This is a genomic window from Nocardioides sp. NPDC054178 (assembly GCF_055585005.1).
Genome location: NZ_JBVJKY010000011.1, coordinates 113584 through 169490 on the forward strand (window position 1 = coordinate 113584; position 55907 = coordinate 169490).

Annotated in this window: 56 protein-coding genes and 1 tRNA gene (2 of these 57 only partly in view); 35 read left to right on the forward strand and 22 right to left on the reverse strand. The window is 69.6% G+C overall.

Annotated features, from left to right (window positions below; genetic code table 11):
• The 3 genes in view from lspA to ACZ6WN_RS28845 are tightly spaced (at most 4 nt apart) and all read left to right on the forward strand, a layout consistent with a single transcriptional unit that may run on beyond the window.
• Window positions 1–296 carry the 3' portion of a signal peptidase II gene (gene lspA, locus ACZ6WN_RS28835; RefSeq protein WP_465869673.1) on the forward strand. Its footprint begins 322 nt before the window's first position, so 296 of the gene's 618 nt are visible here — the last part of the coding sequence; its start codon lies beyond the left edge, outside the window; its stop codon occupies window positions 294–296.
• On the forward strand, window positions 293–1234 hold the full coding sequence (locus ACZ6WN_RS28840) for an RluA family pseudouridine synthase (RefSeq protein WP_465869675.1): 942 nt from the start codon (window positions 293–295) through the stop codon (window positions 1232–1234). The genes lspA and ACZ6WN_RS28840 overlap by 4 nt, the downstream gene beginning before the upstream one ends.
• 4 nt (window positions 1235–1238) lie before the next feature.
• Entirely contained in the window at window positions 1239–1679 is a 441-nt protein-coding gene (locus ACZ6WN_RS28845; RefSeq protein ID WP_465869676.1) for a GNAT family N-acetyltransferase, read from the forward strand.
• Window positions 1680–1734: 55 nt separating this feature from the next.
• Here ACZ6WN_RS28845 and ACZ6WN_RS28850 read toward each other — a convergent pair whose 3' ends face one another.
• Together ACZ6WN_RS28850 and mmuM are read right to left on the reverse strand one after the other, a co-directional pair.
• Entirely contained in the window at window positions 1735–2085 is a 351-nt protein-coding gene (locus tag ACZ6WN_RS28850) for a hypothetical protein (protein ID WP_465869678.1), read from the reverse strand.
• A gap of 148 nt (window positions 2086–2233) precedes the next feature.
• On the reverse strand, window positions 2234–3118 hold the full coding sequence (gene mmuM, locus ACZ6WN_RS28855; protein ID WP_465869679.1) for a homocysteine S-methyltransferase: 885 nt from the start codon (window positions 3116–3118) through the stop codon (window positions 2234–2236).
• A 149-nt stretch (window positions 3119–3267) separates the two neighbouring features.
• Between mmuM and dnaE the strand changes: the two genes are divergently transcribed.
• Complete coding sequence (gene dnaE, locus ACZ6WN_RS28860) at window positions 3268–6852, forward strand: DNA polymerase III subunit alpha (protein WP_465869758.1); 3585 nt, start codon at window positions 3268–3270, stop codon at window positions 6850–6852.
• Window positions 6837–7466, forward strand: a complete 630-nt coding sequence (locus ACZ6WN_RS28865) for a hypothetical protein (RefSeq protein ID WP_465869681.1) — start codon at window positions 6837–6839, stop codon at window positions 7464–7466. The genes dnaE and ACZ6WN_RS28865 overlap by 16 nt, the downstream gene beginning before the upstream one ends.
• Before the next feature lie 11 nt (window positions 7467–7477).
• On the opposite strand, the gene ybaK is transcribed toward ACZ6WN_RS28865, so the two are convergent.
• From ybaK to ACZ6WN_RS28880, 3 genes are all read right to left on the reverse strand, one after another.
• A complete protein-coding gene (gene ybaK / locus ACZ6WN_RS28870; RefSeq protein ID WP_465869682.1) occupies window positions 7478–7978 on the reverse strand; it encodes a Cys-tRNA(Pro) deacylase in 501 nt (166 codons plus the stop codon).
• The gene (locus ACZ6WN_RS28875) at window positions 7978–8646 is read right to left on the reverse strand and encodes an LON peptidase substrate-binding domain-containing protein (RefSeq protein ID WP_465869683.1); all 669 of its coding nucleotides are present in this window, start codon (window positions 8644–8646) and stop codon (window positions 7978–7980) included. The genes ybaK and ACZ6WN_RS28875 overlap by 1 nt, the downstream gene beginning before the upstream one ends.
• 78 nt (window positions 8647–8724) lie before the next feature.
• A complete protein-coding gene (locus tag ACZ6WN_RS28880; protein WP_465869684.1) occupies window positions 8725–9492 on the reverse strand; it encodes a hypothetical protein in 768 nt (255 codons plus the stop codon).
• 126 nt (window positions 9493–9618) lie between these two features.
• Here ACZ6WN_RS28880 and hisD point away from each other — a divergent pair, with 126 nt between their 5' ends.
• The 5 genes from hisD to ACZ6WN_RS28905 are packed head-to-tail and all read left to right on the forward strand — an operon-like array spanning window position 9619 to window position 13611.
• Complete coding sequence (hisD, locus tag ACZ6WN_RS28885) at window positions 9619–10929, forward strand: histidinol dehydrogenase (protein ID WP_465869685.1); 1311 nt, start codon at window positions 9619–9621, stop codon at window positions 10927–10929.
• Window positions 10926–12023, forward strand: a complete 1098-nt coding sequence (locus tag ACZ6WN_RS28890; RefSeq protein WP_465869686.1) for a histidinol-phosphate transaminase — start codon at window positions 10926–10928, stop codon at window positions 12021–12023. Before hisD ends, ACZ6WN_RS28890 begins: the two co-directional genes overlap by 4 nt.
• Window positions 12020–12634 (forward strand): imidazoleglycerol-phosphate dehydratase HisB, encoded by a 615-nt coding sequence (gene hisB / locus ACZ6WN_RS28895; protein WP_465869687.1) that lies wholly within the window; start codon window positions 12020–12022, stop codon window positions 12632–12634. The genes ACZ6WN_RS28890 and hisB overlap by 4 nt, the downstream gene beginning before the upstream one ends.
• Window positions 12631–13275: an imidazole glycerol phosphate synthase subunit HisH gene (gene hisH, locus ACZ6WN_RS28900; RefSeq protein ID WP_465869688.1), complete on the forward strand. Its 645-nt coding sequence runs from the start codon at window positions 12631–12633 to the stop codon at window positions 13273–13275. The genes hisB and hisH overlap by 4 nt, the downstream gene beginning before the upstream one ends.
• 3 nt (window positions 13276–13278) lie before the next feature.
• The gene (locus tag ACZ6WN_RS28905; RefSeq protein ID WP_465869689.1) at window positions 13279–13611 is read left to right on the forward strand and encodes a hypothetical protein; all 333 of its coding nucleotides are present in this window, start codon (window positions 13279–13281) and stop codon (window positions 13609–13611) included.
• A gap of 21 nt (window positions 13612–13632) precedes the next feature.
• On the opposite strand, the gene ACZ6WN_RS28910 is transcribed toward ACZ6WN_RS28905, so the two are convergent.
• The 8 genes from ACZ6WN_RS28910 to ACZ6WN_RS28945 form a co-directional block, all read right to left on the reverse strand.
• Window positions 13633–14418 (reverse strand): prepilin peptidase, encoded by a 786-nt coding sequence (locus tag ACZ6WN_RS28910; RefSeq protein ID WP_465869691.1) that lies wholly within the window; start codon window positions 14416–14418, stop codon window positions 13633–13635.
• Window positions 14415–16640, reverse strand: coding sequence for a hypothetical protein (locus ACZ6WN_RS28915; protein WP_465869693.1), 2226 nt, complete (start codon window positions 16638–16640; stop codon window positions 14415–14417). The genes ACZ6WN_RS28910 and ACZ6WN_RS28915 overlap by 4 nt, the downstream gene beginning before the upstream one ends.
• Window positions 16637–17290, reverse strand: coding sequence for a prepilin-type N-terminal cleavage/methylation domain-containing protein (locus ACZ6WN_RS28920; protein ID WP_465869694.1), 654 nt, complete (start codon window positions 17288–17290; stop codon window positions 16637–16639). Before ACZ6WN_RS28920 ends, ACZ6WN_RS28915 begins: the two co-directional genes overlap by 4 nt.
• Window positions 17287–17754 (reverse strand): PulJ/GspJ family protein, encoded by a 468-nt coding sequence (locus ACZ6WN_RS28925; protein ID WP_465869696.1) that lies wholly within the window; start codon window positions 17752–17754, stop codon window positions 17287–17289. Before ACZ6WN_RS28925 ends, ACZ6WN_RS28920 begins: the two co-directional genes overlap by 4 nt.
• 10 nt (window positions 17755–17764) lie before the next feature.
• Window positions 17765–18970, reverse strand: a complete 1206-nt coding sequence (locus tag ACZ6WN_RS28930; RefSeq protein ID WP_465869698.1) for a type II secretion system F family protein — start codon at window positions 18968–18970, stop codon at window positions 17765–17767.
• Window positions 18971–18972: 2 nt separating this feature from the next.
• Complete coding sequence (locus ACZ6WN_RS28935; protein ID WP_465869700.1) at window positions 18973–20724, reverse strand: GspE/PulE family protein; 1752 nt, start codon at window positions 20722–20724, stop codon at window positions 18973–18975.
• Window positions 20721–21827 (reverse strand): type IV pilus twitching motility protein PilT, encoded by a 1107-nt coding sequence (locus tag ACZ6WN_RS28940; RefSeq protein WP_465869702.1) that lies wholly within the window; start codon window positions 21825–21827, stop codon window positions 20721–20723. The genes ACZ6WN_RS28935 and ACZ6WN_RS28940 overlap by 4 nt, the downstream gene beginning before the upstream one ends.
• A gap of 83 nt (window positions 21828–21910) precedes the next feature.
• The gene (locus ACZ6WN_RS28945; RefSeq protein ID WP_465869704.1) at window positions 21911–22261 is read right to left on the reverse strand and encodes a type II secretion system protein; all 351 of its coding nucleotides are present in this window, start codon (window positions 22259–22261) and stop codon (window positions 21911–21913) included.
• A gap of 290 nt (window positions 22262–22551) precedes the next feature.
• On the opposite strand from ACZ6WN_RS28945, the gene ACZ6WN_RS28950 reads away from it, so the two are divergent.
• From ACZ6WN_RS28950 to ACZ6WN_RS28965, 4 genes are read left to right on the forward strand one after another with little or no spacing between them, the layout of a single operon-like run.
• A complete protein-coding gene (locus tag ACZ6WN_RS28950) occupies window positions 22552–22995 on the forward strand; it encodes a DUF1801 domain-containing protein (RefSeq protein ID WP_465869706.1) in 444 nt (147 codons plus the stop codon).
• Window positions 22995–23384: a mycothiol transferase gene (locus tag ACZ6WN_RS28955; RefSeq protein WP_465869707.1), complete on the forward strand. Its 390-nt coding sequence runs from the start codon at window positions 22995–22997 to the stop codon at window positions 23382–23384. Before ACZ6WN_RS28950 ends, ACZ6WN_RS28955 begins: the two co-directional genes overlap by 1 nt.
• A complete protein-coding gene (locus tag ACZ6WN_RS28960) occupies window positions 23385–24062 on the forward strand; it encodes an isochorismatase family protein (protein ID WP_465869708.1) in 678 nt (225 codons plus the stop codon).
• 1 nt (window position 24063) lies between these two features.
• A complete protein-coding gene (locus ACZ6WN_RS28965; protein ID WP_465869710.1) occupies window positions 24064–24534 on the forward strand; it encodes an SRPBCC family protein in 471 nt (156 codons plus the stop codon).
• A 19-nt stretch (window positions 24535–24553) separates the two neighbouring features.
• On the opposite strand, the gene ACZ6WN_RS28970 is transcribed toward ACZ6WN_RS28965, so the two are convergent.
• The gene (locus ACZ6WN_RS28970; RefSeq protein WP_465869711.1) at window positions 24554–25000 is read right to left on the reverse strand and encodes a hypothetical protein; all 447 of its coding nucleotides are present in this window, start codon (window positions 24998–25000) and stop codon (window positions 24554–24556) included.
• A gap of 96 nt (window positions 25001–25096) precedes the next feature.
• Between ACZ6WN_RS28970 and ACZ6WN_RS28975 the strand changes: the two genes are divergently transcribed.
• The 3 genes from ACZ6WN_RS28975 (at window position 25097) to hisF (ending at window position 27481) form a co-directional block, all read left to right on the forward strand.
• Complete coding sequence (locus tag ACZ6WN_RS28975) at window positions 25097–25816, forward strand: VOC family protein (RefSeq protein WP_465869712.1); 720 nt, start codon at window positions 25097–25099, stop codon at window positions 25814–25816.
• A gap of 157 nt (window positions 25817–25973) precedes the next feature.
• A complete protein-coding gene (gene priA, locus ACZ6WN_RS28980; RefSeq protein WP_465869713.1) occupies window positions 25974–26723 on the forward strand; it encodes a bifunctional 1-(5-phosphoribosyl)-5-((5-phosphoribosylamino)methylideneamino)imidazole-4-carboxamide isomerase/phosphoribosylanthranilate isomerase PriA in 750 nt (249 codons plus the stop codon).
• On the forward strand, window positions 26720–27481 hold the full coding sequence (gene hisF / locus ACZ6WN_RS28985; protein WP_465869715.1) for an imidazole glycerol phosphate synthase subunit HisF: 762 nt from the start codon (window positions 26720–26722) through the stop codon (window positions 27479–27481). The genes priA and hisF overlap by 4 nt, the downstream gene beginning before the upstream one ends.
• Window positions 27482–27579: 98 nt before the next feature.
• Here hisF and ACZ6WN_RS28990 read toward each other — a convergent pair whose 3' ends face one another.
• Window positions 27580–29007: a YncE family protein gene (locus tag ACZ6WN_RS28990; protein ID WP_465869717.1), complete on the reverse strand. Its 1428-nt coding sequence runs from the start codon at window positions 29005–29007 to the stop codon at window positions 27580–27582.
• A gap of 612 nt (window positions 29008–29619) precedes the next feature.
• On the opposite strand from ACZ6WN_RS28990, the gene ACZ6WN_RS28995 reads away from it, so the two are divergent.
• Entirely contained in the window at window positions 29620–30882 is a 1263-nt protein-coding gene (locus ACZ6WN_RS28995; protein ID WP_465869719.1) for an HNH endonuclease signature motif containing protein, read from the forward strand.
• Window positions 30883–31689: 807 nt separating this feature from the next.
• Here the strand turns inward: ACZ6WN_RS28995 and ACZ6WN_RS29000 are convergent.
• The gene (locus tag ACZ6WN_RS29000; RefSeq protein ID WP_465869720.1) at window positions 31690–32313 is read right to left on the reverse strand and encodes a TIGR03085 family metal-binding protein; all 624 of its coding nucleotides are present in this window, start codon (window positions 32311–32313) and stop codon (window positions 31690–31692) included.
• A gap of 88 nt (window positions 32314–32401) precedes the next feature.
• Here ACZ6WN_RS29000 and ACZ6WN_RS29005 point away from each other — a divergent pair, with 88 nt between their 5' ends.
• Both ACZ6WN_RS29005 and ACZ6WN_RS29010 read left to right on the forward strand, forming a co-directional pair.
• Window positions 32402–34186, forward strand: coding sequence for an ABC transporter ATP-binding protein (locus ACZ6WN_RS29005; RefSeq protein ID WP_465869722.1), 1785 nt, complete (start codon window positions 32402–32404; stop codon window positions 34184–34186).
• Window positions 34183–36000, forward strand: a complete 1818-nt coding sequence (locus tag ACZ6WN_RS29010) for an ABC transporter ATP-binding protein (RefSeq protein WP_465869724.1) — start codon at window positions 34183–34185, stop codon at window positions 35998–36000. The genes ACZ6WN_RS29005 and ACZ6WN_RS29010 overlap by 4 nt, the downstream gene beginning before the upstream one ends.
• 7 nt (window positions 36001–36007) lie before the next feature.
• On the opposite strand, the gene ACZ6WN_RS29015 is transcribed toward ACZ6WN_RS29010, so the two are convergent.
• On the reverse strand, window positions 36008–36400 hold the full coding sequence (locus ACZ6WN_RS29015; RefSeq protein ID WP_465869726.1) for a nuclear transport factor 2 family protein: 393 nt from the start codon (window positions 36398–36400) through the stop codon (window positions 36008–36010).
• A gap of 86 nt (window positions 36401–36486) precedes the next feature.
• Between ACZ6WN_RS29015 and ACZ6WN_RS29020 the strand changes: the two genes are divergently transcribed.
• The gene (locus ACZ6WN_RS29020) at window positions 36487–37254 is read left to right on the forward strand and encodes a helix-turn-helix domain-containing protein (protein ID WP_465869728.1); all 768 of its coding nucleotides are present in this window, start codon (window positions 36487–36489) and stop codon (window positions 37252–37254) included.
• A gap of 18 nt (window positions 37255–37272) precedes the next feature.
• On the opposite strand, the gene ACZ6WN_RS29025 is transcribed toward ACZ6WN_RS29020, so the two are convergent.
• Both ACZ6WN_RS29025 and ACZ6WN_RS29030 read right to left on the reverse strand, forming a co-directional pair.
• Window positions 37273–37689 (reverse strand): DUF2752 domain-containing protein, encoded by a 417-nt coding sequence (locus tag ACZ6WN_RS29025; protein WP_465869729.1) that lies wholly within the window; start codon window positions 37687–37689, stop codon window positions 37273–37275.
• Window positions 37686–37943: a CD225/dispanin family protein gene (locus ACZ6WN_RS29030; protein WP_378873084.1), complete on the reverse strand. Its 258-nt coding sequence runs from the start codon at window positions 37941–37943 to the stop codon at window positions 37686–37688. Before ACZ6WN_RS29030 ends, ACZ6WN_RS29025 begins: the two co-directional genes overlap by 4 nt.
• A gap of 173 nt (window positions 37944–38116) precedes the next feature.
• On the opposite strand from ACZ6WN_RS29030, the gene hisI reads away from it, so the two are divergent.
• The 3 genes from hisI to ACZ6WN_RS29045 are packed head-to-tail and all read left to right on the forward strand — an operon-like array spanning window position 38117 to window position 39278.
• Window positions 38117–38488, forward strand: a complete 372-nt coding sequence (gene hisI / locus ACZ6WN_RS29035; RefSeq protein ID WP_465869731.1) for a phosphoribosyl-AMP cyclohydrolase — start codon at window positions 38117–38119, stop codon at window positions 38486–38488.
• Window positions 38485–39033, forward strand: a complete 549-nt coding sequence (locus ACZ6WN_RS29040) for a Trp biosynthesis-associated membrane protein (RefSeq protein WP_465869732.1) — start codon at window positions 38485–38487, stop codon at window positions 39031–39033. Before hisI ends, ACZ6WN_RS29040 begins: the two co-directional genes overlap by 4 nt.
• 44 nt (window positions 39034–39077) lie before the next feature.
• Window positions 39078–39278, forward strand: coding sequence for an HGxxPAAW family protein (locus ACZ6WN_RS29045; protein WP_465869733.1), 201 nt, complete (start codon window positions 39078–39080; stop codon window positions 39276–39278).
• 64 nt (window positions 39279–39342) lie between these two features.
• On the opposite strand, the gene ACZ6WN_RS29050 is transcribed toward ACZ6WN_RS29045, so the two are convergent.
• Window positions 39343–39681, reverse strand: a complete 339-nt coding sequence (locus tag ACZ6WN_RS29050) for a DUF4190 domain-containing protein (protein WP_465869735.1) — start codon at window positions 39679–39681, stop codon at window positions 39343–39345.
• Window positions 39682–39828: 147 nt separating this feature from the next.
• On the opposite strand from ACZ6WN_RS29050, the gene trpC reads away from it, so the two are divergent.
• The 8 genes from trpC to pyk all read left to right on the forward strand — a co-directional run bounded on the left by trpC (window position 39829) and on the right by pyk (window position 52367).
• Window positions 39829–40611 (forward strand): indole-3-glycerol phosphate synthase TrpC, encoded by a 783-nt coding sequence (trpC, locus tag ACZ6WN_RS29055; RefSeq protein WP_465869736.1) that lies wholly within the window; start codon window positions 39829–39831, stop codon window positions 40609–40611.
• A gap of 19 nt (window positions 40612–40630) precedes the next feature.
• Entirely contained in the window at window positions 40631–41875 is a 1245-nt protein-coding gene (gene trpB / locus ACZ6WN_RS29060) for a tryptophan synthase subunit beta (protein WP_465869738.1), read from the forward strand.
• Window positions 41872–42669 (forward strand): tryptophan synthase subunit alpha, encoded by a 798-nt coding sequence (gene trpA, locus ACZ6WN_RS29065; protein ID WP_465869739.1) that lies wholly within the window; start codon window positions 41872–41874, stop codon window positions 42667–42669. Before trpB ends, trpA begins: the two co-directional genes overlap by 4 nt.
• Window positions 42666–43274 (forward strand): SCO family protein, encoded by a 609-nt coding sequence (locus tag ACZ6WN_RS29070; RefSeq protein ID WP_465869740.1) that lies wholly within the window; start codon window positions 42666–42668, stop codon window positions 43272–43274. Before trpA ends, ACZ6WN_RS29070 begins: the two co-directional genes overlap by 4 nt.
• Window positions 43275–43316: 42 nt before the next feature.
• Window positions 43317–44288: a prolipoprotein diacylglyceryl transferase gene (gene lgt / locus ACZ6WN_RS29075; RefSeq protein ID WP_465869741.1), complete on the forward strand. Its 972-nt coding sequence runs from the start codon at window positions 43317–43319 to the stop codon at window positions 44286–44288.
• A 355-nt stretch (window positions 44289–44643) separates the two neighbouring features.
• Window positions 44644–49122: a glutamate synthase large subunit gene (gene gltB, locus ACZ6WN_RS29080; RefSeq protein ID WP_465869760.1), complete on the forward strand. Its 4479-nt coding sequence runs from the start codon at window positions 44644–44646 to the stop codon at window positions 49120–49122.
• Window positions 49115–50581: a glutamate synthase subunit beta gene (locus tag ACZ6WN_RS29085; RefSeq protein ID WP_357337208.1), complete on the forward strand. Its 1467-nt coding sequence runs from the start codon at window positions 49115–49117 to the stop codon at window positions 50579–50581. The genes gltB and ACZ6WN_RS29085 overlap by 8 nt, the downstream gene beginning before the upstream one ends.
• A gap of 316 nt (window positions 50582–50897) precedes the next feature.
• The gene (pyk, locus tag ACZ6WN_RS29090; protein ID WP_465869742.1) at window positions 50898–52367 is read left to right on the forward strand and encodes a pyruvate kinase; all 1470 of its coding nucleotides are present in this window, start codon (window positions 50898–50900) and stop codon (window positions 52365–52367) included.
• On the opposite strand, the gene ACZ6WN_RS29095 is transcribed toward pyk, so the two are convergent.
• Window positions 52364–53143, reverse strand: coding sequence for a transcriptional regulator (locus ACZ6WN_RS29095; protein ID WP_465869743.1), 780 nt, complete (start codon window positions 53141–53143; stop codon window positions 52364–52366). The genes pyk and ACZ6WN_RS29095 overlap by 4 nt on opposite strands.
• Window positions 53144–53177: 34 nt before the next feature.
• A tRNA-Leu gene (locus tag ACZ6WN_RS29100) sits at window positions 53178–53263 on the reverse strand.
• Between the two features lie 72 nt (window positions 53264–53335).
• Here ACZ6WN_RS29100 and ACZ6WN_RS29105 point away from each other — a divergent pair.
• The 3 genes from ACZ6WN_RS29105 to ACZ6WN_RS29115 form a co-directional block, all read left to right on the forward strand.
• The gene (locus ACZ6WN_RS29105; RefSeq protein ID WP_357337205.1) at window positions 53336–53965 is read left to right on the forward strand and encodes an ANTAR domain-containing response regulator; all 630 of its coding nucleotides are present in this window, start codon (window positions 53336–53338) and stop codon (window positions 53963–53965) included.
• A 167-nt stretch (window positions 53966–54132) separates the two neighbouring features.
• Window positions 54133–55473 (forward strand): ABC transporter permease subunit, encoded by a 1341-nt coding sequence (locus tag ACZ6WN_RS29110; protein ID WP_465869744.1) that lies wholly within the window; start codon window positions 54133–54135, stop codon window positions 55471–55473.
• An 8-nt stretch (window positions 55474–55481) separates the two neighbouring features.
• Window positions 55482–55907 carry the start of a branched-chain amino acid ABC transporter permease gene (locus ACZ6WN_RS29115; RefSeq protein ID WP_465869745.1) on the forward strand. The gene runs 567 nt beyond the window's last position, so 426 of the gene's 993 nt are visible here — the first part of the coding sequence; it begins with the start codon at window positions 55482–55484; the stop codon falls past the right edge of the window.

Consider the following 55907-nt stretch of genomic DNA (forward strand, 5'->3'; position numbering starts at 1 on the left):
GGGCCCTCGCGCTCGGGATCCTGGTCGCCGGCATCAGCGGCAACCTGATCGACCGGCTGCTGCGTGAGCCGGGCTTCTACGTCGGGCACGTGGTCGACTTCCTGCAGCTGCCCAACTGGCCGATCTTCAACGTCGCCGACATGTGCATCAACGTGGCCGCGGTGCTGATCGTCATCCTCTCGTTCAAGGGGATCGGGCTCGACGGGTCGGTCGACGGCGGTGCCGCGGACGAGTCGGACGAGTCGGACACGTCGGACGAGGCGTCGAAGGACGAGTCCGAGGGCGAGAAGAAGTGAACTTCGGTCACGCCGACCAGCGCACGCTGCACGTTCCCGACGGTCTGGAGGGGGAGCGGGTCGACGCCGCCATGGCGCGGCTGTTCGGCCTCTCCCGCACCCGCGCGGCGGAGCTGATCTCCGAGGGCCTGGTGACCGTGGACGGCTCGGTCGTGGCCAAGAGCGACCGGGTCAGTGCCGGGTCGATGCTCGACGCGACGATCCCCTCGCAGGCCGACCCTCTGGAGATCAAGCCCGAGATCGTCGAGGGCATCAAGATCATCTACGACGACGACGCCTTCGTGGTGATCGACAAGCCCGTCGGCGTGGCCGTCCACCCCTCGCCGGGCTGGCAGGGGCAGACCGTCGTCGGTCACCTCGCCGCGGCCGGTTTCCGGATCTCCACCTCGGGGGCCAAGGAGCGCGAGGGCATCGTCCAGCGCCTCGACGTCGGCACCTCGGGCGTGATGGTGATCGCCAAGTCCGAGCACGCCTACTCCGTCCTCAAGAACGCGTTCCGGCAGCGTACGGTCGACAAGACCTACCACGCGCTGGTCCAGGGCCACCCCGACCCGCTCGAGGGGACGATCGACGCCCCGATCGGACGCAACCCGAAGTACGACTACAAGTTCGCGGTCCGCGCGGACGGACGTCCGTCGGTGACCCACTACGAGACGCTCGAGGCGCACCGGTTCGCCTCGCTGCTCGAGATCCATCTCGAGACCGGGCGCACCCATCAGATCCGCGTCCACATGTCGGCGCTGAAGCACCCCTGCGTCGGCGACCTCACCTACGGCGCCGATCCCGCCCTGGCGCGACGCGTCGGGGTCGAGCGGCAGTGGCTGCACGCGGTGAAGCTCGGCTTCGAGCATCCGGAGACCGGTGAGTACGTCACCTTCGAGTCGACCTACCCCGACGATCTCCAGCACGCCCTCGATGTCATCCGCGACTCCGACTGAGGCGGTGCTCCGTCCCGCGGAGCCCGAGGACATCGCCGAGATCGTGCGCACCTACGTCGATGCCCGTGCCGCCGCGCCGATGCCGGTGCCGATCTACCCCGAGTCGGACATCCGGGAGTGGCTCGCGGTCAAGGTCCTGGCGCCCCAGACGGGGTCGCAGGTGTGGGTCGCGGAGGTCGCCGGTGTCGTCTCGGCCTTCGTCGCCTTCACCCCGACCTGGCTCGACGACCTCTTCGTCCATCCGCGCGCCCAGGGCACCGGCCTCGGCACCATGCTGCTCGATCTGGTCAAGTCGCTGGTCCCCGACGGCTTCGGCCTGTGGGTCTTCGAGATGAACACCCCCGCGCGAGCCTTCTACGCACGCCACGGCCTGCGTGAGGTCGAGCGCACCGACGGCTCCGCCAACCAGGAGAAGACCCCCGACGTACGGATGTCCTGGCCCTAGCCGAGACGTCGCCCCCGCCGGCCGAGAAGTCGCTTCTGGCGGCCGAGACGTCAGTTCATTTGTCCGAATCGTCCGTTGTGGCGACCGAGTCGGCCCCGATCCGAGGCGTACGCCGCAGCCACGGGTCGGCGAGGATCATGCCGACCGGTGGCCCGACGAGTATGAAGATGCTGCGGAATGCGTCGGGAGGATCGGCCATTTCGACGCCGGGCATCAGTCCCAGAAGAACCGCCGCGAGCATGAGAAGGCTGAAGCCAAGGAGCCGATCGGAGGGGTCGTTGGCGCGTACGACCTGCCACAGGGCTCCGATGGCGATCAAGGCCAGCGCCGCAAGTGATGTGGATTGCGACTCCGAGAGCCACTGCGGGTCGGCGAGATGGAGCCCGAAGGTGACCAGGATGACCACGATCAAGACCCAGCGGACGCGGGTCGTGTCCGGCTTCGATGCGGAGTCAGAGGGCTGCGGCACGGCGAGAGTGTGGCATGCCGATGACCGGCGCGTTGGCAGAACAGTCGAGGCGTCATCAGCGTCGGCCGAGATGGCACGTCGCTGCCTACTCGGCCGACGTAGGTGACGCCTCGGCCTGCAGAACTGACGTCTCGGCGGCGATGAGGGCGATCTCGGCGGGGCCGACGCGGCAGCAGCCGCCGACGTACGCGGCTCCGGAACGGACCCAGGAGAGGGCCTCGCCGGGGCGGAAGTGCGGGGTGCCGGTCCAGGCGCCGTCGGCGTAGGTCTCGCCGGTGTTGGGGTAGACGACGGCGGGCTCGCCGGTGGCGGTGGCGAGCTGGACGGCGGCGGGTACGTCGGCCGGGTCGCAGCAGTTGACGCCGACCGCGACCACCGAGCGGATGTCTGCGGCCAGCGCGAGCGCGTCTGCCAGGGGCTGGCCGGCGCGGGTGCGGGGGCCGGCACAGGAGTAGGAGAACCACACCGGGAGGCCGATGTCGTCGAGGAGGTCGACGAGCACCTCGGCCTCCTCGATGTCGGGGATGGTCTCGACCGCGATGAGGTCGGGGTCCTCGGTCTCGAGCAGCGCCAGCCGGGGTGCGTGGAAGTCACGCAGCACGCTGGCCGAGACGCCGTAGCGGCCGCGGTACTCGGACCCGTCGGCCAGGTAGGCGCCATAGGGTCCGATGGAGGCCGCGACCAGGCGTCCGGGGGCCTCCTGGGCGACCTCGCGCGCGACCCGGACGCTGCGGCGCAGCAGCTCGGTGGCGTACGTCTGGCTCATCCCGGCCCCCACGAAGCCCGGGACGCTGGCCTGGTAGCTGGCGGTCGTGGCGACGTCGGCGCCGGCGGCGAAGTAGGCGCGGTGGACCGCGGCGATCTCGGCCGGCGACTCGTCCAGTAGCCGGGCCGTCCACAGGGCGCCGGAGACGTCATGACCGCGTGCTTCGAGGGCGTTCGACAGGCCGCCGTCCAGGATTGTCACCACAAGTCGAAGATATCCCCTCGGGACCCTCGGCCCGCCTACCGATCTTGTCGGTGGTGCCAGATAGTCTGTAGTCCTTCCCCCAGGTCGTCCGTTTGCGCGGGCTCCTGCGCCCGCTCCATCCGTTCGACCTCGAGGAGGGCTCCACGCCAATGGCGGCCGGCTCCAAGGACTCTTTCGTCCACCTGCACGTCCACACCGAATACTCGATGCTGGATGGTGCCTCGCTCCTCGATGGTCTCTTCAAGCGGACCAGCGAGCTCGAGATGCCGGCGATCGCGATGACCGACCACGGCAACATGCACGGGGCCTACGACTTCTGGAAGAAGGCGAAGGCCCACGACGTCAAGCCGATCATCGGCATCGAGGCCTACATCACCCCGAACACCCCGCGCTCCGAGCGCAAGCGGGTGCGGTGGGGCAAGGGCGATGCCGCCCAGGAGGGCGGCGACGACGTCTCCGGCGGTGGCGCCTACACCCACATGACGATGTGGGCGGAGAGCACCGAGGGGATGCACAACCTCTTCCGGCTCTCCAGCCGCTCCAGCCTGGAGGGCTACTACTTCAAGCCGCGGATGGACAAGGAGATCCTCGCCGAGCACTCCAAGGGGATCATCGTCTCCACCGGCTGCCCCTCGGGCGCGATCCAGACCCGGCTGCGGCTGGGTCAGTGGGACGAGGCGCTCAAGGAGGCCGGCGAGCTGCAGGACATCTTCGGGAAGGACAACGTCTTCCTCGAGCTGATGGACCACGGCATCTCCATCGAGAAGCGGGTCCGCGACGACCTGCTCAAGCTCGGCAAGACGATGAACATCCGCCCGGTCGCGACCAACGACTCCCACTACAACAACCCCGAGGACGCCGCCGCCCACGAGGCGCTGCTGTGCGTCCAGTCGGGCAGCCGGATGACCGAGCCGCCCTACTCCAAGGGCGGCAAGCGGTTCGCGTTCGAGGGCAGCGGCTACTACATCAAGACCGCTGCCGAGATGCGCGAGCTGTGGGGCCAGCAGGACCTCATCGAGGCCTGCGACAACACCCTGCTGATCGCCGAGCGCTGCGATGTGCAGTTCACCGAGTCGACCGGTGGCTACATGGCGCTCGCCGACATCCCCGAGGGCGAGACCGAGGAGTCGTGGCTGCGCAAGGAGACCTGGCGCGGCATCGAGCTCCGCTACCCGGGCGAGAAGACGACCCAGGAGGTCCGCGACCGCGTCGAGTTCGAGATCGACGTCATCCTGCAGAAGGGCTACCCGGGCTACTTCCTGGTGGTCGCCGACTTCATCCAGTGGTCCAAGGACAACGGCATCCGGATCGGACCGGGCCGTGGTTCCGGTGCCGGCTCGATCGTGGCGTACGCGTTGCGGATCACCGATCTCGACCCGCTCGAGCACGGACTCTTCTTCGAGCGGTTCCTCAACCCCGAGCGTCCCTCGATGCCCGACTTCGACATCGACTTCGACGACCACCGACGCGGCGAGACGATCAAGTACGTCACGGAGAAGTACGGCGCGGAGAAGGTCGCCCAGATCGCCACCTTCGGGCGGATCAAGGCCAAGCAGGCGATCAAGGACGCCGCTCGGATCCTCGACCACGGCTTCGCGATCGGTGACCGGATCACCAAGGCGCTGCCGCCCGACGTGATGGGCAAGGGCGTCCCGCTCAAGGAGCTGTTCAACCCCGACCACAAGCGCTACGGCGAGGGCGGCGACTTCCGGGCCCTGCACGACACCGACCCCGACGTCCGCAAGATCTATGAGACGGCGCTCGGCCTCGAGGGCCAGATCCGCCAGACCGGCATCCACGCGGCGGGCGTGATCATGGCCTCCGAGCCGATCATCGACATCGTCCCGCTGATGGAGCCCAAGCAGGACGGTCAGGTCGTCACGCAGTTCGAGTATCCGACCTGTGAGTCGCTCGGCCTGGTCAAGATGGACTTCCTGGGCCTCTCCAACCTCCACACCCTCGAGGACGCGCTGGACAACATCCGCGCCAACCGCGACATCGACCTGGTGCTCGAGGACGTCCCCTTCGACGACAAGCCGACCTACGAGCTGATGCAGCGTGGCGACACGCTCGGCGTCTTCCAGCTCGATGGTGGTGGCATGCGGGCGCTGCTGCGCTCGATGCTGCCCGACCGGTTCGCCGACATCACCGCGGTCTCCGCGCTCTACCGGCCGGGCCCGATGGGTGCCGACTCCCACAACAAGTACGCCCACCGCAAGAACGGCCGCGAGCCGATCGTGCCGATCCACCCCGAGCTCGAGGAGCCGCTCGCGGAGGTGCTGGGGGAGACCTACGGCCTGATCGTCTACCAGGAGCAGGTGATGTCGATCGCCCAGGTCCTGGCGGGGTTCTCGCTCGGACAGGCCGACAACCTGCGCCGGGCGATGGGCAAGAAGAAGAAGGCCGAGCTCGACAAGCAGTACGCCGGATTCCAGGCCGGCATGCTGGAGCGTGGCTACTCCCAGAAGGCGATCGACACGATCTGGGAGATCCTGCTGCCGTTCTCCGACTACGCCTTCAACAAGTCGCACTCGGCGGCCTACGGCGTGGTCACCTACTGGACGGCCTATCTGAAGGCCAACTACCCGACCGAGTACATGGCCGCGCTCTTGACCTCGGTCAAGAACGACAAGGACAAGATGGCGATCTACCTCAACGAGTGTCGCCGGATGAAGATCGCGGTGCTGCCGCCCGACGTCAACGAGTCCGCCCACGACTTCACCGCGGTCGGCACCGACATCCGATTCGGCCTGACCGCGGTCCGCAACGTCGGCGCCCAGGTGGTCGACGGGATCGTCGAGGCACGCACCTCCAAGGGCCGCTTCGAGGACTTCAACGACTTCCTTTCCAAGGTGCCCGACCGGGTCTGCAACAAGCGCGTGATCGAGTCGCTGATCAAGGCCGGCGCCTTCGACGACATGAAGCACCTGCGCCGCTCGCTGGTGGCGATCCACGAGACCGCGGTGGACCAGTACGTCGACATCAAGCGCAACGAGGCGATCGGCCAGGACTCGCTCTTCGGCGGGCTCGACGAGGCCGACGGCGGTGACTTCGGGATCTCGGTGACCATCCCCGAGATGGACGAGTGGGACAAGATGACCCTGCTCGGACACGAGCGCGAGATGCTCGGCCTCTACGTCTCCGACCACCCGCTGATGGGCCTGGAGCATGTCCTCGCCAACGGCACCGACTGCACCATCGGTCAGCTGATGACCGACGAGTCCCGGCCGCACAACACCACCGTCACGGTCTCCGGGCTGGTCACCAACGTCAACCGGCGCATCACCAAGAAGGGCGACGCCTGGGCGACGGTGACCCTGGAGGACCTCGAGGGCTCGGTCGAGGTGCTGCTCTTCCCGTCGTCCTACCAGCTGGCCGCGCCGCACCTGGTCGAGGACTCGATCATCCGGGTCAAGGGCCAGCTCTCCCGCGACAAGGACCAGCCCGAGCTGCGCGGCCAGGAGGTCACCGTCCCCGACCTGACCGGCGGTCCGGGTGCCGCCGGGGGACCGGTGGTGATCTCGCTGCCCTCGACCCGGTGCACCCCGCAGGTGATCGCGTCGCTGCGTGACGTACTGACCACCTATCCCGGAGTAGCCGAGGTCAGGCTACGGTTGATGACACGGGACGCGACCCGGGTCATGAAGCTCGATGACCGGCTGCGGGTGGCACCGACTCCCGAGCTGTTCGCCGACCTCAAACACCTCCTCGGACCAGGATGCCTGACAATCTGATCGTGCCGCCGCCGCCCAGTCTCTACGCGACCAGCGGCCGCTCCACCCGCCCCGACCTGTCCCGCCCCGTGCTGGTCCAGGTGGCCATCATCGTGGCCGCCTTCATCGTCGGCGGCCTCGCCGCGGGTCTCGCCGCCGCGACGCTGTGGACCCCGCCGACCGGGATGGTGCTCGAGGGCAAGTGGTACCGGGGCCTCATCTCGATCGACCCGCCCGCCATCGGGCAGAACATCGACCAGGCCGTCTTCGCCGCGACCGGCTGGTTCTCGGTCTGCGCGATCGTGCTCGGCCTGCTGGTCGGCATCGCCGCGGCGGTCTGGCTCAACCGCTCCGAGCTGGTCACCCTCGCCGCGCTGGCGGTCGGCGGTGCGATCGGTGGCGGCCTGATGCTGCTGGTCACCTCGTTGCTCTCGCCCGAGGACCCCAACGCGCTGGCCAAGGGCGCCGCCGACGGCACCGTGATCCAGGACAGCTTCCAGCTGGCCTCGCCGTGGCTGGTCCTGCTCGTCCCGGGCTCGGCGATGCTGGCACTGATGGTGATCTTCCTGATGTGGGCGCCGCACCCTCGCGAGGACCATGAGCTCGAAGGGCAGCAGGTCGGGACCGAGCGGTAGGTCCGGCGCGGCTATCTGGCGATGGGGGCCGTGGTGGCGGAGGTGATCGTGATCAGGTCGGTGGGGTCGAGCTCGATGTCCAGGCCGCGGCGGCCGCCGGAGACATAGACCGAGTCGTACGTCGTCGCGGACTCGTCCACCACGGTCGGGTGGGGACGCTTCTGGCCGACGGGTGAGATCCCGCCGGCGACGTAGCCGGTCGCGCGCTCGGCGGCGCTCACCTCGGCCATCTGCGCCTTCGAGCCACCCAGTGCACGGGCCAGCGCCTTGAGGTCGAGCTGGCCGGTGACGGGGACGATGCCGACGACGAGCTTGCCGTCGAGGGACGCCATCAACGTCTTGAAGACCCGCCTCGGCTCGACCCCGAGGGCCTCGGCGGCCTCCAGGCCGTAGGACTCCGCGCGCGGATCGTGCTCGTAGGGGTGCAGGGTGTAGTCGATGCCGGCCCGGGTGAGGGCGAGGGTCGCCGGCGTGCCTCCACCGGCCCGCTTCCCGGCTTGTTTCTTGGGCATCAGTTGGGAGACCACTTCGTGCGGGCGACCTCCGTCGCGGGCAGCGAGGGGATGACGTTCATCGCCTTGAGCTCGGAGCGCAGCAGGTCGGTGACCATGCCGAGGCGTACGCCGGCGTCGGGCGCCTCCAGGAGCGCCTGGCGGTCGGGCATCGGCAGGGGAGTGGTGGCCGAGATGGTCCAGGAGAGGAACTCCGGGTCCTTGGGGAGCGAGCCGGTGAACGGGTCTTCGCGGAACTCCAGCAGCGCCGCCCGGTAGGCGGTGAAGGTCGCTCGCGCGGTGTCGACGATGGCGTGGGGGACCGCGACGTGATCCTCGGGGAGCTCCTCGACATCGGCGACGGGGAAGTCGCCCGAGCTGACCAGGCTGTCCATCCGGATCCGGTCGACCGCGAGCACCTCGAGGTCGAAGGAGCCGTCCTCGTGCCGCTCCACCTCGGTGATCAGCAGCTTCACCCCGACGCGGTAGAGCGACTGGGCGCCGGTCTCACCGACCTCGTACCCCTCGCGGATCGCGACCGAGCCGAAGTGGCGGTCCTCCTCCTCCTGACGGAGCAGGTGGTGCACCATCGCGCGATAGCGGTCCTCGAAGACTCGCAGCGGGAGCGTCACGCCGGGAAACAGGACCGCGTTGAGCGGAAACATGGGTAGTCGCTGGCGCTCGTTCACGGGACCAACCTATGGGGCCCGCGGGCGTGTGCGCCCGCGAACCCCACAGTGTGTCCCTCCCGCGACTGGCCCGAGCGGTCAGCCGTCGTACGCCGCCCGGTCGATCTTGGTGTGGTAGCGCTGTCCGGTCGCCGCGCCGAGGAGCGCGCCGGCGAGCATCACGACCAGAAGCACGACGCCGGCGACCAGCGCACCCCAGCCGAGCTGGTCGGTGCTCAGACCCACGTTGGGCAGGTCGACCTGCTGCATGATGTCGTAGCGCGAGCCGAAGACGGCGCCCACGACGGCCGCGATGATCATCACCGCGATGGCCACGATCCACACGCCCAGGCCCTGACGACGGGCGTCGAAGCGGGACATCCGGCCGGCGACGTAACCACCGGCGTAGTAGCCGATGAACATCACCACGGCGAGCGTGATCGCGGCCGCGATGCCGGCCGAGTCGGCCATCGACTCCAGGTCGGTCTGGGTCCAGTTCTGGTCGGCACCGACGGCCGAGGCGACGGCGCTGATGACGGCACCGAGCAGGACGGTGACGCCGACCGCGACGAGCCAGCCGAAGAAGCAGGCGCCCCAATTGATGCCGCCGTAGGTGTCGTGCAGAGCCGCATGGCGCCCGTCCTCGACGTGGCGGTGGTGCTCGACGTCGGTGGCGGCGGGGGCCCCGGCGTACGGACGATTGACCTCGTCGGTGGCCCGGTGCGGGCGCTCGACGTTGTCGTCGTGGCCGACGACGGCGGGGCCGCCGGGGTAGGCATCACGCGTCTGGGCGTGGTTCACGTCGGTCTCGGGGTAGCTCTCGTCGGCATGCTTGTCCTCGCGGTGGAAAAGTCCAGGGCGTGCCATGGCGATCCTCCTTTGGTGGGTCAGTCCTCCGGGTACCCGGATCGGGGCGCCGTATGCGTCTCCCGGCCGCGTCCACGTGGCGTCGGCAGATCGGCTCCGGAGCCCGGCCACTCGTAGACTTGAGGCATGATCCGCCGCATCGACCTGAGAGGTGCCGACAGAGGCTCCGCTTCGACCATCGACTACCGCGCCGCCGTGCCGCGCGCCGAGTTCGACATCGAGGCGGCCACTCATGCGGTGCAGCCGATCATCGACGCCGTCCGCGAGCGCGGCCAGGAGGCGATCGCCGAGTTCTCCGAGAAGTTCGACGGCGTGCGCGTCGAGGACATCCGGGTTCCGGCCGCGGCGCTGACCAAGGCCCTCGACGAGCTGGACCCGGCGATCCGGGCCGGTCTCGAGGAGTCGATCGCCCGTCTGCGTACGACCTGTGCCGCCGAGCTCGAGGAGGACGCGGTCACCGACCTGGCGCCCGGCGCCCGGGTGACGCACCGCAAGGTGCCGGTGGGGCGCGTGGGGCTCTACGTGCCTGGGGGCCTGGCCCCGCTGGTCTCCTCGGTGCTGATGAACGTCGTCCCCGCCCAGGTGGCCGGGGTGCCCTCGATCGCGCTGGCCTCGCCGCCCCAGAAGGAGTTCGGCGGCCTTCCGCAGCCCACGATCCTGGCCGCGTGCGCGCTGCTGGGCGTGGACGAGGTCTACGCCGTCGGCGGCGCCCAGGCGATCGCGATGTTCGCCTACGGGGTCGAGCCCTGCGAGCGCGTCGACATGGTCACCGGACCCGGCAACATCTACGTCGTCACCGCCAAGCGCCTGCTCAAGGGCCAGGTCGGGATCGACTCCGAGGCCGGACCGACCGAGATCGCGATCCTCGCCGACGAGACCGCCGAGGCCGCCTATGTCGCCGCCGACCTGATCTCCCAGGCCGAGCACGACCCCCTCGCAGCCTCGGTGCTGGTCACCGACTCCGAGACGCTCGCCGCCGATGTCGAGGCCGAGCTCGACAAGCAGGTCGCCGCGACCAAGCACGTCGAGCGGATCCGTACGTCGCTGACCGGCCCCCAGTCGGGCATCGTGCTCGTCGACGACATCGACCAGGGCGTCGACGTCGTGAACGCCTACGCCGCCGAGCACCTCGAGATCCACACCGCCGAGGCCGCCCGGGTCGCCGGCCGGATCCGCAACGCCGGTGCGATCTTCGTCGGCTCCTACGCCCCGGTCTCGCTGGGCGACTACTGCGCCGGGTCCAACCACGTGCTGCCCACCGGCGGCTGCGCCTGCCACTCCTCGGGTCTCTCGGTGCGGGCCTTCACCAAGTCGATCCACGTCGTCGACTACTCCCGTGAGGGTCTGGCCGCGGTCAAGGACCACGTGGTCACCCTCGCCGAGGCCGAGGACCTGCCGGGTCACGGTGCCGCTGTGTCGGTGAGGTTCTCGTCGTGAGCTGGCCACCGATCCGTGCCGAGCTCGCCGGGATCGAGCCCTACGGCGCGCCGCAGCTGGACGTCCCGGTCCAGCTCAACGTCAACGAGAACCCCTACCAGCCGTCCGCGGAGACGGTCGCCGACATCGCGGCCAGTGTCGGGGAGGCGGCGCGCACCCTCAACCGCTACCCGGACCGCGAGTTCGTCGCGCTGCGGGAGGGGCTGGCCGCCTACCTCCGCTCCGACGTCCCGAACGCGCAGATCACGCCCGAGCAGGTGTGGGCGGCCAACGGGTCCAACGAGGTGATGCTGCAGCTGCTGCAGGCCTTCGGTGGTCCGGGCCGCACCGCGATCAGCTTCGCGCCGACCTACTCGATGTATCCGGAGTACGCCCGCGACACGAACACCGAGTGGGTCGTCGGTCACCGCGAGAGCGACTTCGCGATCGACCTGGAGAAGGCGCGGGCGCTGGTCGAGGAGACCCGGCCCCACGTCGTGCTGCTGCCCAGTCCCAACAACCCGACCGGCACCGCGCTGCCGCCGGAGGCGGTCACCGTGCTGTGCGAGGCGGTCGGCGACGGCGGCATCGTCGTGGTCGACGAGGCCTACGGCGAGTTCCGGCGGACCGGGGTGCCCTCGGCGCTCGAGCTGCTCGCCGAGCACCGCAACCTGGTGGTCACCCGCACGATGTCGAAGGCGTTCGCCGGAGCCGGGCTGCGGCTCGGCTACCTGGCGGCCGACCCGGCGATCTGCGACGCGATCCGTGTCGTACGCCTGCCCTACCACCTCTCCGCGGTCACCCAGGCGGCAGCGAGCGCGGCGCTGCGGCACGCGCCGGAGCTGCTCGGCTACGTCGCCTCGCTGCGCGAGGAGCGCGACGCGCTGGTGGAATGGCTGCGTGAGCAGGGCCTCGAGGTCGCCGACTCCGACGCCAACTTCGTCCTCTTCGGGCGCTACGCCGACCGGCACGCGGTCTGGCAGGGCCTGCTCGAGCGCGGAGTGCTGATCCGCGAGACCGGGCCCGACGGCTGGCTGCGGGTCTCGGTGGGCACCCCGCAGGAGATGGACGCCTTCAAGCAAGCTTTGACCGATGTGAACGGAGCACGCGCATGAGTTCGGCACGGACCGCCCGGATCGAGAGGCAGACCTCGGAGTCGAAGGTGATCGTCGAGGTGAACCTCGACGGCACGGGTCGGGTCGACGTCTCGACCGGCGTCGGCTTCTACGACCACATGCTCACCGCCTTCGGGCGCCACTCGCTGGTGGACCTGACGGTGCACGCCGACGGCGACGTGCACATCGACGCCCACCACACCGTCGAGGACACCGCGATCGTGCTCGGCCAGGCGCTGCGCGAGGCGCTGGGTGACAAGAAGGGCATCCGTCGCTACGGCGACGCGACCCTCCCGCTCGACGAAGCCCTGGTGCGGTGCGTCGTGGACGTCTCCGGACGGCCCTACTCGGTCCACACCGGCGAGCCGGAGGGACAGCAGTACGTGCTGCTCGGCGGCTCCGGGGTGCCCTACCTCGGCTCCCTGACCCAGCACGTCTTCGACTCCATCGCCCACCACGCCCACCTGACGCTCCACGTCAACGTGCTCGCCGGGCGCGAGCCGCACCACATCGTGGAGACGCAGTTCAAGGCGTTCGCGCGGGCGTTCCGCGACGCGATCGCCTACGACCCGCGCGAGACCGGGGTCCCGTCGACGAAGGGTGCCCTGTGAGTGCTCCGTCGGTGGTGGTGCTCGACTACGGATCGGGCAACGTACGCTCCGCCGTCCGCGCCGTCGAGCGGGCCGGTGCCTCGGTCGAGCTGACCGGCGACCTCGACGCCGCGATGGCGGCCGACGGCCTGCTCGTGCCCGGCGTGGGTGCCTTCGAGGCCTGCATGAAGGGCCTGCGGGCGATCCGCGGCGAGCGGATCATCGCCCGGCGGCTCGCCGGCGGCCGTCCGGTCATGGGGATCTGCGTCGGCATGCAGATCCTCTTCGAGACCGGGATCGAGCACGGTGTCGAGACCGAGGGCTGCGGTGAGTGGCCGGGCGTCGTCGAGCGGATCCAGGCACCGATCGTGCCCCACATGGGCTGGAACACGGTCGACGTCCCGTCCGGGACGACCCTGTTCGCCGGGGTCGAGAAGGAGCGGTTCTACTTCGTGCACTCCTACGGCGTGCGCGACTGGACCCTGGTCACCAACGACCGCACCGTCGCGCCGCTGGTCACCTGGGCCGAGCACGGTGGCGACCGGTTCGTCGCGGCCGTCGAGAACGGCCCGCTCAGCGCCACCCAGTTCCACCCGGAGAAGTCCGGCGACGCCGGCGCCGCGGTGCTGCACAACTGGGTGCAGTCGCTGAAGGGCGCCTGAGGGGTGGCTCAGACCGGAGCCCGGGCGAAGGCCCGTGCCGAGCGCGAGCGGTTGGCCGCGGAGGCCGCCGAGGAACGAGCCGCCCGGGCCACCCGGTCCGCCGAGCGCCGCGCGCGGCGCGAGCGGCTCGTCGGCTGGGTTCCGGCTCGCCGGTCCCGACCGCTCAGTGCACTCGCGGAGCGCCGGCGGCGCAACGTACGGATCCTGATCGTGGTCCTGCTCCTGCTCAACGCGCTGGTCTACCTCGTCACCGAGGACGTCGGCACGGTGGTCTTCGCGGCCATTGCGTCGGTGCTGGTCGCGCCGGTGGTCTACACGCTGCTGTTCCGCAGGTAGCCGATCCGCCGCTGCGGTCGGTCACAGCCCGATCGTGGCGAGGTAGAGGTCGCCGAGACCGCCCGCGCCGAGGATGGACGCCCAGGCGGCCACGAGCATGAACGGACCGAACGGCACCGCGGTCTTGCGGTGTGCCCCGCGGCCGAGGATCAGGGCGATGCCCGCGGCCGCCCCGAGCAGGAAGGCACCGAAGGCAGCGGTCAGGAAGACCCCCCAGGACAGGTAGGCGGTCATGCCGCCGACCACCCCGGCGAGCTTGACGTCGCCGAAACCGATCCCGTTGGGTGCGACGAGCGCGATGCTCATGAAGAAGCCGAACAGGACGAGCGCCCCGATCCCGGCTCTGCTCAGCGCCCCGGTGTCCGCGCCGAGGACGAGGAGGGCCGCGAGGAGCGGGTAGCTCGGGAGCACGATCGCGTTCGGCAGCCGCCGCACGTCGAGGTCGATGAGCGCGAGCGCCATCGCGATCGCGGCGAAGACCAGGTACGCCGCGAGGAGGGAGGGCCGTTCGGCGAACCGGAGCCCGGCGACCGCGAACAGCGCCCCGGTGCCCGCCTCGACCAGCGGGTAGCGCGGGCTGATCGGGTCGCCGCAGTCGTAGCAGCGTCCGCGCAGGAGCAGCCAGCCGAGCACCGGGATGTTGTACCGGGCCCGGATCGGCGTACGGCACCGCGGACACGCCGAGCGCGGGCGCACGACCGAGACCCCACGCGGGACCCGGTGGGCCACGACGTTGAGGAAGGAGCCGACCGCGAGCCCGTACGCGGCGCAGACGGCGGCGACCAGCACCGCGGTCGCCCCGGTCATCGGGTGTGGCTCCAGCTCAGGACGCTGACCTGGCGTCTGCCCGGCACCGGAGAGCCGCTCGGGTCCCAGAGCTGGACGCGTGCGGTGAGCGCCAGCCGCCCGGGACTCGCCGGACAGGTCGCGGAGTCCGGGCACACGTACACCTTGAGCTGGACCAGGGTGCCGTTGAACCCCCAGCCCGGCGAGTTGTCGGGGAGCTGGATCACGGCGTCGTGGAAGGACGGGTTCCCCTGGGTGGAGAAGTCCAGCGAGCGGGAGATGACGCCGAACCGGAACACCTCGGCCTGCTGCAGGTTGCTGAGGTTCAGCTGGATGCGGGTCACCGGGGTGTAGGTGGTGCCCTGGACGTAGAAGACGCCGTGGTAGCTCCCGCCGGAGGGGCCGACGCCGATCAGGTTGCAGCCGCCGCCGAGGCTCAGGCAGTTGCCCGCCCCGAGGCCGGCGTCGGTCTGGGCGCGCAGCTGCGGGACGTAGAGCTCCAGTTCGAGGCGTACGGCATCGAGCTCGACGTTCGCGGCGGCGCCGAGGTTCTTGGCGATGGTGGCGGTGAAGTCGACCTTCGCGCCGGTGTAGCCGTTGGTGTGGACGGCCCGCTGCAGGGCGTTGAACAGGGTCGGCTGCTGGGTGCGCAGGTCGACCGTCTGGGTGGTGAGCGTGCCGGGGCGGTCCAGGTTGAAGGAGCCCAGAGTCGTGCCGCCGGCCGGGGTGAGGGTGATGGTCGACGCGGTGCCGGCATTGGCCTGGGAGGCCTTGTGCCGCACGAGGAGCCGCGCCTGTTTGACCACAGACCCTCTCGGGATCGTCCCCGGCGGGGCGAAGCCGTTCATCGTGAGGGTGCGGGAGACGGCGTTGGCCCCTCCGTTGGGCCGGAACCAGGTCGCTGAGCCGTTGCCGGTGTCGCGGAGCGCGGCCGCGCTCGCCCCGACGAAGGTGTTGTCGCTGCCGGCGGGGGTCACGCTCGGCGTACCGCTGGTGGTCAGCGGGTCCCCGTCGTCGCCGGGCGCCTCGGTGAGCGAGGTCATCGTGGAGGTGCCGGTCTTGAGGCCGTAGAGGGCGATCGGGGGCCGGTCGCTGTGGTAGCTGCCGCAGATCTCTACGTTCGCGTTGCCGTCGACCCGCAGGCGGCTCTCGCCGCCGAAGACGAACTGGACCCCTTGGGTGCTCACGTCGTCGATCGGGTTGCGGCAGTTCCCGTCGGCGGGGAAGCGGGGGTCGGTGAGGCTGTCGCCGACGGGGTCGCCGGCGATCAGGCCGCCGACGCTGACCTTCCACTCGCTGCCACCGCCACCGCTGGTGTCGCTGTCGTACATCGGGTCGGTGGTGCTGTTGTGGAAGTCGAAGTAGTAGGTGCCGGGCTGGAACCAGAAGACACTGTTGCGGCAGGAGTTCTTGTCGGTCAGGTTGTTCAGCGCCGCGGCGTCGTCGTAGTAGCCGGGCTCGAAGGTGACGACCGCGGGGCAGCTGGTCGGTGGGGTCCGCAGCGGAGGTACGCCGCTCCCGGCCAGGCTCGGGTCGCTGAGGTATCCGGGGTCGGCGACGGTGCCGGCGCCGCAGTCGACCAGCGGCGCGTGGAGGGCGGAGACGGGTGAGCAGCCGGTGTGGGCCCGGATGGAGGTGCTGCCCACGATGTCGCCGTTGCTCACCGAGATGTTCGAGTTGGACCAGATGCCGCCGTGCACCCGCAGCGTGTTGCCGCCGCTCGCGCTCGAGGCGAGTCCGGTCTCGCCGCCGGTGCCGAGGGTCAGGATGGCGTTTCCGGGCTTGTTCTGGTTGGTGATCGGCACCGGTGAGCCCTGGGCCCCGGTGGAGTCCTCGGCGACGCACTCGACCCTCGCCGAGGTCGGTGCGTCGCCGCTGGCGACCGACGCGGGGTAGAAGCCGGGGAGGTCGAGGGCGTCGACGGCGTCGTCGGTGGGGTCGCCGTCGGTGTCGGTGTTCGCGCCGAAGCAGCCGGTGCCGTCATCGGAGTTGTCGAACGCCCAGTCGGCGGGCTCGGCGGCGGTCCCGCCCCAGTGGCCGGTACGCAGGTCGTTGATGGCGATCTGGGCCGCTCCGTCGGCGGCGTAGGTGGACCCGGCCACCTCGCGCAGCGCCACCGTGGCCCGCAGCGAGCCGTCCCCGCGTACCAGCACGGTGCCGACGACGAGCGCCACGGTCGTGACGATGATCAGCGCGAAGACGAGGATCGCTCCGTCGTCGTCCCGCAGGCGTGGGCGGATCATGTCTGTCTCCGTTCGCCCAGGAGGGTTGCGGCGTAGGTGGGCAGGTCGATGCCGGTGCTGTCGTGGATGGACAGCGCGAGGGTCACGACCACGGGTACGTCATCGCCGGCTCCGGTGCAGGACGTGCCGGCGCCGGCGGCGTTCGCGCACGCCAGGACGGGAGCGGCGGCGAGCCGGTCGGCGACCTCGACGGTGGCGGGCCGGCTGCCGCACCGTACGCGGTAGAGCCGGCCGCCCTCGGCGGACGGCTGGTAGGCGTAGGTCACCTTCACGGTCGCGCCGGGGTCGGTGGAGGTCAGCGAGTCGTGCTCGGTCCAGGCCAGCGTCACCACCGGCGTCGCCCCGGCCGCGTGGCCGGCCAGGGGGCAGGCGGGGAGGTCGATCGACCGGGCCAGCGGGAAGGTGTGGCTGGCGGTGTCGTAGGTGGAGGAGCGTACGCCGATGCTGGCCACGTCACGCTGCCAGTAGGCGGAGACGAACTGGACGTCGTGCGACTCCGAGAGCCGTGCCTGGGTGTCGACCGTGGTGCGGAGGTAGCTGAGCACCACGCCGGTCAGAGCGGTGACGACGACACCGACGATCGCGACGGTGACGACCATCTCGATGAGGGTGAACCCGGCCTCCTCGGCGGGGTCGGGACGGCGGCTCATCCGCACACCGTCATCGTCGGGCCGCACGGTCTGCGCAGCATCACGGTGAGCCGTTCGGCCGCCCGGCCGTCGGCGGCGGAGAGGGTGATCTCGATCTGCTGGACGCCGGTGTCGTTGCCTGAGCAGGCGCCGGCGGCGCCCCCGTCGGGCGGGACGCGCCGTGCCGCCGTCTGCTCGGCGGTGTAGCCCGCCGGCACCGAGAACCCGACCGTGGCCGGGCTGTAGTCGTCGGCTCCGGCACACGGCACGTAGCGGCCGGCGGCGGAGGCGACGTAGTCCTGGATCGACTCCGCGTAGCTGCGCGCGTAGGCGCCGCCGGTGGTCTGCTTGCGATGGATGTCGGAGGAGGTGATGCCCATCTGGAGTCCGGTGACGACCGCGACCCCGGCGATGCCCAGGATCGAGACCGCGACCAGCATCTCCACCAGCGTCTCGCCCCGGTCGCTGCGTCCTGGCAGGTTCACGTCCGGCCCCTCACATCTCGACCTGGGTGAACACGCCGTACATGGCGGAGACCAGCGCGACGGCGACGAACCCGACCACGAGCCCCATCGTGACGATGACGATCGGCTCGAACAGCGCGGTGAGCTTGGCGATCTTGTAGTCCAGCTCGGTCTCGAAGTACTCGCCGGTGACCTCGAGCTGGGTGTCGAGGGAACCGGTGTCCTCGCCGACCCGCAGCATCTGCGTGGCCGTCGCGGGGAACAGGCCGGTACGAGCCAGCGGCCCGGCGATCCCCTGCCCCTCGAGCATCTGCTCGGCCACCGCACCCAGACGCTTGACGTAGACGCGGTTGCGCAGCGCGTCGGTGGTGACGGCGAGCGACTCGGTCAGGTTGACGCCGGCACTCACCATCGAGCCGAGCACCCGGCAGAACCGCTCCACCAGGGCGTACGTGATGGCCTCGCCGAGCACCGGGATCCTGAGCAGCAGCGCGTCGCGGGCGTACTTGCCGCGCCTGGTCCGGGTGATCGCGACGTAGAGCAGGCAGACCGCGCCGAGGGCCAGGGCCAGCGCCCACCACCAGTGGCCGAGGAAGTCGGTGATGGCGAGCAGGATCCGGGTGGGCAGGGGAAGCGTGGCGTCGAGGTCGACGAAGAAGTCCTCGAACCGTGGCAGCACATAGACGGCGAGCACCACCACGGTCACCACCGACATCGCGGCCACCACGAGCGGATAGGTCAGCGCCGACTTGATCTTGCGGCGGGCCTGCAGGTCGCGCTCGATGTAGCGGGAGAGCCGCGCCAGGACGATGTCGAGCTCCCCGGTCGACTCCGCCGAGCGCACGATGCTGCGGTAGAACGGCGCGAAGACCTTCGGGAACTCGTCGAGGCAGTCCGAGAACCGTTCGCCGGAGCGCAGGCCGTCCTCGATCCGGTTCATCATCCGCCGCAGCGAGGAGTTCTCGCTCTCGGCGCCGATCGTGTGCACCGCCTCCAGGATGGGCAGCCCGGCGCGGAGGAATGCCGCGATCTGCCGGGAGAGGTGCATGACGTCCTCACGCTTGATGCGCGGCCCGGAGATCTCGTACTGCCACAGGCTCTTCTTCTCGCTCACCCGCAGCTGGTGCAGCTGCTGGTCGTAGAGGGTGACCTCGGCATCGGACCGGCTGGGGGCCTTCTGTGTTCCCCTGACCGGACGGCCGTCGGTGGTCACGCCGACATAGGCGTACTTGGGCATGGTCAGACTCCTGCGACGTAGATCGAGCGCATGACTTCGGCAGCGGTGGTCGTGCCCTCGCGGACGAGCCGGACCGCCTGCTCCTGGAGGGTGCGCATGCCCTGGCTGCGGGCGAGCTTGCGCATCTCGTCGTGCGGTGCCCGGTCGATGAGGAGCTCTCGCACCTCGTCGGTGACGGTCAGCAGCTCGTAGACGCCGATGCGGTCGAGGTAGCCGGTGTGGGCGCAGAGGTGGCAGCCGGTGCCGCGAAGGAACCGGTCGGCGGCGGGGTCGGCCTCCGGGTCGCCGAAGCTGCGCAGGAAGGCGAGCTCGTCGGGGGAGGGCTGGTACGGCTCGAGGCAGCTCGTGCAGCTTCGGCGGACCAGGCGCTGGGCGAGGACCGCGGTCACCGAGGAGGCGATCAGGAACGTCTCGACCCCCATGTCGACGAGCCGGTAGAGCGCCGAGACCGCCTCGGTCGCGTGCAGCGAGGAGAGCACGAGGTGGCCGGTGAGGGCCGACTGGACCGCGATGCGGGCGGTGTCGACGTCTCGGATCTCGCCGACGAGGATGATGTCGGGGTCCTGGCGCAGGATGGACTTCAGGCCGTCGGCGAAGGTGATCCCGGCCTGCTCGTTGATCTGGATCTGGTTGATCGAGTCGAAGGTGTACTCGACGGGGTCCTCGATCGTCATGATGTTGCGCTCGGTCGTGTTCACCTCGCCGAGCGAGGCGTACAGGGTGGTGGTCTTGCCACCGCCGGTCGGGCCGGCGCAGATCACCATCCCGAAGGGGGCGTGGATGAGCTGCCGGTAGCGCTCGGCGACCTCGTCGGGCATGCCGAGCTGCTGCATCTGGAACAGGGAGCGGGACTTGTCCAGGAGCCGCAGGACGATCTTCTCCCCGCCGACGACGGCGGTGGTGGCGACCCGGATGTCGACCTCGCGGCCCTCGACGACCATCGAGATCTGGCCGTCCTGGGGCCGGCGCCGTTCGACGATGTTCATCCCGCCGAGGATCTTGACCCGGCTCACGACCGCGGGACCGATCGATCCGGGCAGGTCCAGGACGTCGGTGAGGGCGCCGTCGATGCGGTAGCGGACCCGGACCCGGTCTCCGTACGGCTCGATGTGGATGTCGGAGGCGCGGTCGCGCAGGCCCTGGGTGATGACCATCTGCACGACCCGGACGACCGGCGCGTCCTCGTTGGCCTGGGCGCCGTCGAGGCCGGCCGCCTCGCGGCGCAGGGCGTCGCGGGTCTCGAACGCCTGGACCTGGCTGTCGACCTCCCGGGTCGCCTTGTAGGCGCTCGCCAGGGCCAGGTCGAGGGCACGGTGCGTGGCGACGAGCCCGACGACGGGTCGGCCGACGGCGGTGCTCAGCCGACCCAGGTGCTCGGGCGAAGGGTCCACGACGGCCAGGACGACCCGGCGCTCGTCGGCCGCGAGGGGCACTGCTCGCAGCGTACGGGCCTGGTCGGCGCCGAGCAGCGCGACCGCGTCGGGCTGCGGGGACGTACGCCGGAAGTCGATCGTCTCGGCGCCGTAGTGGCCGGCGATCGCGCGGGCCAGGTCCTCGTCGCTGATCGCCCCGGCCGTGATCAGCCTCTCGGCCAGGGTGGCGCCGCCGGCTGAGCTGCGGGCGGCGTCGATCTGGTGGGGAGCGAGCCGGCGCGAGGAGATCAGCAGCGCGGCGAGCCGGTCGTCGGCGCCGACCTCGGTGGCCGGGGTGGACGGTGCGGCCGGGTCGTCGCGGCGCGGCGTGCGGATCCTCATCGGGTCACGCTCCTGAGCGAGGTCGCGTACCTCGGCCGGGTCTCGACGTCTTGCGGATAGAGGCTGCGCGCGAGCGCCTCCTCCTCGGCCACGGTGCCCTCTTGGACCAGCCGGGAGAGCGACTGCTCGAGGGTGAGCATCCCGTCGCGGGAGCCGGTGACGAGACTGTTGCGCAGCTGGTGGGTCTTGCCCTCCTTGATCAGGTTGCGCACCGCGGGGGTGGCCACGAGCACCTCGTAGGCGGCCGTCATCCCGCCGCCGATCTTCGGGATCAGCCGCTGGTAGACGACGCAGCTGAGCGCGGCGGCCAGCTGGACCCGGATCTGGGCCTGCTGCTCGGCGGGGAAGACGTCGATCATCCGGCCGATCGACTGGGCGGTGTCATTGGTGTGGAGGGTCGCGAAGACCAGGTGACCGGTCTCGGCGACGGTGAGCGCGAACCGGATCGACTCCAGGTCGCGCATCTCGCCGACGAGGAGCACGTCGGGGTCCTCGCGGAGCACGCTGCGCAGCGCGTCGGGGAAGGTGGCGGTGTCGGTGCCGACCTCGCGCTGGTTGACCGCGGCGACCTTGTGGTCGTGGACGTACTCGATCGGGTCCTCGACGGTGATGATGTGGCAGCCGCGGCTGGTGTTGATCAGATCGATGAGCGAGGCCAGCGTGGTCGACTTGCCCGACCCGGTCGGGCCGGTCATCAGGATGAGGCCCTGGTGGCGCAGCGCCAGGGCGCGCAGCGCGGGCGGCAGGCCGAGGGCGTCGGGGGAGGGGATGGTGCGCGGGATCATCCGCAGCGCCACCGCGGTCAGGCCGCGCTGGGTGAACGCGTTGCCGCGGATCCGGGCGTGCTCGCGCCACGAGAAGGAGAAGTCGTACTCGTGGCTGCTCTTCCAGGCCGTCGCCTGTGCAGGGGTCAGGACCTCGGCCAGCAGCGCATCGGTGTCCTCGGCGGTCAGTACGTCCGTGCCCGGAGCGGCCGTGAGGGTTCCGTCGATCCGCAGCATCGGAGGGAGGCCGACCGAGAGGAGCAGGTCGGTGCCGCCGGCCTGCCAGACGGCCGCGAGCAGCTGGTCGACCCGGCTGTCGGGGTGGAGGGTGGTCTGCATGGGGTGGCCCCTGGTTTCTTGGAGGAGGAGGTGGTGCCGGGGGAGGGCCGCTGTTTCGCGGCCCTCCCGGGCGGCTGGGGTCACTAGCAGGTGGTGGCGCCGGCGGGCATTGCGCCGGTGCCGTCGACCGTCGTGGCGTTGTCGATGGTCGAGGGGCCGTTGGGCTCGCTGCGCAGGAAGTTGCCGACGAGGTCGCCGACGGTCGTGGGGTAGCGGTCGTTGTCGGCCCGGTAGGCCTCGATCGCGGTCTCGACGGTGCGGACCTCGGCCTGGCAGGCGGCCTTGGTGCCACGGTCGCTCATGCCGTTGACCGAGAAGACCACGACCCCGGCGAGGACGCCGAGGATGAGGATGACGATCACGAGCTCGATGAGGGTGAATCCGCTGTCGTCGCGGCGGGCCTGACGGACGCGGGTGAGGGTGTTGTGCAGCATGGCTGGGTTTCCTTTGGATGGAGGCTGTTTGGTCGGCAGGCCCGAGTGCCGATAGGAATTTCAACCGCGCGCGTCAACCCGTAAACCGGAAGAAATAGGCCGTATACCCAATCAAGGGGAGGCATTCATTGGCGACCATCTGTATCCACTTTCAAAGCCATACATACCCACGGGGGCATACGGTGCCGGGGTTGTCGCGAGTGCGTTCCTCTGCTGTGTTTCACCAGGTCGGAGTCCGTTTTCGAGGTCGAACGGCTGCTCTGTGCGCTGCGGCTGGCTAGGGTGAGCGGATGGCGGTGAAGGCGACCTGGACCGACGAAGACCCGAAGGCCTTCGTCGAGGGCGTCACGGCCCCCGGAAGACGTCGAGACGCGCTGCGGCTGCTGGAGCTGATGGGGCGGGCGACCGGTGTCGAACCCCGGATGTTCGGCTCCGCGATCGTCGGCTTCGGGACGTACCACTATCGCTACGCCAGCGGCCACGAGGGCGACGCTCCGGCCGCGGGCTTCTCGCCGCGCAAGGCCGCCTCGGTCGTCTACCTCAACGACGGCACCGGGTCCCACGAGGAGCTCCTCGCCGGCCTAGGCCCGCACACCACCGGCGTCGGCTGCCTCTACCTCAAGAACCTCGACGCGATCGACCTGGAGGTCCTCGAGGAGATCGTCCGCCGCTCCTACGCCACCCTGACCCACGACACCTACGGCAAGCGCGCCGCGGAGGGAGACACCCAGTGATGCCCACCGGCACCAACCTGCTCGGCCTGGTCAAGCACAACGCCCTCTCGGACGCCCGCTACGTCGGCGAGGTCTTCGACCGCACCCCGCCGATCGACCTCCCGCCCTGGGACGCCGACGGGTGGTGGGACGCCACCCATCGGGCCACCGAGCACGAGAGCCGCGCCGACGTCCTCGACCTCTACGCGCTGGTCGGCGCGCACGTCGACGCCACGATCGAGGCGCTCCCGATCGATGCCCCCGGCTACGTACCGTGGTGGGAGGAGCGGGTCATGCTCTTCAACATCATGGCCGCCCGCCTCTGCGACGCCACCCGTCACGCCGGCCACGCCGACATCCTCCGCGAGAGCATCGACGGCTCCGTCGGCGTCAACCGCGAGAGCGCCTGAGTGCCGTCGCCGAGGGTGCACGGCTGGGCGATCCCGGAGCGGGAGTACGCGCGGCAGGAGGCGCGCCGCGGCAGGCGCCATGCCTACCAAAGCCTCGACCCGACTCGGACCGCGCTCCTCGTGGTCGACCTCGTCCCGTTCTTCTACGAGGCGAACGCGACGTGCCGTGCGATCACCCCGAACGTACGTCGGCTCGCTGATGCTCTGCGTGGGGCCGGCGGCGTCGTTGCCTGGGTGGTTCCCGGCGACCCCGGCCAGCCCGCGTGGGCACGGGAGTTCCTCGGCGAGGATGTCGCCGAGATGTTCCGACACAGCGGCGGCACCGGGCCGATCGAGGATCGGCTCGGCCCGGGTCTCGAGGCACGCGAGGGAGACCTTCTCGTCGAGAAGACGTCGACCAGCGCTTTGTTCCCGGGCAGCTCGACATTGCACGACCAGCTTCGGGACGGTGGCATCGAGAATGTCGTCGTCACCGGCACGCTCACCGAGGTCTGCGTCGCCGGCACGGCGCGCGACGCGGCGACGCTGGGATACCGAACGATCCTGGTCGCCGACGCCACCGCGGGCCGCAACGACGACTCCCACAACGCGACCCTGACGACCATCTATCGGACCTTCGGCGACGTACGCAGCACCGAAGACGTACTCGAACTGGTCGCTGCAGGCGTACCGTCGTGACATGACCGACTACGAGGTCGCCAGGTCCGCGGTGCTGCCGTGCGACATCGGACGCGTCCACGGGCTGCTCGACGACTTCCACGAGTGGCCGGCCTGGTCGCCCTGGGAGGAGCTCGACCCGGACATGACGCGCACCTACTCGGGCGCGGAGTCCGGTGTCGGCGCGCGCTATGCGTGGTCGGGCAACAAGCGCGCGGGCGCAGGCGCGATGGAGATCACCGAGTCGGGGCCCGAGCACGTCGAGGTCGCGCTGGAGTTCCTCAAGCCGTTCAAGAGCCGGAGCACGGTGAGCTTCGACCTGGCCACCGTCGCTGACGGTACGCGGCTGACCTGGACCCACACCGGGTCGGTGAGCGGTGTGATGGGGCTGATGCTCAGGTTCTACTCGATGGAGAAGGCGATCGCGCCCGACATGGAGAAGGGGCTAGCCAAGCTCGCGACCGTGGCCGCGCGCCCTGCCGACGCCGACTGATCGGCTCCACCTCGCGCGGCTATCGGTCGGCGTCCTCGCCGTAGATGTTGCGATCGTCCGGGTCGATCGAGCCCGTGACGTGGCGGCTGAGGCCGGTCAGCTCGGCCTGCGCCGCCAACTCCTCGTTGCCCTCCCACTGGAGCGGGATCTCGGTGACGGCCGCTCGGTCGAACTCGATGATGCGGCCGTTCGTCATCCAGCTGTAGTCCGACCGGTACGGGTCGTCGACCACGCCGGTCAGCCGATCGCCGTCGACCTCGATGACCTTCAGATAGGGAACGTCACTGCGCCAGGCGTCCACCGGTTCGGACGATGTGCCTGTGCCGTCAAGTGAGGGCGCCTGGACCTGGATGCGCACGATGTTCCCCAGCCCGATCGACTGCCTGATCTGCGGATCCAGCTGGCGCCCCGACCAGTCGTTGATCTCCTCAGGGAGCGGGAGAAACACCTCGAACTCGTCCGACACAGGCATCAACCTAACCCCGCCCGGGCGTGGAACCGGTCCGGAGCGCGCCCGGAATCTGGTTGTGCAAGCCTCGGACCACGTCCTACGTTGCCGGCCATGACACCTCGGCGCTTCGGGATCTGCATCGATGCCAACAATCCGGAGCGGGTCGCGGAGTTCTGGGCGGCGGTGCTGGGTCGGGAGATCGAGACCGCGGACGAGGAGATCAGGCTGCTGCCGCGGGCGGAGGCGGACCTCCGGATCCGGTTCGTGCCCACGGATGCGCCGAAGACGCTGGCGAACCCGCATCACCTGCATCTGACCAGCACGCTGCCGGATGACCAGCAGCGGACCGTGGACCGGCTGATCGGTCTCGGGGCGACGCATCTGGACGTGGGGCAGCTGCCGGACGAGGACCACGTCGTGCTGGGTGACCCGGAGGGCAACGAGCTCTGCGTGATCCCGGCCGGCAACAGCTGGCTCGCCGGCACCGGGTTCCTCGGCGAGGTCGCCGCGGACGGGTCGCGGGAGACCGGCGTCTTCTGGAGCGCAGCGCTCGGCTGGCCGCTGGTCTGGGACCAGGACGGCGAGACCGCGGTCGCGACCCCCTCGGGCAGCGCCAAGGTCGCCTGGGGCGGGCCGCCTCCCGTTCCGCGCGGCCCGCGGGACCGATTCCGCTTCGACCTGATCGCGCCCGAGGACACGGGTCCCGCCGCGGAGATCCGACGCCTCGTCGAGCTGGGTGCGACGGTGGTCGCCGAGATCGGCAGCGACGGCCGCTGGGCGCGGATGACCGACCCGGATGCGTACGAGTTCGAGGTGCTGGCGCCCCGGTAGGCGTGCTGCTTCGTCAAGGTATGCAGCCGAAGTGCCGCTTCCCGTGCGGAGTTCCGCGAGGGATGTGTTGCTTCGCCTGCATACCTTGATGGACAAACCGTCTCGCACCCGGACGGCGGGGCAGGGGTGACGACGTACAGAACATAGGATCGTCACCATGGGTGACTACCTCGAGCTCCTGCCGGCCGTCGATGTGAAGGGCGGGCAGGCGGTGCAGCTGGTCCAGGGCGTGGACGGGTCGGAGAAGCGGTTCGGCGATCCCTACGAGGCCGCGCTGAGGTGGCAGGAGACCGGCGCCGAGTGGATCCATCTGGTCGACCTCGACGCCGCGTTCGGCCACGGCAACAACCGCGAGATCCTCGCCGGGATCGTCGGCAAGCTCGACATCAAGGTCGAGATGAGCGGTGGCATCCGCGACGACGCCTCGCTCGAGGCCGCGATGGCGACCGGCTGCCGCCGCGTCAACATCGGCACCGCCGCGCTGGAGAACCCGGAGTGGACCCGGCAGGCGATCGCGACCTACGGCGACCGGGTCGCGGTGGGTCTGGACGTACGCGGGCGAACCCTCGCCGCGCGCGGCTGGACCAAGGAGGGCGGCGACCTCTACGAGACGCTCGCCCGCCTCGACTCCGAGGGCTGCGCGCGCTACGTCGTCACCGACGTCAACAAGGACGGCATGCTCCAGGGTCCCAACCTCGACCTGCTGCGCGCGGTCTGCGAGGCCACCGATCGCCCGGTCGTGGCGAGCGGGGGAGTGACCACGATCGACGACATCGAGGCGTTGATGGGCCTGGTCGAGGTCGGCGTGGAGGGTGCGATCGCCGGCACGGCGCTCTACACCGGCTCCCTGGACCTTGCCGACGCGCTCGACCTCACCCGTGGCCGGCCGCGTGGGGACCAGTCATGAGCCTTGCCGTACGCGTCATCCCCTGCCTCGACGTCGACGCCGGCCGCGTCGTCAAGGGGATCAACTTCAAGGAGCTGCGCGACGCCGGTGACCCGGTGGAGCTGGCCGCGACGTACGACAAGGAAGGCGCCGACGAGCTCACCTTCCTCGACATCTCCGCCTCCCACGAGGGGCGCGCGACGACGCTGGAGATCGTGACCCGCACCGCGGAGCAGGTCTTCATCCCGCTCACCGTCGGTGGCGGGATCCGCAGCGTCGACGACGTGGACCGGATGCTGCGTGCCGGCGCGGACAAGATCGCGGTCAACACCGCGGCCATCGTCCGTCCCGAGCTGATCGCCGAGATCGCCGACCGGTTCGGCAACCAGGTGCTCGTGCTCTCCGTCGACGCCCGGCGGGCGCCGGGCACCGACTCCGGCTTCGAGGTCACCACGCATGGTGGTCGCAAGTCTGCCGGGATCGACGCGATCGAATGGGCCGCGAAGGCCGTCGAGCTCGGCGCCGGCGAGATCCTGCTCAACGCGATGGACGCCGACGGCACCGAGGACGGCTTCGACATCGACCTGATCAAGGCCGTACGCAGCGAGGTGACCGTCCCCGTCATCGCCTCCGGTGGCGCGGGTAGGGCCGAGCACTTCCCGCCCGCTGTGGAGGCCGGTGCGGACGCCGTTCTCGCCGCCACCATCTTCCACTTCGGCAAGGTGCGGGTCGGCGAGGTCAAGCAGGCGCTCTCCGGGGCCGGCGCGCCGGTTCGCTGACGGACGTGCGCTGGTTGCTGAGTGGGTAGCCCGGCAGGATCCCGTCTCGGCGGAGAGGTCGTGGCCCGCCGAGGTCGGGATCGTCGTCGCGCCGGTGCCTAGCTCAGCAGCGCGTTCGGGATCTGCCCGTGGCGTACGCGCTGGGGGTGGTTGCCGACGTCGAGGTAGGCGAGCTCCTCGCCGGTGCGGAAGTCGATCACGGCGACCGCGTCGGCATCGGAGAGCGACGCCCAGCAGGTGTTGCCGAGGCCTTCGGTGGTCCAGTAGGGCTTGCCGTAGTAGTGGCCGGTGGTGTTCTCGTCGAGGATGGTGTGCTCGCCGGTGGAGCGGTCGACCATCGCGACGTAGTCGTCCATCGTGCCCGCCGCGCAGAGCGTCTGGCCCGTGGGGTCGATCGAGAGGCCGTGGTGGGCGGAGTCGTTGACGTAGAGCTCACGCGGCAGCTGGGTGCGCTTGGGAAGCGGGATGACTCGCGTGACGGCGCCGGTGCGGGGCTCCTCGATCGAGCCGGTGGAGTAGCCGACCTTGCCGTCGATGTCGGCCGCCTGGGTGTCGAACTCGACGAGGCCGTGCAGGAACGACATCTGGAAGTAGATGAACCGCTCGCCCGGCGCGACCGCCATGGGACGTACGGCTGAGGAGATCGAGGGATAGCCGGCCTCCTCCAGCTCCTTGCCCATCTCCCAGCGCTGGGAGACCTCGAAGCTGGACTCGTCGACGATCTCGAACCAGCGGTCGCCCTTGATCGCGTCGTGGATCGGGCCGATCTTGATCGGCGGGAGGAGGTCGGTGCCGGGGATGGTGCCGAGGCCGAGCTGGTCGAGGTTGATCAGCGGCAGCGAGGCGAGGGAGATCTCCTTCTGGTCGCCGGGCAGGTACACGCGCCCGATGGAGGCGTGGAAGATCCGCGATCCGTCCTCGGAGTAGTTGTTCTCGTGGGGAGTCTCGCCCGACTCGAACGTACGCAGCCGCTCGCCGGTCCGTGGGTCGCCGGCACCGCCCATCCAGTACTCGTGCACCGAGCGTGAGGTCGAGTCGGAGACCAGCAGCTTGGTGCCGTCGGGGGAGAGGCCCATGTGGTCGGTGCGGTGGCCGTCCATCTGCTGCTCGACCACGACGGAGTCCGCAGAGCCCGCGAGCGCCTTCTCGATGTCGATCCAGACCACGTCGGCCAGGCTGGGACGCGACACCGCCAGCAGCTTGCCGTCCCGGGTCGTGAACACGTCGTCCACGAGCTGGTCGTTGCCTTCGCCCGGGCCGTAGCGGACCAGGTAGTACATGGCCAGCCGCTCGGGATCCCGGTGGATCGCGGCGATCTCCTCGTCCTTGTCCGGCACCAGGTCGATGTCCTTACGCAGCACCTCGAAGCTGCGAGCATCGACGATCGACGCCGTCCCGTCCCAGTTGTTGCCCACGACCATCACGTCCCGCAGCTTCGAAGTCGCGCTCGCACTCACAGCTGGAGCGGCCGCGCTGAGCGAGAAGACGAAGAGCATGGCGACGATGACTGCTGCCGCACGACGCATCGTGGGACCTCCTGGGGGATTCGGTTATCTGAGACACAACGTCTCGGGGTGCGGGGAGGTTACGGTCGGTACGTCGGTGCTGCTCTCCTCTGGTGCTCGCAGGGTCGGCTGAGGCAGATGTTCTTCTCGGGGATCGAAGAACTTCTTCGTACGCCGGTCGGTCGGGCTTGTCTCGACCGGTTGTCGTGGACCGGTGTGACGGTCGGTGGTCGAGCTTGTCGAGACCACCTGTCCCGTGACCGTTTCTTCGGGGCTGGTGTGGGCCGCCGACCCGATCACGAGGGTCTTCTCGACGGACCCCGGAGTCAAGGACGGCCTGCGGCCGCCGGCTTCGCCGGCCGCTTCGCGGTCCTGGACACCGGGGCCCGTCGAGAAAAGATTTGGCTGGCTATCGGGGCGGCGGCCCGGGTGTGGCGCAGCGCATGCACTCTCGGGACAGGTGGTGTTGGTGGGGTGTGAGAGGTGGCCCTTCGGGCCACTTACCATCCACAGAAGCGAGGGCGTTCGCTAACTGCGAAAACGCTGTTTGATCAGGGAAAATAGATAGTCAGCAGGGCGCGCGAGGCGTAGAATCAGACCCATCACAACACACCTCTGAGAGGAGGGTAGGCGATGAGTCTCGGCCGCGACATCAACCACTGGGGAACCAACCCCGGTGACGCGATCGACGCCGCCTTGCAGGCCATCGAGACCGCCCTCCAAGAGTTGCTGGCCACCGACCCTGCGTACTGGCGCACCAGCCAGAAGAAGGACCTGCTCGAACGGCTGGAGAAACTCCAAGCGATGCAGGCCGCCCTGAAGCTGCGCGTCCTCGCATCTGCCGGTGACATCGCCGAGGAGACCGGGGCCAAGGACGTCTCGGGGTGGCTGCGGACCGAACTCCTGGTCGACAAGGGTGTGGCCCGCTCCCAGATCAAACTCGCCGCTGGTGTCGCCAAGTACGACCTGGTCGCTGCCGGGCTGGCCGAAGGGATGGTGTCCCAAGACAAGGCCCGGGTGATCACGAAGGCCCTCGACGCCGTCGAGGCCGACCCCGCCGCCAGTGGTGAGCACCTGGTGTCGGCCGAGAAGATGCTGGTCGACTACGCCGCCTGGATGACCGCCAACGAGCTCAAGAACGCCGGCCGCCGCATCCTCGCCGAGATCGACCCCGAGAGGTTCGAAGCCGCCGAGGCCAAGGCCCTGCAGCGGGAAGAAGAGCACGCCGCCCGGCGCACCTTCTACACCGCCCGCGACAACGGCGACGGCACCATCGACCTCCACGCGAGGGTCTCCCGCGCCGTCGGGATGAGGCTGCGCACCATTCTCGACTCGCTGGCGCAGCCCCGAAAGCTGTCCGCGGAGAACAAGGGCCGCAAAGCCCCTTATGACCGGCTCCTGGGGCAGGCGTTCGCCCGCGTGATCGAGACCTACGACGTCGACCTGTTGCCCAGGCATGGCGGCCACGGGACCACGGTGTTCATCACCATGAGCCTGGACCAGCTTCGTGCCGACCTCGGCACCGCTGCGTTGGGGTTCGACGGCGAGAAGATCACCGCCGCCGAGGCCCGCCGGATGGCCTGCAACGCCGACCTGGTCCCGGTCGTCCTCGGCACCGACTCCGAGATCCTCGACCTGGGCCGCACCGCCCGATTGGCGCACCCGATCCAACACCGAGCACTACGGCTCCGCGACAAGTGCTGCCAAGCCGAAGACTGCGACGCCCCCGCCGCCTGGACCGAAGCCCACCACCTAAAACCCTGGTCCGAAGGCGGCCAAACAAACCTCGCCAACATGGTGTTGCTGTGTCCCAATGATCATCACCGGATCCACGCCGCCGACTACACCTACGAGCGGCTCCCCGACGGACAGATCCGGTTCACCCGACGCACCTAGACCGGCTGATCCGGGCGGGCCGGCGCTGTCGCGCCTGCATGCCTCCGAGCCTGTCACGCGGCGATCGCTGGGATGTGTCCCGTGCCCCGTCGGGTTGTGCCGTTCAGCTGGGTGGCCGACCCGTGGCCTGTGGGTTTGCGGGCGGCGCTGATCGGCTCGTGCTGGTGCCGCGTGCTGGTGCCGCCTGCCGGTGCTTTGGTGTGTCAGCACTGCCTGCCGGTGCTGCGGTGTGTCAGCACTGCCTGCCGGTGCTGCCGGTGCTGCCGGTGCCACGGCGTGCCGCTTGCCGACTATTGGTGCTGCCTGCGATCCTGCGTCAACTGACGGCGTCCCGTCTGCCCCTGCGGCTGGTGATCCCGCCTCGGTCCTGCGCCGGCGGTCTGTTTGGGACCGCGTGGACAGCAGGGGTGGAGGCAGCGTCGGCTCCTGTGACGGAGTCGTCGCGGCCTGGCCGACGGCCCTGCTTGTGAAGCCTTCACAAGCTGTCATCGTCTTGTAAAAGCACCGCAAACACGCCAGCCTCCAGGACCCATCAACCCAGGATCCCCAGGCCCGTACCCAACCCAAAGAACTCTGCGCCAAACCCCGCCGCCGACCCGATAGCCAGCCAAAATTCTCGCCGGCTCCCGGTGTCCAGGACCGCGAAGCGGCCGGCGAAGCCGGCGGCCGCAGGCCGTCCTTGACTCCGGGAACCGGCGAGAACACCCTCCGTAACGGGTCGGCGGCCATCAGCCCTACGAGACACCCCAACCGCGAAAATCGCCTCTGACCAACCCAGCCACCGACCCCCGACAGCCAGTCCCAGCCTTAGAACCCGAGACTCGCATTCTCTAGCCGGGTGATCCGCTCGGCCGGACCGTCGAAGGAGAGGCCCCGCACCTGATGACGACCGAAGCAGAAGAGCAGGAGCTCGCCGACCGGGCCGGTGATGGTGACGGGCTCTTCGCCGGCGCGGAGGGTGGCGGTGTCGGTGCCGTTGCTGACCACGAGCGGCGTGTCGGCGGAACGGACCAGGCCCTTGCCGAGCAGCTTCAGGGTGCGCCAGAGGTTTCGTTCGGCGGCGGCGGGGAGCGTACGCGGCTCCCAGCCGGGCTGGGCGCGGCGGAGATCCTCGTGGTGGACGAAGAACTCCACCGTGTTGACCGCCTTCTCGATCGGACCGATCGCGAAGGGGGTGCCCTTCGGGTCGCGGAGGCGGGCGGCGAGATCCTCGAGCGGCTGGGCGGCGTACGCAGCCTCCGCCTTCCTCAGCACGGGCGCGAGCGGCGGCAGGAGGATCCCCGCCGCGGCCCACGGGCGGCGTTCGCGTACGAGCAGATGCACCAGCAGGTCCTTGACCTCCCAGCCGTCGCAGAGTGTGGGGGCCGTCGGCCCGAGGGAGACGGCGGTGTCGCACAGGGCGATGCGCTCGGAGCGCGCGAAGGAGACCACGCACTGCACCCTACCGAGCCGTCCCCACCCGGGGAGCCAGCAAAAAAATTCGTCGCAACCACGGTGCTGACCTAGGCTTTACCTCGAGATGAGCGACGATGAACCAACACCCCAGCGGGCCACCACGACCGACGGGTTCAAGGTTCTCGGAGTCGCCATCCGGCGTGAGTGGGCGGTATTCACGCTCTCGACTCTCGGTTCGGCGCTCTTCGGCGCGCTGACCGTCGCCGATGCCTGGGTGCTGGGCTGGTCCACCGACCATGTGCTGGTTCCGGCGCTGCGCGACGGCGAGATCGGTGCCGGCTGGCTGTGGGCCGTGGTCGGCCTCTTCGTCGGCGTCGCGATCCTGCGGGCGGTCGGGGTGGTGGCGCGACGGCTGGGCGCCGGGGTGATGCAGTACCGGATGCAGGCCCATTCGCGCCGCGCGGTCACCCGGCAGTATCTGGCGCTGCCTCTCGCCTGGCACCACCGGCACCCGACCGGCCAGCTGCTCTCCAACGCCAACTCCGACGTCGAGGCGTCCTGGGCGCCGATTGCGCCGTTGCCGATGGCGGTCGGGACCCTCGCGATGATGGTGATCGCGATCGGTCAGATGTTCTGGACCGACGTCGTGCTGGCCTCGGTCGCGATCCTCGTGTTCCCGGCAGTCGTCGTCGCCAACCTGGTCTTCCAGCGCTTCTCCTCACCGCTGATGACCCGCGCCCAGCAGCTGCGCGCGGAGCTCTCCGGGATCGCCCACGAGTCCTTCGACGGCGCCCTCGTCGTCAAGACCCTGGGGCGCGAGGCGGAGGAGACCGCCCGCTTCCAGGACAAGGCGCGCGAGCTGCGCGACGTCAACATCCACGCGGGCCGGCTCCGCGCTGCTTTCGACCCACTACTGGCCGCGCTGCCCAGCCTCGGAGTCCTCGCCGTCCTGGCCGTCGGGGTCGGCCGTGTCTCCAGCGGTGTCGCCGCGCCCGGTGACGTCGTCCAGATCGGCTTCCTGCTCACCATCGTCTCCTTCCCGATCCGTTCCTTCGGGTGGCTGCTGGGCGAGTTCCCGCGCAGCGTGGTCGGCTATCGGCGGGTGCAGCGGGTGCTGGAGGCGACCGGGCGCCTGGTCTACGGCACCGCGACGACCAGCCGCGAGCCGACCGGCGCCCGCCTCCGGGTCGACGGCATCTCCTACGCCTACGCCGACGGCCCGAGGCTCCTCGACGGTGTCGACTTCGAGGTCGAGCCGGGGCGTACGGTCGCGATCGTCGGCGAGACGGCCGCCGGCAAGAGCACCCTGACCATGCTCCTCGCGCGACTGGTCGACCCGGAGGCCGGCCGGATCACCCTGGACGGCACCGACCTGCGCGACCTGGGTGCGGGGGAGTGGGCCCGGGTGGCGGCGCTGGTGCCGCAGACCGCCTTCGTCTTCGACGACTCCGTGCGCGGCAACGTCACCCTCGGCGCCGACCTCACCGACGACGAGGTCTGGTCCGCGCTCAAGGCCGCCCAGGCCGACGGCTTCGTCACCGCGCTCCCGAACGGCCTCGACACCACCCTCGGCGAGCGTGGGGCGAGCCTCTCCGGCGGCCAGCGTCAGCGCCTCGCCCTAGCCCGTGCGCTCGTACGCCGCCCGCGACTCCTGATCCTCGACGACGCCACCTCGGCGGTGGACCCCGAGGTCGAGCAGCGCATCCTCGCCGCGCTGCGGAACGGCTCCGGCGACACCAGCCTCGTCGTGGTCGCCTACCGCAAGGCCACGATCGCGCTCGCCGACGAGGTCGTGCACCTCGAGAACGGCCGCATCCGCGACCGCGGCACCCACACCGAGCTGCTCGCCCGCGACGAGTCCTACGCCCGCCTGGTGAACGCCTACGAGACCCCGGAGGTGGCTCAGTGACGACGACCCTCGAGCCCGAGACCCGGGTCGGCAGCGGCGAGGACCTCGGCGCCATCGAGACCATCCGCCGGGGCATCAAGCACTCCCCGGAGCTGGTCGAGGGCATCCGCGGCACCTTCGCGCTGGCCGTGGTCGCGAGCGTCGGGCAGGTCGTCGTACCCATCGTCGTCCAGCAGACCCTCGACAACGGCCTGAGCGGTCCGGACGGCCCCGACCTCGGCTACGTCCTGCGCGCCGGCCTGATCGCGGTGGTGGCCATCGCCGTCACGGGCGTGGCGTCGTTCCTGATGACGAGCCGGCTCTTCACCGCCGCCGAGCGGGGCCTGGCGACGCTGCGTACCAAGGCCTTCCGACATGTCCACGACCTGCCGATGCTCACCCAGTCGACCGAACACCGCGGGGCGCTGGTCTCGCGGGTGACCAGCGACGTCGACCAGGTCAGCCAGTTCATCGTCTTCGGCGGCCTGCTCTTCATCGTCAGCATCGGCCAGATGCTGATCGCCACCGTCGTGATGGTGATCTACTCCTGGCAGCTCGCGATCCTGGTGTGGCTCTGCTTCGGCCCGCTCTTCCTGAGCCTGCGGTTCTTCCAGCGCAAGCTGTCCGCGGCCTACACGCTCTCCCGCCGCCAGGTCGCCACGATGCTCTCCGCGGTCTCGGAGCCGGTCGTCGGCGCGGCCGTGGTGAAGGCGTACGCCGTCGAGGACCGCACCCAGGAGCGCATCGACCGGGAGATCGAGGCCACCAGCGCCGCCCAGATCAAGGCGCAGGCCTACACCTCGATCTTCTTCAGCCTCGGTGGCCTCTCCGGCGGCCTCGCCAACGCCGGTGTGATCGTCGGCGGCGTCCTGCTGGCACTGGCCTACCAGGGCAGCGGCGGTGCGCTGAGCGTCGGCGAGATCCTGGCCTTCGCGTTCCTGGTGACGCTGTTCGTGGGCCCGGTGCAGATGGGCACACAGATCCTGACCGACGCCCAGAACGCGATCGCCTCCTGGCGGCGCACGATCGGCATCCTGGACACGCCCGCCGACCTGGTCGACCCGGGCGCCGACGGCACGGTGCTGCCGAGGGGCCCGCTCTCGATCGAGTTCGACGCAGTGACCTTCGCCTACCCCGGCGGGCGTCCGGTCCTGCACGACATCTCCTTCGAGATCGCGCCCGGGAGCCGGGTCGCGGTGGTGGGTGAGACCGGCTCGGGGAAGTCGACGATCGCGAAGCTGCTCACCCGGGTGATGGACGTGACCCAGGGCCGGGTCCGCCTCGACGGCGTCGACGTGCGCGAGATCGGCAACGCCTCGCTGCGCACCAGTGTCGTGCTGGTCCCGCAGGAGGGCTTCCTCTTCGACTCCACCCTGGCCGACAACGTCCGCTACGGCCGCCTCGACGCGACCGACGAGGAGATCGAGGAGGCCGCCCGGGTGCTCGGCCTGGGGGACTGGCTGGCCGGTCTCCCCGACGGCGTCCGCACCAGCGTCGGTCAGCGCGGCGAGTCGCTCTCGGCCGGCGAGCGTCAGCTCGTGGCCCTGCTGCGGGCCCAGCTCGCCGATCCCGACCTGCTGGTCCTCGACGAGGCCACCTCGGCCGTCGACCCACGCCTGGAGATGCGGATCAACCGGGCCCTGGAGCGGCTGATGAGCGGGCGCACCTCGGTCACCATCGCCCATCGCCTCTCCACCGCCGAGGCGGCCGACGAGGTGATCGTCGTCGACGCCGGCCACCTCGCCCAGCGCGGCCCGCACCGCGACCTGGTGGCGCAGGCAGGCTCGACGTACGCCCGCCTGCACGCCTCCTGGGTCGCCCAGCAGGGCAGCTGAGGAGCGCTCAGGCGTCCCACCACGACAGGTGCGCGGCGGCTTCGGCCGTGGGCTCGATGATCTCCCAGACCTCGGCGATCATCGTGTCCTCGAAGCGGCAGATGTCGACGACGGTGATCTCCGGCCCGCCCGGCAGCCGCCGGCGGGTGTGCATCACCACGTGGTCGTCGGTCGCCAGGACGTGCTTCACTTCGACCTCCATGCCGTCGATCCGCTCGAGCGAGCCGCGGACGGCCTCGAGCCATTGCTCCTTGGTGGACGAGGTCGCGTCCGGTCGGTGGTGACGGAAGTCCGGGGCGAGCAACTGCTCGACCGGCCCGGTGTCGCCTGTCGCGACAAGCCCGGCGAAGGCGGTGGTGAGGGCCGCGACGGTGTCCGTGGATGTGCTCTGTGTGGTCATGGCGCCAGTGTGTTCGGGGTCCGGACCGGTGTCGATGACATGGGAGTTCATGGCGCCGGACCGGCGGATGAGCGATCCTGGGGCCCATGTACACGGTCGGCGAGATGTTGCGGGAATGGCGGCATCGCCGTCGGCTCAGCCAGCTCGACCTGGCGATCGCCGCCGACGTCTCGGCGCGTCACGTCAGCCTGGTCGAGACCGGCCGGTCCCGGCCGAGCACCGACATGATCCTCCGGCTCGCCGACCAGCTCGACATCCCGCTCCGGGACCGCAACCAGCTCCTGCTCGCCGCCGGCTTCGCGCCGCGCTACACCCAGCGGCCCCTCGAGGACGATGCGCTCGCGGCCGCCCGCGAAGCCATCGGCCGAGTGCTCCGCGCCCACGAGCCGTACCCGGCCCTGGTGGTCGACCGCCGCTGGGACATCCTGATGACCAACCGCGCGGTCGACCAGTTCTTCGCCGGCGTCGACCCCGCGCTGCTCGAACCACCCGTCAACCTCGTACGCCTCGGCCTGCACCCCCAGGGCCTGGCGCCTCTGGTCGTCAACCTGGCCGACGTACGTGCCGTGTTCCGGGCGCGGGTCAGGCGCCAGCTCGCCGTCGTCGCCGACCCCGAGCTGATCCGGCTCTACGAGGAGGTGCTGGCACCCGACGGCCAGGACGAGGAGGGATCCCTCGCGCTCGCGGCGGATGTCGTGATCCCGATGACGCTTCGGGTCGAGGGCCGCGAGCTGAACCTCTTCTCGACCATCACCACCTTCGGGACCCCGATGGACATCACCCTCGACGAGGTGGCGATCGAGTCGTACTACCCGGCCGACGACGCCACCGCCGCCTACTTCGCCGACCGGTAGCGGCGACGCTCGGTGACGCTAGGCGGCGAGCGCGGTGAACGGCGCCCAGGGCAGGTTGCGGACGACCGTGAAGACGACGGTCAGCGCCAGCCAGGTGTGGAGGGCGGCGGGGGCGCGCGCCCAGCCGGGAGCCGGGCGACCGCCGACGCGGCCGCGGAGCCAGAAGAGCCAGAGCAGCGCGAGCATCGGCAGCCCGAGCAGGAACATCAGCGCGTTGTGGCCGATCGCGCCGGAGACGTCACCCGACAGCAGCGCCATCGTGCCGCGCGTCATCCCGCAGCCGGGGCAGTCGATACCGGTGAGAGCGTGGACCGGGCACGGCGGCACGTAGGCGACGAGCCCGGGAGAGGTGGCGAAGACGGCCGCGAGGCCCGCCCCACCGGCCACGACGGCCAGTGGGACGAGCCCCGCGCGCACCCGTGAGGGTGTGGTCACATGGTCCCCGACTGGGCGGCCATGCCGAGACCGAGGACGACCGAGGCGATGATGTAGAGGACGATCACGACGACGCCGGTGACGGCGCCGATGATGCCCCACTTCTTGGCGCCCTCGGCGTCACCCTGGACGGCCTTGACGATCGAGACGATGCCGAAGGGCAGGCAGCAGAAGATCGTGACCAGGATGCCGATCACGAGGGCGCTGGTGTCGGTCTGCTTCGCCGGGGCCGGCTGCGGTGTGGGGTTAGCCATGGTGCGGTGTTCTCCAGTTTGAATAGTCGACCCGAAGGGTCGGCTGACAGGGCCGTACCGAGACCGGCCCAGATGACCGGGAGAGTCTGGCAGCCGGGAGCTCCGGGGGCCTCGGATCGCCGCCGCGACATGCCGGTTGTGTCCGTACTGTTGCCCGGCGGGATACTGGAGCTGTGACTACTGGACCCACGAGCGAGGGACTGGACCCCGCCATCGCCGACCGCCTCAAGCGCAACCCCGACGGGCTGGTGCCCGCGGTGGCGCAGCAGCATGACACCGGCGAGGTGCTGATGCTCGGCTACATGGACGACGAGGCCCTGGCGCGCACGCTCGCGACGGGCCGGGCCACCTACTGGTCCCGCAGCCGCCAGGAGTACTGGGTCAAGGGGGAGACCTCCGGCCACCGGCAGTACGTCAAGGAGGTGCGCCTGGACTGCGACGGCGACACGATCCTGCTCAAGGTCGACCAGGAGGGCCCGGCCTGCCACACTGGCGACCACACCTGCTTCGACGCCGGCCTGATCTCCTCCGGCGCCCTCTCGTGAGGTCCATCGGCCCCACCGTCACCACTGGCCTGGCCGGCGCCGCCCTGGCGGCCTGGGCGGGCTCCCACGAGTGGGTGAAGGTGACCGCCCCGGCCCAGATGCCGACCGACCTCAACGACTCCCCGGCCACCACCGGCCTGGCCCTGGTCGCCCTCGCGGCTTGGGGCGTGGTCCTGGTCACCCGAGGTCTCGTACGCCGTCTGGTGGCCGCCCTCGCCGGTCTGGCCGGGATCGGCGTGATCGTCACCTTCTTCGGCCATGCCGGGATCGACGCGCTCGGCCGGGCCATCGACTCCGAGGTGGTCTGGGGCGAGACCGAGCACACCACCACTCCCTGGCCCTACCTCGCGCTCCTCGGCGCGGTCCTGACCGTCGCCGCGGCCGTCGCCGCCGTACGGCTGGCACCGTCGTGGCTCGAGATGGGCCGTAGGTACGACGCCCCGGCCGCCGCCGAGCCGGCGCAGAAGCCGTTGGAGGAGCAGTCCACGATCGACGTCTGGAAGTCGTTGGACGAGGGTCGGGACCCGACATCGGGGGACCAATGAATACACTGCAGCCAAGCACAAAGAACTCGTAGAGGAGTCATCGCATGTCCGCCAGCCACGGCAACACCCCGGCAGCCTGGATCGCAGTCGCGGTCGGCCTCCTCGGCTTCCTCATCGGTAGCGTCGCCATGATGCTCGACCCGATCAGCTGGTTCGTCTTCTGGATCGGCGTCGCCGTGACCGTCGTCGGTGGCCTGCTCTTCATCGTGCTCGCCAAGCTCGGCTTCAACGTCGAGTCACACTGAGCCTGACAGACAGCGAGGCCCCCGGCGGATCCGCCGGGGGCCTCGCTGATTTCAGAGCCGTGGCTCAGTACGTGCTGGTGCTACCGCTGAAGTCGAGCGCACCGGAGAGGTTCAGGATGACCCCGATGATGCCCAGGACGACGGCGACGATGCCGAGGATGAAGCCGGCGGTGGCCATGCCCCGCCCGCTCTGCGCGCCGCCGGAGGCGTCGATCTCGTTCTGGGCGATCTTGCCCAGGATGATCGCCGGGATACCGGCGAAGAAGCCACAGCAGACACAACCGAGAATGCCGAGGACAAGTGCCCAGATCGCCTTCTTGTTGTTGCCTGCAGGCTGACCGGGCTGCCCGGGTGCCGGCGAACCGTACGGGGGCGGTGGCGGCGGCGGTGTTCCGTAGCTCATGTGTCTGACCTCCAAAGTCAGGCGAGATGGGTTGAGATGGAAGAAACTTAACGTTTCCCGCCCGCACTGTGGCGCCAAATCGGGCGTGTCACGGTTCGGGTGAGAGGCTTTGCACGTGGGTCATACCCAGAAACGAGAGGTTTAAACATGTCGGTGCTCGACAAGATCATCGACGGCGTACGTCTGGACCTGGCACAGCGCCAGGAGACGGTGTCGGAGGCGGACCTGCGGGCCCGGCTGGCCGACGTCGACGCGCCGCGCGACCCGATGCCGGACTTCCGTGCGGCGGGCAGCAGCGTGATCGCCGAGGTGAAGCGGAAGAGTCCCTCCAAGGGCGCTCTGGCCGACATCCCCGACCCGGCCGAGCTGGCCCAGAAGTACGCCGCCGGCGGTGCCGCAGCGATCTCGGTGCTCACCGAGGAACGCCGCTTCGGCGGGTCCCTCGACGACCTGCGCGCGGTCCGTGCCGCCGTCGAGACCCCGATCCTGCGCAAGGACTTCATCGTCGAGCCCTACCAGCTCCTGGAGGCCCGGGCAGCCGGCGCCGACCTGGCGCTGCTGATCGTGGCCGCGCTGGAGGACGACACGCTGCGCAGCCTCTACGAGCAGGCCGGTGAGCTCGGGCTGACCGTGCTGGTCGAGACCCACGACGAGGCCGAGGTCGCCCGGGCGGTCGACCTCGGCGCCGAGCTGATCGGCGTCAACGCCCGCAACCTGAAGACCCTGGAGATCGACCAGGACGTCTTCGGACGGCTCGCGCCGCTCATCCCCGAGGACCGGGTGAAGGTCGCCGAGTCGGGCATCTTCACCGCCACCGACGTCAAGCGCCACGTCGCCGAAGGGGCCCGCGCGGTCCTGGTCGGCGAGGCGCTGGTCAAGCATGGCGACCCGCAAGGCACGGTCGCCGAGTTCACCGGAATCCAAGGCTAGGCCGAGAGCAGAGACAGCCATGACAACTCACATCCACGAGACGACGAGCTACGACGCCGACGAGTTCGGCTGGTTCGGTGGCGAGGCCGAGGGATTCGGCGGCCGCTTCATGCCCGAGGCGCTGATGAAGGCGCTCATCGAGCTCGACGACGCCTGGCAGAAGGCGAAGGCCGACCCGGAGTTCGTGGCCGAGTTCGACGCGATCCTGCGTGACTACGCCAACCTGCCCAGCCCGCTCTACCACGCGACCCGGCTCTCGGAGCAGCTCGGCGTACGGGTCCTCCTCAAGCGCGAGGACCTCAACCACACCGGCGCCCACAAGATCCGCAACGTGCTCGGCCAAGCGCTGCTGACCAAGCGGATGGGCAAGACCCGGGTCATCGCCGAGACCGGCGCCGGCCAGCACGGCGTGGCCTCCGCGACCGCGGCCGCCTACTTCGGGCTCGACTGCACCGTCTACATGGGCAAGGTCGACACCGACCGTCAGGCGCTCAACGTGGCCCGGATGCGGCTGCTCGGTGCCGAGGTCGTCCCGGTGCCCTCCGGCAGCGGCACCCTCAAGGACGCCATCAACGAAGCGCTGCGCGACTGGGTGGCCAGCGTCGACCACACCGCCTACCTGTTCGGCACCGCCGCCGGGCCCCACCCGTTCCCGACGCTGGTTCGCGACATCGTGCGCGGCATCGGCGACGAGGCGCGGGCACAGTCCATCGAGCAGTTCGGCGGTCTCCCGAACGCCGTCCTCGCCGCGGTCGGCGGCGGCTCCAACGCCATCGGCCTCTTCACCGCGTTCCTGGACGACGAGGACGTCGAGATCCACGGCTTCGAGGCCGGGGGAGACGGCTTCGAGACCGGCCGCCACGCCGCCACCATCCAGGCCAACGACCCGGGCGTGCTCCACGGCGCCCGCACCTACGTGCTCCAGGACGAGGACGGCCAGACCATCGAGTCCCACTCGATCTCCGCCGGTCTCGACTACCCCGGGGTCGGACCGCAGCACGCCTGGCTGGCCAAGTCCGGCCGCGCCTCCTACACCTCGGTCACCGACAAGGAGGCGATGGACGCCTTCGCGCTGCTCTCCCGCTCGGAGGGCATCATCCCCGCGATCGAGTCGGCCCACGCGATCGCCGGTGCCATCAAGATCGCGCCCGAGATCAAGGAGCGCCACGGCGAGGGTGCCACGATCCTGATCAACCTGTCCGGTCGCGGCGACAAGGACATGGGCACGGCTATTGAATACTTCGGACTGGGAGATGCACAGTGAGCACGTCGGTAGCTTTCGAGAAGGCGAAGGCCGAGGGCCGCGCCGCCCTGGTCGGCTACCTCCCGGCGGGATTCCCCACGCTCGAGGGGTCGATCGATGCGCTGACCACGATGGTCGAGGCGGGCTGCGACATCATCGAGATCGGTCTGCCCTACTCCGACCCGGTCATGGACGGTCCGACCATCCAGGATGCCGTGCAGCAGGCGCTCGACGGCGGCGTACGCGTCGATGACGTGTTCCGCGCCGTCGAGGCCGTGGCCTCGACCGGGGTGCCGACCCTGGTAATGACCAGCTGGAACCCGATCGAGCGCCGTGGCGTGGACCGCTTCGCCCAGCAGTTGCACGACGCCGGCGGCGCGGGTCTGATCACGCCCGACATCACCCCCGACTTCGCGCCGGAGTGGATCGAGGCCGCCGACGCCCGTGACCTCGACAAGGTCTTCCTGGTCGCACCCAGCAGCACCGATGAGCGGATCGCGATGACCACCGCCCAGTGCCGTGGCTTCGTCTACGCCACCGCGGTCATGGGCGTCACCGGTGCCCGCGCCAAGACCTCCGACCTGGCCGCTCCGCTGGTCGCCCGCACGAAGAGGACCACCGACCTGCCGGTCGGCGTCGGCCTCGGGGTCAGCAACGGTGCCCAGGCGGCCGAGATGGCCGCCTACGCCGACGGGGTCATCGTCGGCTCCGCCTTCGTGCGTACGCTGCTGGACAACCGCTCCGACGAGCAGGCGGCGCTCAAGGCGCTGGCGAGCCTGACCGAGGACCTGGCCGCGGGAGTCCGCTCGCGTTGAGGTTCCTGGCTCTCCCCGTTCTGCTCGTCCTCATCGGAGTGCTCACCGGCTGCGGTGCTGCCGGGACCGGCGAGGCGCCGGCCTCGGCGATGACCGGGCAGGAGCACACCCCCTACCAGCTCTCCGACACCGCGCTGACCGACACCGAGGGCCGGCCGTTCTCGCTGGCCGAGGACGCCGACAAGCCGCTGACGCTGGTCTTCTACGGCTACACCAGCTGTCCCGACGAGTGCCCGCTGGTGATGTCGAGCCTGACCGCGGCGCTGACCCGTCTCGACGACGCGGACCGGGAGAAGGTGGAGGTCGTCTTCGTCACCACCGACCCGGCGCGCGACTCCCAGAAGGTCCTGCGCGAGTACCTGGACCGCTACGGCAAGGACTTCATCGGTCTCACCGGCGACCTGGCGGACATCGTCACCCTGGCCGAGTCGATGCGGCTCTACATAGGGGAGGCCGAGCGGCTACCGAGCGGGGGCTACGATCTCGGGGTCCACGACACCCACGTCTCTGCCGTCTCCCAGGGCCGTGCCAGCGTCGTGTGGTCGATGAACACCTCGCCCAAGCAGTTCGCCGACGACATCCACCGCATTCTCAGTCAGAGCTAGCCAGCCAGAGTCAGTGAGGAAGAGCGCAGCATGATGCTCCCGATGTCCATCCCCAGCCCGGCCGAAGGTGTGCTCTGGCTCGGGCCGGTCCCGTTGCGCGGCTACGCCTTCGCGATCATCCTCGGCATCATCGTGGCCGTCTGGGTCTCCGAGCGGCGCTGGCAGGCCCGCGGCGGCCGTGCGGGCGACATCCAGGACATCGCGCTGTGGGCGGTGCCGTTCGGTCTGATCGGCGGCCGGCTCTACCACGTCATGACCGACTGGCAGCTCTACTTCGGCGACGGGGCCAGCCCGATCGAGGCGCTCTACATCTGGCGCGGCGGGCTCGGCGTGTGGGGCGCGATCGCGCTCGGCGCCGTGGGCGCGATCATCGGCGCCAAGCAGAAGGGCATCAAGATCGTCCCGCTGCTGGACACCATCGCGCCGACCTGCCTGCTCGCGATGGGTATCGGCCGCTGGGGCAACTGGTTCAACCAGGAGCTCTACGGCAGGCCCACCGACCTGCCCTGGGGCCTCGAGATCGACCCGTCGCGCTACCCCGACGGCCCCAGCCAGTTCCCGGTCGGCACCACCTTCCACCCGACGTTCCTCTACGAGTTCGGCTGGGACATCCTGGCCTTCTTCGTGATCGTCTACCTGCAGAAGAAGCTTCGCCTGGGTGGTGGCCGCGTCGTGGCTCTCTACGTGATGGCCTACTGCCTGGGCCGTGGCCTGATCGAGACCCTGCGCATCGACAACGTGCAGCTGGTCAACGTGCTCGGCCTGCGCTGGAGCGAGTGGATGTCGATCATCCTGTTCGTGCTCGCGGCCGCATGGTGGACGTATGCCACGGTCACCGGCCGGGGTATGGTCGAGGAGGAGGTCTACAGCGATCCTGCCAAGGCCCCGGCGAACGACGTCGACGACGACACCGAGAACGAATCCGTCGAAGACACCGACGGCGACACTGACAGCGACACCGACGGCGACGCAGCCGACAACGGGACCGACGAGGAATCCTCGACAAAGGCCTGATCAGTCGCAGATATTCGGCGCAACGGAGCGCCTGGCGGGAGGGTGTCCGCCCAGCGACCCTCGTTCGCAACCTACGCGTGACACAGTGGTAACCTAGCCGCACTCGCGCGGGCCAACGCTGTCCCCTGCAGATTGCCAGTTTCATCCCCGCAAGGGCGCGCGCACCTGTCGCAGACATCCCCCGCTCCGGACTCGACTCGAAGCAGAGTCAGAGAACCGGGGCTATTGGGCTGCGTCGGTCGGTGCGTGCCTGAGCCCGGACAGACGGGAGATCCCGGTGCCGTACGAGCACTCGTATCCATCCCCCCAGGGCCTCTACGACCCTCGGTTCGAGAAGGACGCCTGCGGCGTCGCCATGGTTGCGACGCTGACCGGCGTGGCCAGCCACGACATCGTGAAGCAGGGCATCCGTGCCCTGGTGAATCTCGACCACCGCGGCGCCGCCGGTGCCGAGACCAACTCTGGCGACGGCGCCGGGATCCTGCTGCAGGTCCCCGACGCGTTCCTGCGGGAGGTCGTCGACTTCGACCTTCCGGCCGAGCGTGCCTACGCCGTCGGCACCGCCTTCATCCCCGGCGACGCCGACCAGGTCGAGCGCACCGTGAAGATGGTCGAGGAGATCGCGACCGAGGAGGGCCTCGAGGTCCTCGGGTGGCGTGACGTACCGGTCAACCCCGACTCCCTCGGCGCCACCGCCAAGGCGGTCATGCCGACCTTCCGTCAGCTCTTCGTCGCCGGCGCCAAGCAGCGGGTCACGGGCCTGGCCCTGGAGCGGCTCTCCTTCTGCCTGCGCAAGCGCGCGGAGAAGGAGACCGACGTCTACTTCCCGTCGCTGTCGAGCCGCACCATCGTCTACAAGGGCATGCTGACCACGCCCCAGCTGGCCGAGGTGTTCCCCGACCTGGTCGACGAGCGGGTCGCTTCCGCGATCGCCGTGGTCCACAGCCGGTTCTCGACCAACACCTTCCCGAGCTGGCCGCTGAGCCACCCGTTCCGGTTCATCGCCCACAACGGCGAGATCAACACCGTCATGGGCAACCGCAACTGGATGAAGGCGCGCGAGTCGCTGCTCGAGTCCGAGCTCATCCCCGGCGACCTCGAGCGGCTCTACCCGATCTGCACCGAGGGTGCCTCCGACTCGGCCTCCTTCGACGAGGTCCTCGAGCTGCTCCACCTGGCCGGCCGCAGCCTGCCGCACGCCATGCTGATGATGATCCCGGAGGCGTGGGAGAAGCACGAGGAGATGGACCCCGCCCGCAAGGCGTTCTACGAGTTCCACTCCTCGCTGATGGAGCCCTGGGACGGTCCCGCGAGCGTCGTGTTCACCGACGGCACCCAGATCGGCGCGGTCCTCGACCGCAACGGCCTGCGTCCCTCCCGCTACTGGGTCACCGAGGACGGCCTGGTCGTGCTCGGCTCCGAGGCCGGCGTGCTCGACGACATCGACCCCGCCACCGTGGTCCGCAAGGGCCGCGTCCAGCCGGGCAAGATGTTCCTCGTCGACACCGCGGAGCACCGCATCATCGAGGACGACGAGATCAAGTCCGAGCTCGCCGCCGAGCACCCCTACGACGAGTGGCTCCACGCCGGTCTCGTACGCCTCGAGGACATCCCCGAGCGTGAGCACATCGTGCACACCCACGCGAGCGTGACCCGCCGCCAGCAGGTCTTCGGCTACACCGAGGAGGAGCTCCGCATCCTGCTCGCGCCGATGGCCAACACCGGTGCCGAGCCGATCGGCTCGATGGGCACCGACAGCCCGATCGCGGCGCTGAGCGACAAGCCGCGGATGCTGTTCGACTACTTCGCCCAGCTCTTCGCGCAGGTCACCAACCCGCCGCTGGACGCGATCCGCGAGGAGCTCGTCACCAGCCTCAACGGCACCATCGGCGCCGAGTCCAACCTGCTCAACCCGGGCCCGGCCTCCTGTCGTCAGATCGTGCTGCCGTTCCCGGTGATCTCCAACGACGACCTGGCCAAGATCCGTCACATCAACCGTGACGGCGACATGCCGGGCTTCCAGGTCCACATCGTCCGCGGCCTCTACGAGGTCGACGGCGGCGCGGAGGCCCTCCGCACCCGCCTGGACGAGATCGCCGCCGAGGTCTCCCAGGCGATCGAGGACGGCGCGCGCATCATCGTCCTCTCCGACCGCCACTCCACCCAGGAGATGGCGCCGATCCCGTCGCTGCTCCTCACCGGCGCCGTCCACCACCACCTGGTCCGTGAGCGCACCCGCTCGCAGGTCGGCCTGCTGATCGAGGCCGGAGACGTACGCGAGGTCCACCACGTCGCCCTGCTGATCGGCTACGGCGCCGCCGCGGTCAACCCCTACCTGGCGGTCGAGTCCGTCGAGGACCTCGCCTACGAGGGCTACTACGTGAAGGCCGATGCCGAGAAGGCGATGGCCAACACGATCAAGGCGCTCGGCAAGGGTGTCCTCAAGGTGATGTCGAAGATCGGCGTCTCCACGGTCGCCTCCTACACCGGCGCCCAGATCTTCGAGGCCGTCGGCCTGTCGAGGGAGGTCGTGGACCGCTACTTCACCGGCACCACCTCCAAGCTCGGCGGCATCGGCCTCGACGTGATCGCCGAGGAGGTCGCCAAGCGGCACGCCACCGCCTACCCGCGCGACGGCGTCGCCAACGCCCACCGCGCGCTGCCCATCGGCGGCGAGTACCAGTGGCGTCGCGAGGGCGAGCCGCACCTGTTCGACCCGGAGACCGTCTTCCGGCTCCAGCACGCCACCCGCAGTGGCCGCTACGACGTCTTCAAGCAGTACACCGACCGCGTCAACGAGCAGTCCGAGCGACTGATGACGCTGCGCGGGCTCTTCAAGCTCAAGAGCGCCGAGGAGCTGGGCCGCCAGAAGATCTCGATCGACGAGGTCGAGCCCGTCGAGGCGATCGTCAAGCGCTTCTCGACCGGCGCGATGTCGTACGGCTCGATCTCCAAGGAGGCTCACGAGACGCTCGCCGTCGCGATGAACATCCTCGGCGGCAAGTCCAACACCGGCGAGGGCGGCGAGGACCCGGATCGTCTCTACGACCCCAAGCGCCGCTCCTCGATCAAGCAGGTGGCCTCCGGTCGCTTCGGTGTCACCAGCGAGTACCTCACCAACGCCGACGACATCCAGATCAAGATGGCCCAGGGCGCCAAGCCCGGCGAGGGCGGCCAGCTGCCCGGCCACAAGGTCTACCCGTGGGTGGCCAAGACGCGTCACTCGACGCCGGGTGTGGGTCTCATCTCCCCGCCGCCGCACCACGACATCTACTCCATCGAGGACCTGGCTCAGCTGATCCACGACCTCAAGAACGCCAACCCGAGCGCTCGCGTCCACGTGAAGCTCGTGGCCGAGGTCGGCGTCGGCACCGTCGCCGCGGGTGTCTCCAAGGCACACGCCGACGTGGTCCTGATCTCCGGTCACGACGGCGGCACGGGTGCGTCCCCGCTGACGAGCCTCAAGCACGCCGGCGGTCCCTGGGAGCTCGGCCTCGCCGAGGCGCAGCAGACGCTGCTCCTCAACGGCCTGCGCGACCGGATCGTGGTGCAGACCGACGGTCAGCTCAAGACCGGCCGGGACGTGGTCATCGCCGCGCTCCTCGGTGCCGAGGAGTTCGGCTTCGCCACCGCGCCGCTGGTCGTCTCCGGCTGCGTGATGATGCGGGTCTGCCACCTCGACACCTGCCCGGTCGGCGTCGCCACCCAGAACCCGGTCCTGCGCGAGCGGTTCACCGGCAAGGCGGAGTACGTCGTCAACTTCATGCGCTACATCGCCGAGGAGGTCCGCGAGCTCCTCGCCGAGCTCGGCTTCCGCAGCATCGACGAGGCCGTCGGCCATGCCGAGGCGCTCGACGCGCGCGACGCGATCGACCACTGGAAGGCCTCCGGGCTCGACCTGTCGCCGATCTTCACCCGCGTGGAGTCGCCGCAGCAGTTCTCCGATCAGGCCCTCTACAACACCAAGGGCCAGGACCACGGTCTGGAGAAGTCCCTCGACATCAACGAGCTGCTGCCGCTCGCGGCCCCGGCCCTCGAGCGCGGCGAGCCTGTCCGCGCCCAGCTGCCGATCCGCAACGTCAACCGCACCGTCGGCACGATCCTCGGTCACGAGATCACCAAGCGCTACCGAGGCGCGGGCCTGCCCGAGGGCACGATCGACATCACCTTCACCGGTTCGGCGGGCCAGTCCTTCGGCGCGTTCATCCCCAGCGGTCTGACGCTGCGCCTGGAGGGCGACGCCAACGACTACGTCGGCAAGGGCCTCTCCGGCGGCCGGGTGGTCATCCGCCCGGAGCGTACGGCCGGGTTCCGGGCCGAGGACCACATCATCGCCGGCAACACGCTGGCCTACGGCGCCACCAGCGGGCGGATCCACATCCGCGGTGGCGTGGGGGAGCGGGCCGCGGTCCGCAACTCCGGTGCCAGCATCGTCACCGAAGGTGTCGGCGACCACGGCTGCGAGTACATGACCGGTGGTCGTGTCGTCGTGCTCGGCCCGACCGGGCGCAACTTCGCAGCCGGCATGTCCGGCGGCATCGCCTGGGTCCTCGACTTCGAGCAGCAGCGGCTCAACGGCGAGCTGGTCGAGGCCACCGGCGTCGAGGAGAAGTACGCCGCCGAGCTCGAGCAGCTCGTCCGCGACCACCTCGAGGAGACCGGCTCGGCCGTCGCCGAGGCGCTCCTGGCCGACTGGCCGAACTCATCGACCCGCTTCACGCAGGTCATGCCCAGTGACTACAAGCGCGTGCTCGAAGCCCAGGAGGAGGCCCTCGAGGAGGGTCTCGACGAGGACGAGGCAGCGCAGCGAATTATGGAGGTCCTCCATGGCTGACCCGAAGGGTTTTCTGAAGAACGGGCGTGAGGTCGCGACCCGGCGTCCCGTCGACGAGCGGGTCAAGGACTGGCACGAGGTCTACCCGGGCAAGATCGGCAAGACCCTGCTGCCGATCATCAACACCCAGGCCTCGCGCTGCATGGACTGCGGCATCCCGTTCTGCCACCAGGGCTGCCCGCTCGGCAACATCATCCCCGAGTGGAACGACCTGGTCTGGCGCAACGACTGGGAGGGCGCCTCGGAGCGTCTGCACGCGACCAACAACTTCCCCGAGTTCACCGGTCGTCTCTGCCCGGCTCCGTGCGAGTCGGCCTGCGTGCTGGGCATCAACCAGCCCGCGGTGACCATCAAGAACATCGAGGTCGCGATCATCGACAAGGCCTGGGACGCGGGCCACGTCAAGCCGCAGCCGCCCGAGTGGCTCTCCGGCAAGGCGGTCGCCGTGATCGGCTCCGGCCCCGCGGGGCTGGCCGCCGCCCAGCAGCTCACTCGCTCGGGCCACACCGTGGCCGTCTACGAGCGGGCCGACAAGATCGGCGGGCTGCTGCGCTACGGCATCCCGGAGTTCAAGATGGAGAAGTCGCAGGTCGACCAGCGCCTGGCGCAGATGCGCCGTGAGGGCACGGTCTTCCGGCCGGGCGTCGACGTCGGCACCGACATCACCGGCGCGCAGCTGCGCGACCGCTACGACGCGATCGTGCTGGCCAACGGCTCGACCGTCGGCCGCGACCTGCCGGTCCCCGGGCGTGAGCTCGCCGGCATCCACCAGGCGATGGAGTACCTGCCGCAGTCCAACCGGGCCTCGCTCGGTGAGGCGGTCCCCGACCAGATCCTGGCCGAGGGCAAGCACGTGGTCATCATCGGTGGCGGTGACACCGGCGCCGACTGCCTCGGCACCGCGATCCGCCAGGGTGCGGAGTCGATCACTCAGCTGGAGATCATGCCGCGTCCGCCGGAGGAGCGCCCCGAGGGGCAGCCGTGGCCGACGTACCCGATGACCTACCGGGTCGCCTCCGCGCACGAGGAGGGTGGCGAGCGCGTCTACGCGGTCTCCACCAAGGAGTTCCTCGGCACCGAGGACGGCCGCGTACGCGCCCTGAAGCTCGTCGAGGTCGAGTTCATCGACGGCAAGCTGACCGAGAAGGAGGGGACCGAGAAGGAGATCCCCGCCGACCTGGTGCTGCTGGCGATGGGCTTCACCGGCCCGGAGAAGGACGGTCTCCTCACCCAGCTGGGTGTGGAGTACGACGCTCGCGGCAACGTCGCCCGCGACGACTCCTTCGCCACCTCCGTCCCCGGCGTCTACGTCGCCGGTGACGCGGGTCGCGGACAGTCGCTGATCGTGTGGGCGATCGCCGAGGGCCGCGCCGCCGCGGCCGCCGTCGACACCTACCTGACCGGCTCGACCAACCTGCCCGCGCCGATCCGTCCGACGGACCGGCAGCTGATGGTCTGAGACCCACAGGCTGAGGCACAACGGCGTGCCGACCACTGGCCCGGCACCTCCCGACGGAGGTGTCGGGCCAGTCGGGTCTCAGCCATCGGATCGGACGATCCGACAGAGTTCGTACACACTTGCGGCGACGAGTTTGTGGCACCTGTGCCTTGCCCGGCCGGGCGGTGAGCCGCTAGCCGACGGCGCCCTCGGGCCGGGCCCAGCGTGGCGGGACGACATCTGGCGCGCACCGGGGCGAGAACCTTGGGTGAACGGCCTGATCAGGACATGGTCCGGGTGCTGGTTTGAACGATCCAGAGGGGTAGTCTGGGCTCCCGTGAGAAGAGCGAAGATCGTCTGCACCCTGGGACCCGCCGTCGGGACGGAGCGTCGCATCCGCGAGCTCGTCTACGCAGGCATGGACGTGGCCCGGATGAACATGAGCCACGGGTCCCACGACGACCACTCCAGCAACTACGCGCTGGTGCGGGAGGCGGCCTCCGCGAGCGGGCACAGCGTCGGCATCTTCGCCGACCTGCAGGGCCCCAAGATCCGGCTGGAGCGGTTCAAGGAGGGCTCCGCGACGCTGCGCCGCGGCCAGGCCTGGACGATCACCACGCGCGACGTGCAGGGTGACGACGAGATCTGCGGGACGACGTACAAGGGGCTGCCCGGTGACGTGAAGGTCGGGGACCCGATCCTGATCGACGACGGCAAGCTGCGCCTGCGGGTCACCGCGGTCGACGACACCGACGTCCACACCGAGGTGCTGGTCGGCGGGCCGGTCTCCAACAACAAGGGCATCAACCTGCCCGGCGTCGCCGTCTCCGTGCCGGCCCTGTCCGAGAAGGACGAGGAGGACCTCCGGTTCGCGCTCAAGCTCGGCGTCGACATGATCGCGCTCAGCTTCGTGCGCAACGCGAAGGACTACGAGGACGTCCGCAAGATCATGGACGAGGAGGGACGGGTCGTCCCGGTCATCGCCAAGATCGAGAAGCCGCAGGCGATCGACAACCTCGACGAGGTCATCGCCGCGTTCGACATGTTCATGGTGGCCCGTGGCGACCTCGGCGTGGAGTGCCCGCTCGAGGAGGTGCCGTTCCTGCAGAAGCGGATCATCGAGCTGGCCCGCCTCAACGCCAAGCCGGTCATCGTCGCCACCCAGATGCTCGACTCGATGATCTCCAACCCGGCTCCCACCCGCGCCGAGGCCAACGACGTCGCCAACGCCGTCCTCGACGGCGCCGACGCGGTGATGCTCTCGGCCGAGACGAGCGTGGGGGAGTATCCGATCCACACCGTCGAGACCATGGCCCGCATCATCGCCGCCACCGAGCGCCACGCCCTCTCCCGGGACGGCTCCGCCGCGGCCGAGCTCAGCCGCATCGACTGGGACCCGCACACCCGCTCCGGCGTCATCGCAAAGGCGGCCGCCGAGGTCGCCGACCGCGTCGGTGCGAAATACCTGGTCGCCTTCACCACCTCGGGTGACTCCGCCCGCCGCCTCTCCCGGCTTCGCGGCGCCATCCCGTTGCTCGCCTTCACCCCCTCCGATGCCGTACGCAGCCAGCTCGCGCTCAGCTGGGGCACCGAGACCTTCCGCACCGACGAGGTCGAGCACACCGACGAGATGGTCCGCCAGGTCGACGAGAACCTGCTCAAGCTCGGCCGGGTCGAGGAGGGCGAGCTCGTCGTCATCATCGCCGGCTCGCCTCCCGGCATCCCCGGCTCCACCAACGCCCTGCGCATCCACCGCATCGGCGACGCGATCAACGAGGTCGCGCCGGCGTACGAGCGCAAGGGCTAGCTCTTCGGGCCGATCAGTGCGTCGAGCGCCGCGACCGCCTCGCGGCGCGAGACGCTGATCGTCTTCCAGGAGGACTGGCGCCACGGGATCCCGACCAGGTCGAGCGCCCAGGTGCACAGGTCGCGGATGTCGTCGGAATGATTGACGAACTGCCAGCGGCCGTACTCGTAGCGCTTCTTCTCTCCTGCGACGACTCGGGTCGCCCAGTTGTTCACCCGACACCCGTCCGAGTGGAACAGTCCGCGTAGGAACGGCCCGGGGTGAGCGGTCACGATCTCCTCCTGCCAGTCCTCCAGGGCGATCGTGCGCTCATGCTTGCGGCCGGGGCCGAGCTGAGGAAACAGACAGGGGAGGTGTTTCCACGAGATCGTGGTGATCACAGCTCCCGGGACCAGGCGAGTATGTGGACGACCGCCAGGTTTGAGCCGAGCCATCAGTGCGCTGAGGCGCTGATTGATGTCCGGGTACTTCCGGTCGTTGACGATGTGCAGGTTGAACACGCCGCGGCGGCCCTCGCTGACGTGTCCGTCCCCGAGATACCAGCCAAGAATCTCGGCGTAAGCCTCGTCGTCGAGGTCGGCACCGTCGCATCGCGGGCACGGCGGCGCGAGGTGGGTCTGGCCCCGGACGACCCCACGACGTTGGTAGAGCCTTCGCCATCGACGGATCGTCTTGATCGCAACGCCGTGCTTCGCCGCGTTGTCCGCGTCGCGCATCCCGTCGTCAGAGCAGCGTAATGCGCTGTCGACGACGGACTGGGGGCGGACGTGTGGCATATGGTCATCATGCGTGTGACCACCGACAATCTCGTGGTGCCGGATGTGGGATTCGAACCCACAAGCCCTTTCGGGCAGCGGTGTTTGAGACCGCCGCGTATGCCGTTCCGCCAATCCGGCTGGATCGGAAGAAAATCTACCGGACCGTGGGCGGAATCACTGCACCGGGACGTACCGCTGATGGCCTAGTCTGTGCTCGTGACGGAGAGCAACCCCAGCAGCACCCCGGAGAGCCAGGCGCGGCGTACCGTCGTCATCGCGGAGGACGAGGTCCTGATCAGGATGGACCTCAAGGAGATGCTCACCGAGGAGGGTTACGACGTCGTCGGTGAGGCGGGCGACGGCAAGGCGGCGATCGAGCTCGCCACCGAGCACAGACCCGACCTGGTGATCCTCGACGTGAAGATGCCGGTGCTCGACGGGATCGCGGCGGCGGAGGCGATCGCGCGCGACCGGATCGCTCCGGTCGTGATGCTGACCGCTTTCTCGCAGCGCGACCTGGTGGAGCGGGCTCGCGACGCCGGCGCGATGGCCTACCTCGTCAAGCCGTTCAACATCACCGACCTGGTGCCCGCGATCGAGCTGGCGGTGAGCCGCTTCCAGGAGCTCGCCCAGCTCGAGCGGGAGGTCGCCGGTCTGACCGACCGGCTGGAGACCCGCAAGGCGGTCGACCGAGCCAAGGGGATCCTGCAGGAGGGTCTCACCCTGAGCGAGCCCGAGGCTTTTCGGTGGATCCAGAAGACCGCGATGGACCTGCGGCTCTCGATGCGCCAGGTCGCCGAGGGCGTCATCGAGCACGGCGTCAGCGGCCCACGTACCTGAATCCGTGTAAACGGCACGTCACAGATCGGTTGCGGTCTCTGATGAGGGCCAACCTGTGGCTTGTTCGTGGGCGACGTCGGCCTAGACTGCCCGCGCGGATCCGGCCGACCAGCGTATTCAGCTGGTGTCAGGATCCGTCTTTAGGACACACAGGCAGGAGTACCCACGTGCGCAAGCGGCTCTACAGAGTCCTCACAGCGCTCATCGGTGCGCTGATGGTGCTGTTGGTAGGGGGCCCGGGTGCCGCACAGGCAACCGAGACCCCACCGCCGGACGCCACCGCGATCCAGGTGACGCTTCAGGACGAGGCCAACAAGGATGCCCAAGGCAATCCGAAACCGATCCCGGGAGTGACCCTCGAGGTCAGCAAGGACGGCGAGAAGGCCGGTGAGGGCGTCACCGACGACAAGGGTGTGGCAACCATCGTCGTCGAGGAGCTCGGCAAGTACACCGTGACCCTCGACGAGAAGACCCTCCCGGAGGGGACGGTCCTCGACGAGAACACCAAGGACGAGGTCACCGTCCAGGTACGTTTCCAGGGGCCCAACAACCGGGCGATCTTTCCGATCGGGGTCACCGCCGGTGAGCAGTCGAACTTCGGCAAGGACCTCGCCCAGAACCTGCGCGCGGGCATCGTGTTCGCCCTGGTCCTGTGCCTGGCCGCCCTCGGGTTCTCGCTGATCTTCGGCACGACCGGCCTGTCCAACTTCGCCCACGGCGAGATGCTCACCTTCGGTGCGCTGATGGCCTGGACCTTCGACCAGATCTTCAGGACCGGTGGCCTGACCACGATCTCGGTGATCCTGGCGGGCACCATCGGCGTCCTCCTCGGTGGCGTCGGCGGTTACGTGCAGGACAAGGTGCTGTGGGGCCCGCTGCGCCGGCGTGGCACCGGCCTGATCGCGATGATGATCGTCTCGATCGGCCTGGCGATCTTCCTGCGCTACCTCTTCCAGTACTTCTACGGCTCCTCGACGCGGTCGCTGTCGCAGTACAACGGCCAGCAGCGTGAGCGGCACTGGTACTACCTCGGTCTCTCGCTCGCCGACCGTGAGGCGATCATCGTGCTGATCGCGATCATCACGATCACCGCGGTGTGCCTGTGGCTGGCCAAGAGCCGGATGGGCAAGGCGATGCGTGCGGTCTCGGACAACCCCGCGCTGGCCGCCTCCTCGGGCCTGCGGGTCGACGGCATCATCACCAACGCATGGGTGATCGGTGGCGCCCTGACCGCCATGTCCGGTGTCCTCTACGCGATGCAGCTGCAGGTCAACGCCTTCATGGGTATGCGCATCCTGCTGGTCATCTTCGCTGCGGTCACCCTCGGTGGCCTCGGCACGATCTGGGGCGCGCTGGTCGGCTCCATGGTGATCGGACTGGTCTATGAGCTCGGGCCGCTGTTCGGTGTGCCCACCTCGATCAAGGAAGTCGGCCCGCTGCTGATCATGATCGTGATCCTGCTGGTGCGGCCCCAGGGCATCCTGGGTCGTAAAGAGCGGCTCGGGTAGGAGAGACAATGGATATTCTCGAGATTCTCCGGGCGGGGCTCCAGCAGGCGCTGGGCCCGCAGGCGATCGTCTTCGCCCTGGCCGCCATCGGCCTCAACATCCACTTCGGCTACACCGGGCTGCTCAACTTCGGTCAGGCCGGGTTCGTCGCGGTGGGCGCCTACGGTCTGGCCGTCTCCGTGGTCACCTTCGGGGCGCCGTTCTGGATCGGCATCATCATGGCGATCGTGGCGCCGCTGGTGCTCGCCGTGATCCTGGGCGTGCCGACCCTGCGTCTACGCGCCGACTATCTGGCGATCGTCACCATCGCCGCGGCCGAGGTGCTGCGGTTCGTCTTCGGTGCGGTGGAGACCAAGGAGACCTTCGGTGGCTCCAACGGTCTCAACGGCTACGCCAAGCCGTTCCAGGAGGCCAACCCCTACAGCAGCGGCATC

Bases quoted from the DNA above. Each gene is read 5' to 3' on its own strand.
- dnaE (WP_465869758.1), top strand. From the start codon at position 3,268: ATGGCGGCCGGCTCCAAGGACTCTTTCGTCCACCTGCACGTCCACACC.
- ACZ6WN_RS28865 (WP_465869681.1), top strand. From the start codon at position 6,837: ATGCCTGACAATCTGATCGTGCCGCCGCCGCCCAGTCTCTACGCGACC.
- ybaK (WP_465869682.1), bottom strand. From the start codon at position 7,978: ATGCCCAAGAAACAAGCCGGGAAGCGGGCCGGTGGAGGCACGCCGGCG.
- ACZ6WN_RS28880 (WP_465869684.1), bottom strand. From the start codon at position 9,492: ATGGCACGCCCTGGACTTTTCCACCGCGAGGACAAGCATGCCGACGAG.
- hisD (WP_465869685.1), top strand. From the start codon at position 9,619: ATGATCCGCCGCATCGACCTGAGAGGTGCCGACAGAGGCTCCGCTTCG.
- hisB (WP_465869687.1), top strand. From the start codon at position 12,020: ATGAGTTCGGCACGGACCGCCCGGATCGAGAGGCAGACCTCGGAGTCG.
- ACZ6WN_RS28910 (WP_465869691.1), bottom strand. From the start codon at position 14,418: ATGACCGGGGCGACCGCGGTGCTGGTCGCCGCCGTCTGCGCCGCGTAC.
- ACZ6WN_RS28915 (WP_465869693.1), bottom strand. From the start codon at position 16,640: ATGATCCGCCCACGCCTGCGGGACGACGACGGAGCGATCCTCGTCTTC.
- ACZ6WN_RS28920 (WP_465869694.1), bottom strand. From the start codon at position 17,290: ATGAGCCGCCGTCCCGACCCCGCCGAGGAGGCCGGGTTCACCCTCATC.
- ACZ6WN_RS28930 (WP_465869698.1), bottom strand. From the start codon at position 18,970: ATGCCCAAGTACGCCTATGTCGGCGTGACCACCGACGGCCGTCCGGTC.
- ACZ6WN_RS28935 (WP_465869700.1), bottom strand. From the start codon at position 20,724: ATGAGGATCCGCACGCCGCGCCGCGACGACCCGGCCGCACCGTCCACC.
- ACZ6WN_RS28940 (WP_465869702.1), bottom strand. From the start codon at position 21,827: ATGCAGACCACCCTCCACCCCGACAGCCGGGTCGACCAGCTGCTCGCG.
- ACZ6WN_RS28945 (WP_465869704.1), bottom strand. From the start codon at position 22,261: ATGCTGCACAACACCCTCACCCGCGTCCGTCAGGCCCGCCGCGACGAC.
- ACZ6WN_RS28950 (WP_465869706.1), top strand. From the start codon at position 22,552: ATGGCGGTGAAGGCGACCTGGACCGACGAAGACCCGAAGGCCTTCGTC.
- ACZ6WN_RS28955 (WP_465869707.1), top strand. From the start codon at position 22,995: ATGCCCACCGGCACCAACCTGCTCGGCCTGGTCAAGCACAACGCCCTC.
- ACZ6WN_RS28965 (WP_465869710.1), top strand. From the start codon at position 24,064: ATGACCGACTACGAGGTCGCCAGGTCCGCGGTGCTGCCGTGCGACATC.
- ACZ6WN_RS28975 (WP_465869712.1), top strand. From the start codon at position 25,097: ATGACACCTCGGCGCTTCGGGATCTGCATCGATGCCAACAATCCGGAG.
- priA (WP_465869713.1), top strand. From the start codon at position 25,974: ATGGGTGACTACCTCGAGCTCCTGCCGGCCGTCGATGTGAAGGGCGGG.
- hisF (WP_465869715.1), top strand. From the start codon at position 26,720: ATGAGCCTTGCCGTACGCGTCATCCCCTGCCTCGACGTCGACGCCGGC.
- ACZ6WN_RS28990 (WP_465869717.1), bottom strand. From the start codon at position 29,007: ATGCGTCGTGCGGCAGCAGTCATCGTCGCCATGCTCTTCGTCTTCTCG.
- ACZ6WN_RS28995 (WP_465869719.1), top strand. From the start codon at position 29,620: ATGAGTCTCGGCCGCGACATCAACCACTGGGGAACCAACCCCGGTGAC.
- ACZ6WN_RS29005 (WP_465869722.1), top strand. From the start codon at position 32,402: ATGAGCGACGATGAACCAACACCCCAGCGGGCCACCACGACCGACGGG.
- ACZ6WN_RS29015 (WP_465869726.1), bottom strand. From the start codon at position 36,400: ATGACCACACAGAGCACATCCACGGACACCGTCGCGGCCCTCACCACC.
- ACZ6WN_RS29020 (WP_465869728.1), top strand. From the start codon at position 36,487: ATGTACACGGTCGGCGAGATGTTGCGGGAATGGCGGCATCGCCGTCGG.
- ACZ6WN_RS29030 (WP_378873084.1), bottom strand. From the start codon at position 37,943: ATGGCTAACCCCACACCGCAGCCGGCCCCGGCGAAGCAGACCGACACC.
- ACZ6WN_RS29045 (WP_465869733.1), top strand. From the start codon at position 39,078: ATGTCCGCCAGCCACGGCAACACCCCGGCAGCCTGGATCGCAGTCGCG.
- ACZ6WN_RS29050 (WP_465869735.1), bottom strand. From the start codon at position 39,681: ATGAGCTACGGAACACCGCCGCCGCCACCGCCCCCGTACGGTTCGCCG.
- trpC (WP_465869736.1), top strand. From the start codon at position 39,829: ATGTCGGTGCTCGACAAGATCATCGACGGCGTACGTCTGGACCTGGCA.
- trpB (WP_465869738.1), top strand. From the start codon at position 40,631: ATGACAACTCACATCCACGAGACGACGAGCTACGACGCCGACGAGTTC.
- lgt (WP_465869741.1), top strand. From the start codon at position 43,317: ATGTCCATCCCCAGCCCGGCCGAAGGTGTGCTCTGGCTCGGGCCGGTC.
- gltB (WP_465869760.1), top strand. From the start codon at position 44,644: ATGGTTGCGACGCTGACCGGCGTGGCCAGCCACGACATCGTGAAGCAG.
- ACZ6WN_RS29085 (WP_357337208.1), top strand. From the start codon at position 49,115: ATGGCTGACCCGAAGGGTTTTCTGAAGAACGGGCGTGAGGTCGCGACC.
- ACZ6WN_RS29095 (WP_465869743.1), bottom strand. From the start codon at position 53,143: ATGCCACACGTCCGCCCCCAGTCCGTCGTCGACAGCGCATTACGCTGC.